This window comes from Umezawaea sp. NPDC059074 (assembly GCF_042738955.1).
In the GTDB taxonomy this organism is placed as follows: domain Bacteria; phylum Actinomycetota; class Actinomycetes; order Mycobacteriales; family Pseudonocardiaceae; genus Umezawaea.
Window position 1 is genome coordinate 2,450 of the sequence record NZ_JBHYHC010000048.1, and the last position, 56,482, is coordinate 58,931.

The 56,482-nt window shown below is 72.1% G+C and carries 53 protein-coding genes (1 of these 53 only partly in view); 31 read left to right on the forward strand and 22 right to left on the reverse strand.

Translation table 11 applies throughout. The features are described from left to right. The coding region (locus ACFWW9_RS22240) for a hypothetical protein (RefSeq protein WP_390380939.1) at window positions 1-207 on the forward strand (207 nt) is incomplete at its 5' end. Window positions 208-249: 42 nt separating this feature from the next. Here ACFWW9_RS22240 and ACFWW9_RS22245 read toward each other — a convergent pair. Continuing rightward, window positions 250-1,428 (reverse strand): DUF885 domain-containing protein, encoded by a 1,179-nt coding sequence (locus ACFWW9_RS22245; RefSeq protein WP_390380942.1) that lies wholly within the window; start codon window positions 1,426-1,428, stop codon window positions 250-252. A gap of 160 nt (window positions 1,429-1,588) precedes the next feature. Between ACFWW9_RS22245 and ACFWW9_RS22250 the strand changes: the two genes are divergently transcribed. Both ACFWW9_RS22250 and ACFWW9_RS22255 read left to right on the forward strand, forming a co-directional pair. After that, window positions 1,589-3,493 carry a KedN5 family methylcobalamin-dependent radical SAM C-methyltransferase gene (locus ACFWW9_RS22250; RefSeq protein ID WP_390380945.1) on the forward strand — a complete coding sequence of 635 codons (1,905 nt, stop codon included), beginning with the start codon at window positions 1,589-1,591 and terminating at the stop codon, window positions 3,491-3,493. 19 nt (window positions 3,494-3,512) lie between these two features. Continuing rightward, window positions 3,513-4,373 (forward strand): class I SAM-dependent methyltransferase, encoded by an 861-nt coding sequence (locus tag ACFWW9_RS22255; protein ID WP_390380948.1) that lies wholly within the window; start codon window positions 3,513-3,515, stop codon window positions 4,371-4,373. 57 nt (window positions 4,374-4,430) lie between these two features. On the opposite strand, the gene ACFWW9_RS22260 is transcribed toward ACFWW9_RS22255, so the two are convergent. Genes ACFWW9_RS22260 through ACFWW9_RS22270 form a run of 3 tightly spaced genes read right to left on the reverse strand, consistent with a single transcriptional unit; the run spans window position 4,431 to window position 6,941 of the window. After that, window positions 4,431-4,784, reverse strand: coding sequence for an ArsR/SmtB family transcription factor (locus ACFWW9_RS22260; RefSeq protein WP_390380951.1), 354 nt, complete (start codon window positions 4,782-4,784; stop codon window positions 4,431-4,433). Window positions 4,785-4,814: 30 nt separating this feature from the next. Next, window positions 4,815-5,339, reverse strand: a complete 525-nt coding sequence (locus ACFWW9_RS22265; RefSeq protein ID WP_390380954.1) for an SRPBCC family protein — start codon at window positions 5,337-5,339, stop codon at window positions 4,815-4,817. Window positions 5,340-5,372: 33 nt separating this feature from the next. Continuing rightward, the gene (locus ACFWW9_RS22270; protein ID WP_390380957.1) at window positions 5,373-6,941 is read right to left on the reverse strand and encodes a DHA2 family efflux MFS transporter permease subunit; all 1,569 of its coding nucleotides are present in this window, start codon (window positions 6,939-6,941) and stop codon (window positions 5,373-5,375) included. Window positions 6,942-7,154: 213 nt separating this feature from the next. Here ACFWW9_RS22270 and ACFWW9_RS22275 point away from each other — a divergent pair, with 213 nt between their 5' ends. The 15 genes from ACFWW9_RS22275 (at window position 7,155) to ACFWW9_RS22345 (ending at window position 22,794) form a co-directional block, all read left to right on the forward strand. Beyond that, the gene (locus tag ACFWW9_RS22275) at window positions 7,155-8,348 is read left to right on the forward strand and encodes a cytochrome P450 (RefSeq protein ID WP_390380961.1); all 1,194 of its coding nucleotides are present in this window, start codon (window positions 7,155-7,157) and stop codon (window positions 8,346-8,348) included. Between the two features lie 3 nt (window positions 8,349-8,351). Then, window positions 8,352-9,200, forward strand: coding sequence for a maleylpyruvate isomerase N-terminal domain-containing protein (locus tag ACFWW9_RS22280; protein WP_390380963.1), 849 nt, complete (start codon window positions 8,352-8,354; stop codon window positions 9,198-9,200). A 299-nt stretch (window positions 9,201-9,499) separates the two neighbouring features. Then, the gene (locus tag ACFWW9_RS22285; RefSeq protein ID WP_390380966.1) at window positions 9,500-10,711 is read left to right on the forward strand and encodes a DUF6004 family protein; all 1,212 of its coding nucleotides are present in this window, start codon (window positions 9,500-9,502) and stop codon (window positions 10,709-10,711) included. 130 nt (window positions 10,712-10,841) lie between these two features. Next, window positions 10,842-11,738, forward strand: a complete 897-nt coding sequence (locus ACFWW9_RS22290) for a 50S ribosomal protein L11 methyltransferase (protein ID WP_390380968.1) — start codon at window positions 10,842-10,844, stop codon at window positions 11,736-11,738. After that, entirely contained in the window at window positions 11,738-12,376 is a 639-nt protein-coding gene (locus tag ACFWW9_RS22295) for a hypothetical protein (RefSeq protein WP_390380971.1), read from the forward strand. The genes ACFWW9_RS22290 and ACFWW9_RS22295 overlap by 1 nt, the downstream gene beginning before the upstream one ends. An 18-nt stretch (window positions 12,377-12,394) precedes the next feature. Continuing rightward, window positions 12,395-13,735, forward strand: a complete 1,341-nt coding sequence (locus ACFWW9_RS22300; protein ID WP_390380974.1) for an ABC1 kinase family protein — start codon at window positions 12,395-12,397, stop codon at window positions 13,733-13,735. Between the two features lie 35 nt (window positions 13,736-13,770). After that, the gene (locus tag ACFWW9_RS22305) at window positions 13,771-14,463 is read left to right on the forward strand and encodes a winged helix-turn-helix transcriptional regulator (RefSeq protein WP_390380977.1); all 693 of its coding nucleotides are present in this window, start codon (window positions 13,771-13,773) and stop codon (window positions 14,461-14,463) included. Window positions 14,464-14,486: 23 nt separating this feature from the next. After that, the gene (locus ACFWW9_RS22310) at window positions 14,487-15,194 is read left to right on the forward strand and encodes a DUF899 family protein (RefSeq protein WP_390380980.1); all 708 of its coding nucleotides are present in this window, start codon (window positions 14,487-14,489) and stop codon (window positions 15,192-15,194) included. A 129-nt stretch (window positions 15,195-15,323) separates the two neighbouring features. Next, window positions 15,324-16,100: a crotonobetainyl-CoA--carnitine CoA-transferase gene (locus tag ACFWW9_RS22315; protein WP_390380983.1), complete on the forward strand. Its 777-nt coding sequence runs from the start codon at window positions 15,324-15,326 to the stop codon at window positions 16,098-16,100. Further along, window positions 16,097-17,356 carry an aminotransferase class V-fold PLP-dependent enzyme gene (locus ACFWW9_RS22320; protein WP_390380986.1) on the forward strand — a complete coding sequence of 420 codons (1,260 nt, stop codon included), beginning with the start codon at window positions 16,097-16,099 and terminating at the stop codon, window positions 17,354-17,356. Before ACFWW9_RS22315 ends, ACFWW9_RS22320 begins: the two co-directional genes overlap by 4 nt. Before the next feature lie 16 nt (window positions 17,357-17,372). Further along, on the forward strand, window positions 17,373-18,218 hold the full coding sequence (locus ACFWW9_RS22325) for a class I SAM-dependent methyltransferase (RefSeq protein ID WP_390380989.1): 846 nt from the start codon (window positions 17,373-17,375) through the stop codon (window positions 18,216-18,218). Continuing rightward, a complete protein-coding gene (locus ACFWW9_RS22330) occupies window positions 18,215-19,339 on the forward strand; it encodes a trans-sulfuration enzyme family protein (RefSeq protein ID WP_390380992.1) in 1,125 nt (374 codons plus the stop codon). The genes ACFWW9_RS22325 and ACFWW9_RS22330 overlap by 4 nt, the downstream gene beginning before the upstream one ends. An 11-nt stretch (window positions 19,340-19,350) precedes the next feature. After that, on the forward strand, window positions 19,351-20,244 hold the full coding sequence (locus ACFWW9_RS22335) for a homocysteine S-methyltransferase family protein (protein ID WP_390380995.1): 894 nt from the start codon (window positions 19,351-19,353) through the stop codon (window positions 20,242-20,244). Between the two features lie 45 nt (window positions 20,245-20,289). Next, window positions 20,290-20,940, forward strand: coding sequence for a winged helix-turn-helix transcriptional regulator (locus ACFWW9_RS22340; protein ID WP_390380998.1), 651 nt, complete (start codon window positions 20,290-20,292; stop codon window positions 20,938-20,940). Window positions 20,941-21,072: 132 nt separating this feature from the next. Beyond that, window positions 21,073-22,794: an ABC transporter substrate-binding protein gene (locus ACFWW9_RS22345; protein WP_390381000.1), complete on the forward strand. Its 1,722-nt coding sequence runs from the start codon at window positions 21,073-21,075 to the stop codon at window positions 22,792-22,794. Between the two features lie 67 nt (window positions 22,795-22,861). Here the strand turns inward: ACFWW9_RS22345 and ACFWW9_RS22350 are convergent, their stop codons facing one another. The 4 genes from ACFWW9_RS22350 to ACFWW9_RS22365 are packed head-to-tail and all read right to left on the reverse strand — an operon-like array spanning window position 22,862 to window position 26,404. Then, on the reverse strand, window positions 22,862-23,719 hold the full coding sequence (locus ACFWW9_RS22350; protein ID WP_390381003.1) for a class I SAM-dependent methyltransferase: 858 nt from the start codon (window positions 23,717-23,719) through the stop codon (window positions 22,862-22,864). A 53-nt stretch (window positions 23,720-23,772) separates the two neighbouring features. Further along, complete coding sequence (locus ACFWW9_RS22355) at window positions 23,773-24,276, reverse strand: GNAT family N-acetyltransferase (RefSeq protein ID WP_390381007.1); 504 nt, start codon at window positions 24,274-24,276, stop codon at window positions 23,773-23,775. Beyond that, window positions 24,273-25,049 (reverse strand): hypothetical protein, encoded by a 777-nt coding sequence (locus tag ACFWW9_RS22360; protein WP_390381008.1) that lies wholly within the window; start codon window positions 25,047-25,049, stop codon window positions 24,273-24,275. The genes ACFWW9_RS22355 and ACFWW9_RS22360 overlap by 4 nt, the downstream gene beginning before the upstream one ends. After that, complete coding sequence (locus ACFWW9_RS22365; protein WP_390381011.1) at window positions 25,046-26,404, reverse strand: M20/M25/M40 family metallo-hydrolase; 1,359 nt, start codon at window positions 26,402-26,404, stop codon at window positions 25,046-25,048. Before ACFWW9_RS22365 ends, ACFWW9_RS22360 begins: the two co-directional genes overlap by 4 nt. Window positions 26,405-26,472: 68 nt before the next feature. Here ACFWW9_RS22365 and ACFWW9_RS22370 point away from each other — a divergent pair, with 68 nt between their 5' ends. After that, window positions 26,473-27,111, forward strand: coding sequence for a LysE family translocator (locus ACFWW9_RS22370; protein ID WP_390381014.1), 639 nt, complete (start codon window positions 26,473-26,475; stop codon window positions 27,109-27,111). 10 nt (window positions 27,112-27,121) lie between these two features. Here the strand turns inward: ACFWW9_RS22370 and ACFWW9_RS22375 are convergent, their stop codons facing one another. Together ACFWW9_RS22375 and ACFWW9_RS22380 are read right to left on the reverse strand one after the other, a co-directional pair. Further along, a complete protein-coding gene (locus ACFWW9_RS22375) occupies window positions 27,122-28,147 on the reverse strand; it encodes a class I SAM-dependent methyltransferase (RefSeq protein WP_390381017.1) in 1,026 nt (341 codons plus the stop codon). A gap of 17 nt (window positions 28,148-28,164) precedes the next feature. Then, window positions 28,165-28,983 carry an SAM-dependent methyltransferase gene (locus ACFWW9_RS22380; RefSeq protein WP_390381020.1) on the reverse strand — a complete coding sequence of 273 codons (819 nt, stop codon included), beginning with the start codon at window positions 28,981-28,983 and terminating at the stop codon, window positions 28,165-28,167. A gap of 180 nt (window positions 28,984-29,163) precedes the next feature. Between ACFWW9_RS22380 and ACFWW9_RS22385 the strand changes: the two genes are divergently transcribed. Then, complete coding sequence (locus ACFWW9_RS22385) at window positions 29,164-29,901, forward strand: class I SAM-dependent methyltransferase (RefSeq protein WP_390381023.1); 738 nt, start codon at window positions 29,164-29,166, stop codon at window positions 29,899-29,901. 6 nt (window positions 29,902-29,907) lie between these two features. Here the strand turns inward: ACFWW9_RS22385 and ACFWW9_RS22390 are convergent, their stop codons facing one another. From ACFWW9_RS22390 to ACFWW9_RS22410, 5 genes are read right to left on the reverse strand one after another with little or no spacing between them, the layout of a single operon-like run. Next, window positions 29,908-31,125 carry a class I SAM-dependent methyltransferase gene (locus ACFWW9_RS22390; RefSeq protein ID WP_390381114.1) on the reverse strand — a complete coding sequence of 406 codons (1,218 nt, stop codon included), beginning with the start codon at window positions 31,123-31,125 and terminating at the stop codon, window positions 29,908-29,910. Window positions 31,126-31,130: 5 nt separating this feature from the next. Next, the gene (locus ACFWW9_RS22395; protein WP_390381026.1) at window positions 31,131-32,237 is read right to left on the reverse strand and encodes a DegT/DnrJ/EryC1/StrS family aminotransferase; all 1,107 of its coding nucleotides are present in this window, start codon (window positions 32,235-32,237) and stop codon (window positions 31,131-31,133) included. Further along, complete coding sequence (locus ACFWW9_RS22400) at window positions 32,137-33,246, reverse strand: NAD-dependent epimerase/dehydratase family protein (protein ID WP_390381029.1); 1,110 nt, start codon at window positions 33,244-33,246, stop codon at window positions 32,137-32,139. Before ACFWW9_RS22400 ends, ACFWW9_RS22395 begins: the two co-directional genes overlap by 101 nt. Beyond that, window positions 33,243-34,592 (reverse strand): nucleotide sugar dehydrogenase, encoded by a 1,350-nt coding sequence (locus ACFWW9_RS22405; RefSeq protein WP_390381032.1) that lies wholly within the window; start codon window positions 34,590-34,592, stop codon window positions 33,243-33,245. The genes ACFWW9_RS22400 and ACFWW9_RS22405 overlap by 4 nt, the downstream gene beginning before the upstream one ends. A gap of 46 nt (window positions 34,593-34,638) precedes the next feature. Then, complete coding sequence (locus ACFWW9_RS22410; RefSeq protein WP_390381034.1) at window positions 34,639-35,793, reverse strand: nucleotide disphospho-sugar-binding domain-containing protein; 1,155 nt, start codon at window positions 35,791-35,793, stop codon at window positions 34,639-34,641. A 190-nt stretch (window positions 35,794-35,983) separates the two neighbouring features. Between ACFWW9_RS22410 and ACFWW9_RS22415 the strand changes: the two genes are divergently transcribed. Beyond that, on the forward strand, window positions 35,984-37,585 hold the full coding sequence (locus ACFWW9_RS22415; protein ID WP_390381037.1) for an MFS transporter: 1,602 nt from the start codon (window positions 35,984-35,986) through the stop codon (window positions 37,583-37,585). A 21-nt stretch (window positions 37,586-37,606) separates the two neighbouring features. Here ACFWW9_RS22415 and ACFWW9_RS22420 read toward each other — a convergent pair whose 3' ends face one another. The 3 genes from ACFWW9_RS22420 to ACFWW9_RS22430 are packed head-to-tail and all read right to left on the reverse strand — an operon-like array spanning window position 37,607 to window position 41,600. After that, on the reverse strand, window positions 37,607-38,797 hold the full coding sequence (locus ACFWW9_RS22420) for an FAD-dependent monooxygenase (RefSeq protein WP_390381040.1): 1,191 nt from the start codon (window positions 38,795-38,797) through the stop codon (window positions 37,607-37,609). 5 nt (window positions 38,798-38,802) lie between these two features. Then, entirely contained in the window at window positions 38,803-40,173 is a 1,371-nt protein-coding gene (locus ACFWW9_RS22425; protein WP_390381043.1) for an alpha/beta hydrolase, read from the reverse strand. Between the two features lie 20 nt (window positions 40,174-40,193). Then, window positions 40,194-41,600: an alpha/beta hydrolase gene (locus tag ACFWW9_RS22430; RefSeq protein ID WP_390381046.1), complete on the reverse strand. Its 1,407-nt coding sequence runs from the start codon at window positions 41,598-41,600 to the stop codon at window positions 40,194-40,196. A 217-nt stretch (window positions 41,601-41,817) separates the two neighbouring features. Between ACFWW9_RS22430 and ACFWW9_RS22435 the strand changes: the two genes are divergently transcribed. From ACFWW9_RS22435 to ACFWW9_RS22470, 8 genes are all read left to right on the forward strand, one after another. Then, window positions 41,818-42,951, forward strand: coding sequence for a hypothetical protein (locus ACFWW9_RS22435; RefSeq protein ID WP_390381049.1), 1,134 nt, complete (start codon window positions 41,818-41,820; stop codon window positions 42,949-42,951). A gap of 163 nt (window positions 42,952-43,114) precedes the next feature. Beyond that, on the forward strand, window positions 43,115-43,585 hold the full coding sequence (locus ACFWW9_RS22440) for an SRPBCC domain-containing protein (RefSeq protein WP_390381117.1): 471 nt from the start codon (window positions 43,115-43,117) through the stop codon (window positions 43,583-43,585). A gap of 165 nt (window positions 43,586-43,750) precedes the next feature. Next, entirely contained in the window at window positions 43,751-44,716 is a 966-nt protein-coding gene (locus tag ACFWW9_RS22445; protein WP_390381120.1) for a hypothetical protein, read from the forward strand. 34 nt (window positions 44,717-44,750) lie between these two features. Beyond that, window positions 44,751-45,281, forward strand: a complete 531-nt coding sequence (gene cysC / locus ACFWW9_RS22450) for an adenylyl-sulfate kinase (protein WP_390381052.1) — start codon at window positions 44,751-44,753, stop codon at window positions 45,279-45,281. A 96-nt stretch (window positions 45,282-45,377) separates the two neighbouring features. After that, complete coding sequence (locus tag ACFWW9_RS22455) at window positions 45,378-47,078, forward strand: PstS family phosphate ABC transporter substrate-binding protein (protein WP_390381055.1); 1,701 nt, start codon at window positions 45,378-45,380, stop codon at window positions 47,076-47,078. A 57-nt stretch (window positions 47,079-47,135) separates the two neighbouring features. Then, complete coding sequence (locus ACFWW9_RS22460; RefSeq protein ID WP_390381058.1) at window positions 47,136-47,717, forward strand: TetR/AcrR family transcriptional regulator; 582 nt, start codon at window positions 47,136-47,138, stop codon at window positions 47,715-47,717. Window positions 47,718-47,787: 70 nt separating this feature from the next. Continuing rightward, entirely contained in the window at window positions 47,788-48,855 is a 1,068-nt protein-coding gene (locus ACFWW9_RS22465) for a Gfo/Idh/MocA family protein (RefSeq protein WP_390381061.1), read from the forward strand. Continuing rightward, window positions 48,852-49,817 carry a quinone oxidoreductase family protein gene (locus tag ACFWW9_RS22470; protein WP_390381063.1) on the forward strand — a complete coding sequence of 322 codons (966 nt, stop codon included), beginning with the start codon at window positions 48,852-48,854 and terminating at the stop codon, window positions 49,815-49,817. The genes ACFWW9_RS22465 and ACFWW9_RS22470 overlap by 4 nt, the downstream gene beginning before the upstream one ends. A gap of 49 nt (window positions 49,818-49,866) precedes the next feature. Here ACFWW9_RS22470 and ACFWW9_RS22475 read toward each other — a convergent pair whose 3' ends face one another. The 4 genes from ACFWW9_RS22475 to ACFWW9_RS22490 all read right to left on the reverse strand — a co-directional run bounded on the left by ACFWW9_RS22475 (window position 49,867) and on the right by ACFWW9_RS22490 (window position 53,799). Then, window positions 49,867-50,163, reverse strand: coding sequence for a hypothetical protein (locus ACFWW9_RS22475; protein ID WP_390381066.1), 297 nt, complete (start codon window positions 50,161-50,163; stop codon window positions 49,867-49,869). 177 nt (window positions 50,164-50,340) lie between these two features. After that, window positions 50,341-51,234 (reverse strand): RNA polymerase sigma-70 factor, encoded by an 894-nt coding sequence (locus tag ACFWW9_RS22480; protein WP_390381069.1) that lies wholly within the window; start codon window positions 51,232-51,234, stop codon window positions 50,341-50,343. Then, window positions 51,231-52,364 carry an NAD(P)/FAD-dependent oxidoreductase gene (locus ACFWW9_RS22485; protein ID WP_390381073.1) on the reverse strand — a complete coding sequence of 378 codons (1,134 nt, stop codon included), beginning with the start codon at window positions 52,362-52,364 and terminating at the stop codon, window positions 51,231-51,233. Before ACFWW9_RS22485 ends, ACFWW9_RS22480 begins: the two co-directional genes overlap by 4 nt. A gap of 46 nt (window positions 52,365-52,410) precedes the next feature. Beyond that, a complete protein-coding gene (locus tag ACFWW9_RS22490) occupies window positions 52,411-53,799 on the reverse strand; it encodes a PLP-dependent aminotransferase family protein (protein ID WP_390381076.1) in 1,389 nt (462 codons plus the stop codon). Window positions 53,800-53,849: 50 nt separating this feature from the next. Here ACFWW9_RS22490 and ACFWW9_RS22495 point away from each other — a divergent pair, with 50 nt between their 5' ends. After that, on the forward strand, window positions 53,850-54,839 hold the full coding sequence (locus ACFWW9_RS22495; RefSeq protein WP_390381123.1) for an aldo/keto reductase: 990 nt from the start codon (window positions 53,850-53,852) through the stop codon (window positions 54,837-54,839). Window positions 54,840-55,039: 200 nt separating this feature from the next. After that, on the forward strand, window positions 55,040-56,482 hold the 5' portion of the coding sequence (locus tag ACFWW9_RS22500) for a DEAD/DEAH box helicase (RefSeq protein WP_390381079.1). 2,160 nt of this gene lie beyond the right edge of the window; 1,443 of the gene's 3,603 nt are visible here — the first part of the coding sequence; the start codon lies at window positions 55,040-55,042; its stop codon lies beyond the right edge, outside the window.

Consider the following 56,482-nt stretch of genomic DNA (forward strand, 5'->3'; position numbering starts at 1 on the left):
GCATACGACATAGCGAACATAGCCGAGTTCGAGCGGATGATGGAACAGGACTACGGCGTGAACCTGCGGTTCACCTTCTTCCCGGTGCGCGGCCTCGACCGCGAGGGCTTCGCGATCCGGTTGGCGCCGCACCTCTACAACAGCCGCGAGGAGGTCGACCACGCGGTGGACTCGATGATCGAGCTGACCGCGAAGCTGTCGTCGTGACGCGCGTGGGGTGCGGTGTCGGAGGCCGCACCCCACGCGCCGTCACCGCCGGGTGGCCAGTTCCTCCCGCAGTTGTGACGGCAGCAGCTGTTCGCGCATCAACCTGCCGTAGGCCGCGGTGCGGTCGGGCGCCGCGGCGAGCCACTCCCGCACCAGCCGCACGCCCTCGACGTACGTGGTGGTGTAGGCCCGCCACAGCGGATCGCTGAGGAAACCCACCATGTGCCGGGCTCGGCCCTCGCCGACCAGCATCCACCGCCGCAGGTAGCGCACCACTTCCTCCGGGTCCGCGCCCTTCTCGTGCAGCAGCAGCGCCGCGTCCTGGCGCACCGGGTGCAGCCGCGAGGTCAGGTCGAACAGCCGCTCGGCCAGTTCGCCGTCGAGGCGCAGACCCAGTTCGCCGAGCACGTCCGCGGCCCACGTGCCCCACCCCTCCGGCAGCACGACCTCGCGCGCAGCTTCACCAGCACCCTCCGACAGCAGGCACTGCGGCGTGTTGACCAGCGCGATGGTGTGCTGGAGCTCGCCGCGCCCGTGCACCAGTCCCGCCTCCTTCACGCAGTGCTCGGTGTGGTGGCCGGGATACGACTCGTGCGTCACCAGCAGCGGCAGCGCGGACAGGCCGTGGCCGGGATCCGCGTTGATCTCCACGTGCGACCGGAACCCGCCGAGGTAGTGGTTGAACGCGTTCCACGGCTTGCCGGTGACCACCGAGTACTCGATCGACTCGCCATCGGGCAGGTCCACCAGCGGGCGGGTCAGCTCGCGCAACCCTTGTGACAGCGCTCGGACGGCGTCACCGAGCCGGTCGACCGGGCAGTGGTCCCGGTCCGCGTGGGCGGCGATCCGGCCGGCGAGGTCGCCGCTGCCGGGGAGAAGCTCCGCGATCTCCTGGTGCACCGCGACGTAGCGCTCCGGGTCCGTCGGCTGGATCGAGACCTCGAAGTACGACTCCAGCTCCTCGGCGAACGGGACGTCCTCGCCCGCCAGACGCCGGGTCGTGCAGTGCAACGCGGTGAGCTGAGCGGTGAGGAACCGGTCGCGGGGCTCGGCGGCGAGCAGTTCGCCGACGCGGGCGCGCAGCGCGGCGGGCGTCGGCTCGGCCTCCTCGGCGACCTGGGCGGCCAGTTCGGGTGGGCCGAACCAGCAGTCGACGAACCCCGGCACCAGTCGTCCGATCCGCAGGCCCATGCGGAGGTACTCGGCAACCAGGTCGTCCATCATGCCCTCCGAACGCTTCGGGTCGGGGTGTCGATTGTGCCGTTTTTACTATAGTTAAAGATAGTGTGTCATGTAGGCTTGCGAGTGCTGATCTGCCTAGAAGCTTCAGGTCGTGACGAGGAAGCTCTATATTAAGATAGTAGAACCGAAGGGTGCGCGCATGGGCGAACGGCTCTCGGTACACCTCGTGCAGCAGGGCGTGTGGGACCTGCCCCTGGAGTCGATGCCGTTGGCGTCCGGCTACCTCAAGGCCACCGCGTTGGCCGACCAGCGGCTCGCGGACCGGCTCGACATCACGATCCACAACTTCAACGGCGGCGACCGCGTGATGACGATGGCCGAGCGGATCTTCGGCGAAGGCGTGCCGGACGTGCTGGCCTTCTCCGTGCTGGGCTGGAACTTCCGCCGGTTCGGCGCGCTCGCCGAGACGTTCCGCCAGCTCAACCCGGACGGCCTGGTCGTGTTCGGCGGCACCCACGTGTCGAACCAGGCCCAGCGGGTGATGAGGCTGTTCCCCGAGGTCGACGTCGTGGTCAACGGCGAGGGCGAGTTGACGTTCGCCGACCTGCTCGCGGCCCAGCTCGCCGGCGCGCGGCGCGACCGGCTCGGCCTGGTGTCCGGCATCTCGTACCGCGGCCAGGACGGGCAGGTGCTCACCACCCTGCCGCGCGAGCGCATGGAGGACCTCGACCAGATCCCGTCGCCGTTCCTCACCGGCGCCATCGACCTGACCAACGACCTCGGCGAGTTCCGGTTCGACGTGGCCCTCATGGAGACCAACCGCGGCTGTCCCTACAAGTGCTCGTTCTGCTACTGGGGCGGCGCGGTCGGGCAACGCATCCACGCGTTCTCCCGGCAGCGGTTGCGCGCCGAACTGGAGGTCTTCGCCCGGCACAAGGTGCACACCATCGTGTTGTGCGACGCGAACTTCGGCATCCTGCCCATCGACGCCGAGTTCGTCGCCGACCTGGTGGAGGTGCGGCGGAAGTTCGGCTACCCGCGCGCACTGGAGGCGTCGTGGGCGAAGAACAAGTCCGCGGTGTTCTTCGACATCGTGCGCACAATCAAGCAGCACGGCCTGAAGAGCTCCTTCACCCTCGCGCTCCAGTCCTTGAGCGACGAGGCGCTGCGGGGGATGAACCGGCGCAACATGAAGCTCAACGCGTGGGAGGACCTGGCCGCGTGGCTCGACCGCGAGGGCCTGGAGTGCTACGCGGAGCTGATCTGGGGTGCGCCGGGGGAGACGGTCGAGTCCTTCATGCGGGGCTACGACAAGCTGTCCCGCCACGTCTCCCGCATCGCCGTCTACCCGATCCACCTGCTGCCCAACACGGAGTACGCGGAGAAGAAGCAGGAGTACGGCATCGTCTCCGTGCGGGGGGAGGACGACGACTTCGAGTACGTGCTGTCCCACGACACCATGTCGCAGGCCGACAACCGGTTGGTGAAGCGGTTCCTGTTCTGGAGCAGGGTCGTCGCCGAGAACGCCGTGTTGCGGCACAGCTGGGTGGGCCTGCGGGAGCTGACCGACGTCACCCAGTCCACGGTGCTGCGTTCGCTGGACGAGTGGATCGCCCGCACCGGCGACCCGGCCGCCGAACCGCTGCGCGCGGCCGTCGCCCGCGGCCAGAACAGCGACGTGGCCTACGGCGACGCGGTCCGCTACATCTTCGGCACCCCCGACGCCACCGCGCTGCTGCGCCGGTGGTGGGACGAGGCGGTGCTGCCCCTGGTCCCACCGCACCGGGCGGAGCTGCTGCGGGAGATCTTCCGCTACGACCTGCTGACCCTGCCCGCCTACCGCCTGCCCGACACCGGCCCGGCCGAGGAGCTGCCGGTCGTCGAGGTGGGCGGCGCGGAGTACTTCCAGCGCAAGGGGGTGGCCCTGCGCGCCGACGTCCCGGCCGTGGTCACCGCACTGCGCACCGGCGCCGACCCCGGTGTCGGCGAGCCCATCGTCGTCGACCTCTACTACCGCGTCGGCGCCGAGGTGTTCATCGGCTCCACCAACCACGAGCAGATCGTCTACTTCATGGGCGTCACCGAGGCGGAGCTGTCCCACTGACCAGCGCGGAGGAGCTGTCGTGAGCACGACCGACCGGATGAAGGCGGACATGGCGACGGCCTACGACCGCATCGCCGAGGAGTACGACCACTCCGGCGTCGAGTACTACGAGCCACTGGCGCGCGTCTTGGTCGCCCGTGCCCGCCTGCGCGCGGGCGACCGCGTGCTGGACCTGGGCTGCGGTACGGGCAACGTGCTGTTCCCGGCGGCGCGGGCGGTCGCTCCCGGCGGGACGGTGGTGGGCATCGACCTGTCCCGCAACATGATCGCCCGCGCCGAGGCCGCCGTCTCGCAGCAGGGCCTGCACGACGTCACCCTCGCGGTGATGGACGGCGAAGCCCCCGAGTACCCGCCCGCCTCGTTCGACGCGGTGCTGAGCAACGTGAGCGTGACCCTCTTCCCCGGCGCTCCGGCGGCGCTGCGCCGCTACCGCGACCTGCTGCGCCCCGGCGGTCGCCTGGTGTTCACCGCGCCGGTGTTCGACGGCGACGGGTTCCCGTCCGTCCTGCCCTCCGCGCTGAAGGACACCCTGCGACGCATGATCTCCCTGTTGCACGAGGTGGGTTTCCCCAAGCCGTACATGGACTCCGGCCTGTGGTTCGGCGACGCCCCCTCACTCCGCCACGCCCTGCGCTCGGCGGGCTTCGACGAGGTCGACGTCGTCGAGGAACCGCTCACCATGGCCATGGAGTCCGGCGAGATGTGGCTGCGATGGCTGTGGGTCCACGCCGCCATGCGCCTGTTCTGGGACCGGCTCGACCCGCGTCACCAGGAGGAGTTGGCCGCCGCCATCGCGGAGGAGCTCGACGCCCTGCGCGATGTCGACGGGGTGATCAGGTACGACGTGACGGCCCGGTCGGTGGTGGCCTTCCCGGCGTGACCCGCGGACGCCTCGATCCGTGCGCGGGCCCGTGGCGAGCGGCGTTGTCCGACCCGGTCAGCGGGCAGGCGGCTGCTCGACGTCCGTCGGTGCGGCGGCCTCGCCCTCCGAGGTGGCGTCGAGGTGCCGGGCGAGCGCGTCGAGCGTCTCGGACCACAACCTCCGGTAGGGCCGCAGCCACGTGTCGACCTCCTGCAGCGCCTCCGGTCGCAGCTCGTACATCCGCCACTGCGCGTCCTTGCGCACGTGGACGAGGCCCGCGTCGCGCAGCACCCGCAGGTGCTTGGACGTGCCGGTCTGGGTGAGTCCGAGGCGGTCGACCAGGGTGCCCACGGAGCACGGGCCTTCGAGCAGCACGTCGAGCATGCGCCTGCGGACCGGGTCGGCCAGCACCGAGAACACGGGCATCATCGTGGGGCTCCGTCTCTGCCTGCGGCCCGGTCAGGACAGGCGGGCGGCGTACTGGTCACGCCACCTCGTCCACTGGTCGAGCGGCAGGTGCACCAGGTCGACCTCCTGGTCGCCGAGGCCCGCCGCGGCGAGGAAGTCGAGGTGCATGTGCCAGCCCGCGAGCATCAACGGCAGGTCGTCCGCTGAGCAGTCGGCGAGGGTGCTGGTGAACACGAGCCGGGTGCCGTCGCCGTCGGGGCGCAGTTCGAAGCGGAGCACGCCGTGCAGGTTCGTGTCGAACTCGAGCAGGCGGGGCGGGTCCAGGCGGGTGACGCGGCCGTGCATCGCGTACCGCTCGCCGTTGTCGCCGTGGTTGAGCCAGTGGAAGGCGAACCTGCCGCCCTCGACGAGGTCCAGTTCGTCGGCGCACCCCCACCAGAGCAGCATCTCGGCCGGGTCTGTCAGGGCGGCCCACACCCGCCCCACCGGGTGCGGGAGGACGCGTTCGAAGCGCAGCACCGCCTTGCCGTCCTGGTCGTGCACGGAACCGTCAGCGGTGTCCGGAAGTGGGCGCACGGGGTCGTTCTCCTTGTCGTGTGGGAAATCCGGTCACGCGGCACGGGACCGGTCGGGTGGGGGCGTGCGGATGAGCAGGCCGAGCAGCGCCGAGACGAGCACGACGCCCGCCGCGGCCAGGGCCGCCAGTCGGAAGCCGTCCATGAAGGCGGCGTGGCCCGCGCGCACGATCGCGGAGGCCACGTCGGGCGACACGCCCGGTGGCACCGGCACACTGCCCTGCGCGATCGACGAGGCGGCGCCGCCGTACCCCGCCGCCACGTCACCCGGTACCCCCGCGGCGTTCAGCTCTCCCGGCAGCGTGCGGCCGACCGACGTCGCGATCACCGTGCCGAGCACGGCGATGCTCAGCACGCTGCCGAACATCAGGGCCGTCTGCCCGAGCCCGGAGGCGATGCCGGACAGCGCGGGCGGCGCGTGGCCGACGATCACCTGGGTGGCCGGTCCGATGAAGCTCACGCCGACCGACAGCGCCAGCAGGAACGGCCAGATCGCGTGGTACGACGACGTCTCGGTGAGGTTCGTGAACCCGGCCAGTGCGACCGCGACGAGCAGGAAACCGGTGATCACCGGCAGTCGCGGGCCGAAGCGCTGGTTGAGGTGCCCGGCGAGCGAGGAGCTGAAGAGGAACACCACGTTCACCGGCATCAGCGCGAGCCCGGCCTGGACCGGACCGAACCCCCGGACCTGCTGCAGGTAGAGGGCGAGGTAGAACCAGCTGCCGAACATCAGGCCGCCCGCGATCAGCAGCGACAGCGCCGACGCGACGACGGGGGCGCGGCGGAACAGGTCCAGCGGCAGGAACGGACCGCTGGTCGTGGTCTCGCGGTAGACGAACGCGGCGCCCGCCACCAGCGCCGTGGCGAACCCGGCCACCGGGTAGCCGCCGAGCCACCCGTGCTCGGGCACCTCCACGACCGCCCACACCAGCCCGGTGAGCGCGATCGTCAGCAGTGCCACGCCGGGCGCGTCGAACGGGCGGGTGGACCCCGCCGGGGCGGTGCGCGGCACGACCGCCGCGGTGACGGCGAACGCGATCGCGCCCAGCGCGACGTTGACGAAGAACACCCACCGCCAGTCCAGGTGCTGCACGAGCAGACCGCCGACGAACGGCCCGGACGCGCCACCGATCGCGAAGGAACCCATGAAGACGCCGAACGCCGACTTCACCTTGTCCTCGGGGAACGTGGCGGCGATGATCGCCAGCGCGGTCGGGATCAGCAGCGACCCGCTCGCACCCTGCAGCACCCGGAACACGATCAGCTGACCGATGCCGGTGGCCAGCCCGGCGAGCACCGAGCTGATCACGAAGGCCACCACGCCGATCAGGAACACCCGTCGGTGGCCGAACGTGTCGCCGAACTTGCCCGCGGTGATGAGGAAGGCGGCGGTCGCGAGCATGTAGCCGTTCGTCACCCACTCGAGCTGGTCCAGCGTGGTGCCGAACTCCGCGCCGATCGACGGGTTCGCGATCGCGACGACCGTGCTGTCCAGCGCGTCCATCATCGCGCCGAGCGCCAGCGCGGCCAGCACGACCCACGGGCCACGCGCCCCACCGCGCCGCGACACGTCTCGCGCGGCTTCGTCCGGTGCCTGGGCCATGGCGGGGTGCTCCCTTCACGGGATCGGTCGGTGACGCGCTGTGGTCGGATCGTCACTTCTTACTTGCCTCGTCGAGCATATGAAAGACGGGTCATATTGTCGAGCGAGCTTCACCCGATCGGATCAGGTCGCTCGACATCGTGAATACCGTTGAATAAACGATAGCGAATTCCGGTGTGGAGGTGTGCCGTGCGATCCCGTCCCGTTCCGCTCATGGTCTCCGACGACGACTTCGACGACCCGTTCCCGCGGCTCCGCGAGCTGCGCGAGAGCGGGCCCGTGCACGTGGTGCGCGGCCGCGACGGGATGGACCGCTGGCTCGTGACCCGCTACGACGACGTCGTGCGGGTGCTCACCGATCCCCGGTTCAGCAGCAGCATGGGCGCGATGCGGCAGCGGTCGACCGTCACCGCCGCGCTCGACGACGGGAGCATGCCGACCGCCACGCTGATCACCGCCGACCCGCCGGAGCACACGCGCCTGCGGCGGGAGGCCGGGCGGGCCTTCCGGGCCGCGCGGGTCGACGCGCTGCGCCCGCTGGTGAGGAGGACGGCCGAGGAACTGCTGCGGGCCTTGCCCGACGACGACCCGGTCGACCTCGTGACGGCTTTCACCAAACCGTTGGCGCTGCGGACCATCTGCGCGTTCACGGGCGCACCCGCCAGGTACGGCGACCGGTTCGACGAGGCCGCCACGGCGATCAACTCGCTGGCCGCCGACGAGGCGGCGGTCACCGCCACCCAACGCGCGCTCGCCTCCACGTACGCCTACTTCCACGACCTGGTCGAGGAGAAGCGACAACGGCCCGGTGACGACTACACCTCCGACCTGGTCCGCCAGAACGACGAGCGCCGGGTGCTGAGCGGGGGAGAGGTCGTCTCCACCTGCCTGCTGATGTTCCTCAACGGGTTCCACACCAACGCCGAGCTGCTCGCCAACGGCGTGCTCGCCCTGCTGCGCGACCCCGGCACGCGGGCGCTCGTGCGCGCGGACCCGGCCTCCGTGCCCCGGCTCGTCGAGGAGTGCCTGCGCCACGACGGCCCGGTCAACCCCGGCATGTGGCGGTGGGCCGTCGAGGACGTCGAGATCGCGGGCACCACCATCCCGCGCGGCGCGTGCGTCCTGGTGGCCGTGGCGGCGGCCAACCGCGACCCGGACGTGTTCCCCGACCCGGACGAGTTCGACGTGCGGCGCGCCGGCCGGGGGCACCTGGCGTTCGGGCACGGCGCGCACCGGTGCCTCGGCGCCGCGCTCGCCCGAGCGGAAGCGGAGATCGGGATCGAGGTGCTGCTCGCGCGTCGCCCCCGCGTCGCGCTCGCGGTGGAGCCGACGAGCCTGCGGCGGCGCGTGAGCGTCCTGAGCGGCCTCCGCGAACTCCCCGCGCGACTGGGACCGGCGGAGGAGTAGGCCGTGCGCGTCGAACTCGCCGACGACCGGTGGCACGACCTCCGCTCGTCGCTCGCCGCCGCCACCGACCGGTTCACCGGTCTGCTCCTCGCGCCGGGGGAACGGGATCGGCGGGTGGGCCGCTGGAGGTCGGGGGAGATCGCCGCCCACGTCGCCGTCGTGGCCCACCTCAACGCCGGGTTCCTGCGCGCGCCGTCCGCGCCGACGGGCCATCCCCTGATCGACCGGCTCGTCCGCACCAGCTCGCTGGGCGACATCGGTCACCTCAACGACGTGGCGCTGCGGGAACACCCGGAGCGGTCGCCGTCCGTGCTGGCCGAGCGGCTGCGCGACGGCGTCGGCCTCCTGCTGGACCGCAGTGCCGACCTCGACCCGCTGGCCCCCGCGCGCTGGCTGGGCGGCGCCACCCTGCCCGCGGCATCGCTCGTGGCGCACATGCTCAACGAGGTGCTCCTGCACGGCCACGACCTCGCTCGTGCCCGTTCGCTGCCGTGGCGGCTGCCGTCGCGGGAGGCCGGGCTCGCGTTCGACCTGTTCCTGGTCAGCCTGCTCGGCGGCACCGACCGGGGATGCCTCTTCGGGCCCGGTGCCGGCCAGGGGAGGGTCATCCGGATCGAGTTCAGGTCCCCGCACACCACCCCGGTCGTCCTCGTGACGGGCGGCGGCCGGATCGGCGCGGACCCGCCGGGCGGCCGGGTGGACGCGCGGGTCCGGTTCGAGCCGGGCGCGTTGATGCTCGCCGCTTTCCGCCGCGTGTCGTTGTCGCGCGCCGTCGCGACCGGCCGGATCGTCGCGACCGGCCGACGTCCGTGGGCGGCCGCGACCTACGTGCGAGGCATGAACACGCCGTAGACGCGCTCGCCTTTCAGGTAGTCGATCGGTCGATGAGGTGAGCATCCGGCGTGGCTCGCACGGGCTCGTCCGGACTGTGGCGCGAGTGTGGTCGCGCGGCCGTCACCTGCTTGGGTGCGGCCGTGCGAGCGTCGACGCGCCCATCCGGCGCCGCGTGCCCTGCGCTATTCGACGGCGCGGGGCAATTCATTGACAATACTTCAAAAACATATAGCGTTATGCAGCGAGCTGAGTGTGACCGCTCACTGTGCCGCCCGGACACTGGGCTTGCGCGCGGTCCCTCCCGACAGACGCTGGAGGTGTCTGGATTGAGTTTTTCCAAGGAGACCTACGAGTCCCTGAACCTGGAGCCCAAGCCGATCCGCCCGCACATCCTCGCCGCCGCGACCGTGGTGTTCGGTGACGACTACTACGCGGGGCGGAGGGAGACGATCAACCTCTCCGGGTTCGTGCAGTTGAACAAGTGGCCGATGCCCGGCTTCGAGCACAGCGTGGACGAGAAGGGCTACGCGTCCTTCGCAACCGAGTTGATCAGCGCGCCCGAGGTCGGCATCAAGGGGTACAGCTACGAGCTGGACGACCGGCTCCAGGTGCTGTCGAACCCGTTCCTGCCCAACTCCGGCCACGTGAAGCAGATCGTGCCGGGCAAGAACTTCCCGGCGGAGTTCTACATCCGCCGCTTCGGCATCCTGGAGACGAGCACGCTGCGGCTCGCGCACCGCAACGTCATCGACATCTACGGTGTTGTGGACAGCGTGCCGCCCTTCAAGAAGCCGCTCACGGGCCCCTACCTCGGTCGCCCGCGCGGCGACGGCCCGTTCGACGTCGTGCAGGCGCCGAACGTGGTGCGCGGCACCACCCTGCCCGAGGCGTGGTACCCGGCCAACGACGAGAACGAGGTCGTCGGCATCACCCCGGAGGTCTTCTTCGCGCCCAGCGCCGGGCCGTGCATGTCCATGCTGGTCGACCCGTCGCTGATCATGCAGGTGACGCTGGAGGGCCAGGTCGAGCTCGAGGTCGGCGGCAAGACCGTCAAGGTCGACCTGGACGGGGACTACCGCAAGGCCGCGGGCGCCGAGATCCTGCTGTTCGGACCGGACAAGCACCACGACGGTCCCGGCGTCCTCGCGCAGCTCGCGCGCGTCGCGGTCTCCGGCCACTGCGCCGAGCTGGGTGGCAGGGTCATGCTGCGGGCGTCGTGGCCGCGCGTGTCCGGCGGCACGCTGGGCGAGGGCTCGGAGGAGAGCCTGAGCCGCGTCACGTTCCCGAGCGACCTGCACATCGACACCAACTTCGAGCTGTGCACACCGCACGGCACGCTCTACGCCGACAACTCGGTGCACGTCGCGGGCAAGCTGCGCGACGTGGAGGCCACCGGCACCGAGCTGAAGATGGACGGCGCGGACTCGCCGCTGGTCACCACCGACAACGAGGTCAGGGCGCGGTTGATCGGCGTCAACCTGGCGATGCGCGACGCGCACGTCGGCGAGACGGCCGCCGTCAACATCTGACCCCCGGCGCGGCCGGGAACCTGTTGCACCACGCGCGAATTTGATTTAAATTCAAATAGTGCATCCGTTGGGTGCCGCTCCGCTCGCGGGGCGGCACCCAAACGGCGCGGCGACCGGAGAGGAGCACGGCATGGACCCCCGGCTCCTCGCCATGCACCAGGTGATGCTCGCCGACCACGTGCGCGTCGACGCCTACGACCGGGCACTGGCGAAGACCGTGCGGCCGGGTGATGTCGTGGTGGACGTCGGCGCGGGCACCCTGGTCCTCTCCGCGCTCGCGCTCCGGCACGGAGCGGCCCATGTCTACGCGATCGAGGCCGATCCGGCGATGGCCGCGGTCGCCGACCGCGTCGCCGCCGACAACGACTTCGGCGACCGCCTCACCGTCGTGCACGGCGACGCCCGCGTGGTGCGGCTGCCGCGCCGGGCCGACGTGGTGGTCGCCGAGCTGATGGGCAACCTCGGGCCCGAGGAGCAGATGGTCGAGGTGGTCCGCGCCGTCGTGAAGCGCAACCTGGCCCCCGGCGGCCGCGTCGTGCCGCGCGCGCTGACCACCCACCTCACCGCGATCGAGTTCGACGACGAGGGCTGGGGCGTCTGGCGGGACGACCACCCCGCCCTGCGGCTCGGAGCCGTGCGCGCCGTCGCGGCGCCCGCGCCCCTGCCGCACTTCTTCCACCGCGACCCGGTGCTGCTCAGCGGGCACGTCCCGGTGGCCGTCAGCGAGGTCGGGGTGAGCCGCGCCGGCGGTCCGACCGGTCCGGTCGCGCTGCGGGTCGACCGCCCCGGCGAGCTGCACGCCGTCATGGGCCACTTCACCGCGGACCTCGCCGACGGCGTCGAGCTGTCGAACTTCCCGTCCTACCCGGGGTGCAACTGGGCGGTGTGGACCTGGCCCGTCCAGCACACCCGTGTGCTGCCCGGCGACGAGGTCAGGGCGGAGCTGACCGCGCCACCCCGCTCCACCGTGCGCGACGTGACCGAGTGGCGGCTCGACTGCGCCTTCTCCCGGAGGAGGAGCGCCTGATGCCCATCTCGCTCGGTTCCGTCCGCGACATCCCCGTGCGCGCGTTGAAGCTCTGCGGCCTCACCTGGTCCGGTGAGTTCCTCTGGTTCTCCGAGGCCGTCTCGAACTCGATCATGGCGCTGGACCCGGTGACCGGCGAGGTCGAGCGCCGCCTGCCGTGCGCGGGCGTGCGCACCGACCTGACCACGTGGACGGGCAACCTCGTGCAGGTGGTCGGTGACGACCGGGCGTTGCGGGTCATCGCCCCGGACAGCGGCACCCCGCTCCTGGAACTGCCCAACCCCCGTCCGGGCAACGTGCTGTGCGGGCTGGAGGCGGCCCGCGACGGCCTCTGGTTCGGCTACGAGGACCTGCGCGTGCTGGACCTGCGCGACGAGGACGGCGCGCTGCTCGACACCATCCCCGTCTCGCGGCCGGTCGCGGGCCTCACCGTCTCCGACCACTACCTGGCCTACTCGGACTACCGGGCGGGGACGATCAACCTGGTCGACATCCGGCTGCGCCGCGAGGTGGCCAGCTACGACGTCGCGGGCAACCCCACCGGCATCACCTGGGACGGCAGCCGGATCTGGTACTGCGACTACACCACCCTGCAACTGCGCGCGATCGAGGTGCCGGGCATCAGCGGATCCCGCTGACCGGGGGAGGGCACGGCCATGACCAGCACGGATTCCCCGTCACGTCGAGCGCTCGCCCTGCGCGCCGTCCGCGTGGGCTGGACACTGGTGGTGGTCATGGCGCCCGCGCTGCTGGTCGGGCTGGCGCGCTGGGCGCTCACCGGTCGGGAAGCGGGCCTGAGGCACGTCTACCGGCGCGGCACGGTGCTGCTCGTCCGGCTCGGACCCACGTTCGTCAAAGCGGGCCAGGTGCTGGGCACGCGGCGGGACGTGCTGCCACCCGCGCTGTGCGCCGAGTTGAGCGTCCTCCAGGACGAGGTCCCGCCGATGGACCGCGCGGGTACCGACCGCGCGCTCGCCGAGGCGTTCGGCGCGGAGTTCGACGACCTGTTCAACGAGGTCGACCGGACGCCCGTGGCCAGCGGCAGCGTGGCGTGCGTGTACCGGGGCAGACTCCGGTCCGGCCGTGAGGTCGCGCTCAAGCTGCGGCGGCCCGGCGTCGAACGGGTGATGGGCCAGGACCTGGTGCTGCTGCGCCGCGGCGCGCGGTACGCGGCGAAACTGCCGCCGTTGCGCGGCGTGCCGGTCACCGAGGTCGTCGACCACGTGGCGGACGCGGTGCTCGGGCAGCTCGACTTCGCCCGCGAGGCCGACGCGTTGCGCAGGCTGCGCGCGAACCTCTCGGCGGTGCCCAGGGTGTGGGTGCCGCTGGTGCACCCCGACGCCTGCCGCCCCGGCTGCATCGTCATGGAGTTCATCGACGGCTTGGAGACCGGCACCGCCGACCGCTGCTCGCAGGCCACCCGCAGGAGGTTCGGGGTCTCCGCGCTCACCGCCGTCTACCAGATGCTGTTCGTGGACGGGTTCGTGCACTGCGACCTGCACCCCGGCAACCTCTACTTCACCACCTCGGGCCAGGTGGTGGTGCTGGACGCGGGGTTCAGCGTGCTGCTGACCGACCGGCTGCGGCGGCTGTTCGCCGAGTTCTTCATGAACATGGCCGTCGGCAGGGGCGACCGGGCGGCCGAGATCGTGGTGGAGAGCGCCGCGGGGCTCAAGGACGACGCCGACCTCGACGGGTTCCTCGCGCGCATGGCGGACCTGGTGCGGCGCAGCCACGGGCTGCCCGCCAAGGAGTTCAGCCTGGTCGGCTTCGCCACGGAGATGTTCGACCTGCAACGCGCGCACGGTGTGCACGCGGCGCCCGAGCTGATCTTCCCGTTGCTCTCGCTGCTCGTGATCGAGGGGACGATCCGGGCACTGGACCCCGAGGTGGACTTCCAGGAGGCCGCCAAGCCGGTGTTGGTGAAGGGTCTCTTCGGGGCGAAAGGACGACGCGCGCCCACGGAACGGGACGGTCTTCCCAGCGAATTGCTATAGTTTAAGAAAGTGGGTTGACGGGTAAGAGGTGGGCGATGGGGACCAAGCGGAGCTACCAGCAGTATTGCGGTCTCGCGTCGGCTCTCGACGTCGTGGGCGAGCGCTGGACGTTGCTGATCGTTCGCGAGTTGCTGATGGGCCCCGCCCGCTACAGCGACATGATCGCCAACCTGCCCGGCCTCGGCACCAACCTGCTGGCCGAGCGGCTGAAGTTCCTCGTGGAGCGCGGAGTGGCGGAGCAGGTGGACGTCCGGGGCACCGGCGCCCAGCTCGCGTACGCGCTCACCCCGACCGGCGAGGAGTTGCGCCCGCTCGTGCTGGGACTGGCCCGGTGGGGCCTCGAGTTCGTCGGTGACCTGCGCCCCGAGGACACCGTGCGGCCGCAGTGGGGCTTCCTCGCCGTGGAGGCGATGCTGGACCAGACGAAGGTGGCCGACCGGGCCGAGCGGTACGAGTTCCGGGTGGACGACCAGATGTTCCACATCGACGTGGCGGACGGTCGCGCGGCCGCCGTGAAGGGGCCTGCGGTCGATCCGTCGATGGTCGCCAAGACCGACGCCGCCACGTTCGTCCAGATCGGCGCGGGCAGGCTGACGCCGTTGCTGGCCATGGTGACCGGCCGACTGGCGCTGGAGGGCGACATGGACGCCGTCGTGCGCTGCTGCGAGCTGCTGGGCCTGGAGACGACGGTGCCCGCGAAGCCCGTCGCGACCGCCGCGGTCGGCTGACCGGTGAGCGGGGGAGACCGGCGGTGACCCGCCCCGAGGGGCTGTGGCCGGACGGCGCGGACGTGGCGTACCAGCGGGCGCGCACCGAGCTGTGGCTCGCCGAACGCGACCTGCGTGACGCGCTGGAAGCCGTCGCCGCCGCCCGACGGGCGTTGCCGCCGGGCGCGTCCTTGCCGGAGTACGCCCTCCGGGAGGGGCCCGCGGACCTCGGCTTGGACGAGCCCGAGGAGACGCGCGCGCTCGTCGACCTGTTCGGCGACCACGGCACGCTCGTCGTCTACCACCTGATGTTCGAGGCCGGGGCCGCGAGCGCGTGTCCGATGTGCTCGATGTGGGTGGACGGCCTGCACGGCGTGTCGCACCACCTCGCCCGGCACACGGCGTTCGCGGTCGTCGCCGAGGCGGGCACGCCCGAGCTGCGGGCGTGGGGCAGGCGGCGCGGGTGGGACGGTCTGCGGCTGGTGTCGGCGGGTGGCACGTCGTTCGGCCGCGACCTCGGCGCGGTGCGCCCCGACGGCTCGACACGTCCCGGGGTGAGCGTGTTGCTCCGCGACGGCGACTGGGTGCGGCACGGCTACACCGTCTTCGCCGACTGGAGCGACGAGGACAAGGAACGCGGCATAGACCTGCTGTCGCCGGTGTGGCAGGTGCTCGACCTGCTGCCGGGAGGGCGGGGCGACTGGTACGCCGCCAACGACTACGCGGGCAGGCTTCGCGGCGACCGCCGCTGACGTCCTTCCTCCGCTGTGGCAACGGAATCCCGTGTGCGCGCACCGTCGTCACGGATCACCCATGCCTCCATCGTGCTACTGTTTACTTGAAAAACAGTGTTCATTCTGGAGGAGTGAGCGGGAGGCGCCGTGGCACGTGGTCTCCGGTCGACGGCCGATTTCGACGCCGTGATGCGGTCCTACGTCGAGGGGCACCCGCAGCTTTCCGGCACGTCGGTCGAGCAGTTGGCGGCCCCGAAGCTCACCGTCGACGAACGGTTCTGCCGTGACATGGCCGACCTGTTCGACCGCGCGCCGATGCTCGACTGGACCGACGACCTCGTGGAACGCTACGAGATGTTCAAGCGGGAGAACCTGAAGCAGTACCGGGTGATCCGAGCCGAGGGTCTCGACGTGCGGCCGTGGAACGCCCCCCGCGGTCCGTACCGCGACTCGCGCCACCTCGTGCGGAGCGTGCGCGAGACGGGTGTGCTCCGCGTCCACCTCACCAGCGCGGGCCACGGACCCGGACCGGCGACCGGCTTCCACCCGCTGCGCACGCCGTCCGGCGTCGTCGAGCACGGCGTGGAGTTGACCCACAACGACGTCTTCCGGGTGGTGCACGACGTCTTCGGCCACGTCGTGCGGGGCAACGGCTTCGGCCCGCGCGGTGAGTTCCGCGCCGCCCGCGCGCACCTCGCGATGTACCCGGCGGCGGTGGGCCCGGTGCTGGTGGTCGAGCAGGTCGCGCAGATCTGCTGGTTCTTCTACGGCCCGCACCTGCGCGTCGACGGCCGCCTGCCGACGAGGGGCGAACCGGGCTACACGCCGCCCGACCGCCGCCCGTACGCCGAGCAGAAGGTGTTCCCGCTGGAGCGGCACCACGTCGCGCGGTTCCTGGGCCAGTTCAAGGAGGAGCACGGATGACGCACATCCTCGGTCGGACCCTGCCCGCCTCGGTGCGGGCCGACTTCCCGATCCTCGCCACCCGACCCGGCGCCTACCTGGACAACGCCGCGACCACGCACAAACCGCGGGCGGTGCTCGACGCGCTGGTCGAGTACTACACGACGGCGAACAGCAACGTCGGTCGCGGCTACCACGAGCTGGGCCGCCTCTCCACCGACGTGTACGAGCGGGCGCGCCAAGACATGCGGCTGGCGCTGGGCGCGGCACAGCCGGAGGAGGTCGTGTTCACCACCGGCACCACCGACGCCGTCAACGCGGTCGTCGACGGACTCGGCCGTCGTCTGCTCGGCCCCGGCCGGGCGGTGCTGGTCAGCGGCATGGAGCACAACTCGAACCTGCTGCCCTGGCGCAGGCTCGCCGAGGAGACCGGGGGCGAGCTGCTCACGGCGCCGGTGGACCGCCACGGCCGGGTGGACCTGGACGCGTTCACCGCGCTGCTCGGCCCGAAGGTGGGGCTCGTGGCGGTGTCGCACGTGTCGAACGTGCTCGGCACCGTCAACCCGGTCGCGGACCTGGTCGCGGCCGCGCACCGGCACGGCGCGCTGGTGCTGGTGGACGGCGCGCAGGCGGTTCCGCACCGGCCGGTGGACGTGCGCGAGCTCGACGCCGACTTCTACTGCTTCTCCGCGCACAAGGTGTACGGGCCGATGGGCACCGGTGTGCTGTACGGCAAGCGGGAGCTGCTGGACGACCTGCGGCCGCCCCGAGTCGGCGGCGGCACGGTGAAGGGCGTGAGCGCCGTCGACCCGGTGCGCTACGTGCCGGTGCCGCAGAGGTTGGAGGCGGGCACGCCGAACGTGGCGGGAGCGGTCGGGCTCGCCGCCGCGCTGCGCTACCTCGACGGTCTCGGCCGGGACGCGGTGCGCGCCCACGACGAGCACCTCGTGCGCTACGCGGTGCGCGAGCTGGGAGAGCTGCCCGGAGTGCGGGTGATCGGCGCGCCCCAGGAGACGCCGAGCGGCATCGTGTCGATCGTCGTCGACGGCGTCCACCCCTACGACGTGGGCGGGCACCTGGACCAGCACGGCATCGCGGTGCGCAGCGGAGTGCACTGCGCCAGCACGTTCCTCGACGCGCTCGGCCTGCTCGGCACGGTCCGGCTGTCGTTCGCCGTGTACAACACCGAGTCCGATGTGGACGCCGTCGTCGACGCGCTCGCCACCGTGCGCCCCGGCGTCTGGACGAACGAGCACCCCACCACCCGTTTCCTGTGACACCAGAGGGGGACCGATGGCCACGACCGGAGAGCTGGAGTCCATCCGCGCCGAGCAGGCCGCGATCTGGGACGCCGTGAGCGACGGCTGGCTCGCGTGGAGCGAGGACTTCGAACGCGCGGCCGCGGTGGTGACGGCCGAGCTGGTGCGGCTGGGCGGGGTGGCGTCGGGGCAGTCCGTCCTGGACTTCGGCACCGGACTCGGCGAACCGGCGTTGACCGCGGCCGACGTCGTCGGCGCCTCCGGTGAGGTGGTGGGCGTGGACCTGTCGCCGCGCATGGTGCGACGGGCCCGCGCGCGTGCGGGAGGACGGCCCGGTGTCCGGTTCGTGGTCGGTGGGGCGGAGGCCGCTCCCGGTGATCACGACGTGGTGCTGAGCCGCTGGGCGATCCCGTTCGCGGGCGACAGGGACGGGCTGTTCCGCGCGTTGCGGACCGCGTTGCGACCCGGCGGGGTGCTGGCCGCGGCCGTGTGGGGACCGCCGGCCGAGGTGCCGATGATCGCGCTCGGCTTCGGCGTGGTGGGCCGGTTGCTGGAGTTCGGCCCGCCACCGCCGGGACCCGGTCCCTTCACCCTCGCCGACCCCGAGGCGCTGCGCGCGGAACCCGTCGAGGCGGGGTTCCGCGACGTGGCGGTGACCGAGGTGGTGGTCGACTTCCGCCTCCCCTCACCGCGGGCGTTCGCGGACTTCGCGCTCGACGTGCTGCCACCGCGGCCCCGCGGCGCGCTGCGCGGGAAGTACGGCGGTGAACGCCACCCGGAAGTGCTCGCAGCGCTGGAGGAGGCCGTCGAGCGGTTCCGCGACGACGACGGCGGTGTGCGCCTGCCGTCCCGCTGCCTGCTCCTGCGTGCCGTCGCATGAGGTTCGACACCCGGCTGGTGCACGTGGGCCAGGAGCCGCAGCCCGGCACCGGTGACGTCGTCCCGCCGCTGCACCTGGCCTCCACCTACGAACGCGACGTGCAGGACCCGGTGCGCTGGTTCTACGGCCGAGGTGAGAACCCCACCCGCGAAGGCCTGGAACGCTGCCTCGCCGCGCTGGAGGACGTGCGGTTCGCGTCGGTGTTCTCGTCCGGCCAGGCCGCGGGCGCCACGGCGCTGGCCGCACTCGGGCGGAGGCGCGTGATCGTCGCCGACGACGTCTACGGCGGCACGCACTCGTTGATGAACACGCTGACCGGGGTCGACGTGCGCTACGAGGACCTGGCCGACCCCGAGGTGGTGGACCGGGTGTTCGCGGGCGACGCCGCCGACGCGCTGGTGTGGGTGGAGACGCCGACGAACCCGCTGCTCAAGGTGGTCGACCTGGCCGAGGTGACCCGACGCGCGCACGAGGTGGGCGCCGTGGTGCTGGTCGACAACACGCTCGCCGGGCCCGTGCTGCAACAGCCGCTGAGGTGCGGGGCGGACGTGACGCTCTACAGCACCACCAAGTCCGTCGCAGGCCACCTCGACGTGCTGGGCGGGGCGCTCGTGCACGACCGGGACGACCTGCACGAGGCGTTCACCGCGCACCGCACCGCCGTCGGCAGCGTGCCGGGACCGTTCGACTGCTTCCTGGTCCACCGGGGGCTCAAGACGTTGTCCCTGCGCACCGGCAGGCAGGTCGCCACCACCGAGAGGCTCGTGGCCGCGCTGCTCGCGTCGCCCGCCGTCGCCGAGGTGCGCTACCCGGGACTGCCCGCGCATCCGGGGCACGCGGTGGCCGCCCGGCAGATGGCCGGGTTCGGGTCGCTGGTGTCGTTCCGGTACCGCCACGACGTGGACGGGCTGCTCGGCAGGCTGCGGTTGTTCGCCAACGCCGTCAGCCTCGGCGGCGTGCGCTCGCTCGCCCAGTGCCCGGCCGCCACCACGCACCGTCCCGTACCCGCGGACGTGCGGGAACGCCTGGGCATCACCGCCGACCTGGTGCGGGTGTCGGTCGGCATCGAGGACCCGGACGACCTGCTCGAGGACCTCGCGCGGGCGTTGCACCCCAACTGACGGAGGAGCGCATGACGGAGTTGACGCTGCTGGACGGAGGTGTCGCGACCGAGCTCCAACGCCGCGGCCTCCAGGTCGCCGCGCCGTGGTGGACCACGAAGGCCGTGCTCACCGGCCGCAACCGCGACGTGCTGCGGGCGGTGCACGAGGACTACGTCGCCGCCGGGGCGCGGGTGATCACCGCGAACACCTTCCGCTGCAACCTGAGGTGCTTGCGCGCCAACGGGTTGGAGGACGCGGGCCTGGCGTGGATGACGCACGCGGCGGTCGGTGTGGCCACCGCGGTGCGCAACTCCTCGGGCGGGCGGGTGCGGGTCGCCGGTTCCGTCGCGCCGGTCGAGGACTGCTACCGGCCGGACCTCGTGCCACCGGACGACGAACTGCGCGTGGAACACCGCTGGCTCGTGGTCGAGCTGCTGCGCGCCGGCGTGGACCTGATGCTGGTCGAGACGATGAACACGGCCCGCGAGGCGCGGATCGCCGTGGGGGAGGCGGTGGCCGCGGGCGCCGAGACGTGGGCGTCGTTCGTGTGCGGGCCGGACGCGCGGCTGCTGTCCGGCGAGCCGCTCTCGGAAGCGGCCAGGGCGGTGCTGGGGGAGGGGGCGTCGGCCGTGCTGGTCAACTGCGCCCGCCCCGAGGACGTCGACGCGTGCCTGGCGGTCCTCGGCGACGCGGCCCCGGTGCCGTTCGGCGCCTACCCGAACGTGGAGGACCGCTCCGAGCTGCCCCGGTGGGGCCACGTCGACCGCCACGTGCGCGCGGACGTCGTGCCCGAGGAGTTCGCGGAGCTGGTGGCGCGGTGGTGCGCCGAGTTCGGCGCGTCCCTGCTGGGCGGGTGCTGCGGCACCACCCCGGCGCACCTCGCCGCGGCCGCCGGGGTGGTGGCCGCGCAGCCCGCGGGCTGATCGACGCGACTACCATGGGCCGCTCGGGAACCGAGGGGGTCTGCGGTGTCGGTCAAACGCGACTACGGCCAGTTCTGCGGCCTGGCGGGCGCGTTGAACGTGATCGGCGAGCGCTGGACGTTGCTGGTGGTGCGCGAGCTGCTGATCGGACCCACCCGGTTCACCGAGCTGATCGAGAACCTGCCCGGCATCGGCCCGAACCTGCTGACCGAACGCCTGCGCGCGCTCGTCGAGAGCGGTGTCGTCGAACAGCAGCAGGTTCCCGGCGACGGACGGGCCCGCCAGTACGCGCTGACCCCGGTGGGGGAGCAGCTCGGCCCGCCGGTGCTCGCGCTCGCCGGGTGGGGCCTGCGGTTCCTGGGCGAGGAGGACGCGGCGGGCGCCACCCGCGCCAAGTGGGGCTTCCTCGCGGTGCAGGCGATGGTCCGCGAGGACCGCGTCCCGGACGAGGACGAGGTGTACGAGTTCCGGGTCGCCGAGCAGGTGTTCAGCATCGCCGTCGCGGGCGGCGCGGTGACGTTCGGCCGAGGCCCGGTGCCCTCGCCCGACCTGGCGGTGGAGTGCGACCCGGACACGTTCGTGCGCATCGGAGCCCGGATGCTGACCCCGTTGCAGGCGATCGCCTCGGGGGCGGTGAGGATCACCGGGTCGGACGCGGCCGCCGAGCGCTGCGTCCGGATGCTCGGGCTGTCCTGACCAGGTCGCCGCTATTCGGGCAGTTTGGTTCACTTTCGTATAGCGCTTGAGTGGGCGTTCTACTACAGTCGCGACTGCGGGGCCCCGGTTCCGTGCTCTGATCGCCACGCGGCTGGAGGAGGTCGACGGAGGATGTCCAGCACACCCCGCTACGGCGGGACCTTGCGACTCGTGGGCCCCGGAGGGGTCGATCACATCGACACCGCGAGCGCCTACTACGCCACCTCGGCACAGATTCTGCGAGCGTTGTCCCGGCAGTTGTTCGCCTACCCCGCGTCCGCCGACCTGTCCGACCCGGCGGCCTCGTTCACCCCGGCGGCGGACCTCGCCACCGAGATCCCCACCCTGGACAACGGCGGGATCAGCGCCGACCTGAGGACGTACACGATCCGGCTGCGCGAGGGGGTCCGGTGGAACTCCTCGCCTCCGCGCGAGGTGACCGCGCACGACGTGGTCCGCGGGCTGAAGCGCCTGCCCAACCCCGTGGCGGGGGCAGGCGCGCTGCACTACTTCACCAGCACCATCGTCGGTTTCCGGGAGTACTGCGAGGCGTACCGCGCCGCGTTCGAGGGTCGTGAGGCGACTCCCGCGGCGATGGCGGAGTTCCAGGACTCGCACGACGTCGAGGGTATGACGGCGGCCGACGACAAGACGGTGGTGTTCCGGCTCATCAGGCCCGCCAACGACTTCCCGAACATCCTCGCGACCGGGTTCACCACGCCCGCGCCCGCGGAGTACGACGCGTACGTGCCCGACAGCCCGGAGTTCCGCCGCAACACGCTGTCCTGCGCGCCCTACCGGCTCACCGAGTACGGCGACCGCGGGCTGAAGATCGTCATGGAGCGCAACCCGGAGTGGCGCGCCGAGACCGACCCGATCCGCAACCAGTACGTGGAGCGCATCGACATCACGGTGGGCAACGAGCCCGTCCCCGTGACGCAGGAGAAGATGGACCGCGGCGAGATCGACCTGGCGTGGTCCTACACCGCGGTCTCGTGGGCGCGTCCCAAGGCGGGACAGGACGCGGCGCCGCGCAGCTACCCCGGTTTCGCGCTGAACCCGTACCTGGTGTTCAACCTGCGCAGCCCGAACCAGGGCGGCGCGATGGGGAACCTCACGGTGCGCAAGGCGATCGCCCACGCCGTGGACAAGGTCGCGATCGGCGAGATCCTCGACGTGCTGGACGCGCCGAACACGCCGCTGCGCTCGGTGATCCCGGTCGGCAGCATCGGCCACCGCGACTTCGACCCGTACCCGACCCCCGACGACCGCGGCGACCGGTCGAAGGCCCGGCGACTGCTGGTGGAAGCGGGCTACGGCGACGGCCTCACGCTCATCGCGGCGGTGCGCGAGATCGGCGTGCACCTCAAGGTGATGGAGTCGGTGGCGGCCGACCTCGCCGAGATCGGCATCAGCCTGGAGTGGCGCAAGTACACGCAGGCCGAGTACTACGGTTCGGCGCTGTCGGACCCGGAGGCGGGCAGGCGCGGTGACTGGGACATCGCCGAACCGGGGTTCACGCCGGACTGGTTCGGCAACAACGGCCGGGTGATCGTGCAGCCGCTGTTCCAGACCAACGACGTGCGGGGCACCACGAACTACGGCGGCTACAGCAGCGAGATCGTGGACGGACTGATCGAGCAGGCGTTGCAGGAGCCCGACCCCGCCAAGGCGGAGGAGCTGTGGCACCAGGTCGACGTCGAGGTGATGAAGGACCTGCCGATCGTGCCGATCCTCAACTTCGCCGCCATGACCTCGCGCTACCACGGCAGGCGGGTGCGCAACGCGGTGCACGTGCCGCAGATCGAGTTCTTCGACATGACGAACCTGTGGCTGGACCCGCCGGAGGACTGACGGCCTCGCACCGGGAGCCGGGCCGCGTCCGTCCTCCGTGGACGGTTCCGCGGTCCGGTTCCCGCTGTCAGGCGGGTTTCGCGCCCGCGGCGATCAGCACCTCGCCGCCCAGGCGCACGGGCCCGCTGGGGAACTCCCGCGCCAGCGTGGCGATCCCGTCCTCCCGCATCGCCGCGCGCGCCTCCTCCGGCATCCGTTCGAGGTTGCGCATCATCGGACCCATCGTCTCCTCGAACATCCGCCAGCACGCCTCGGGGCTGTCGATCTCGATGATGGTGGTGGTGAAGGTGTCGACCGCCACGCCGGTGAAGCCCGCCTCGCGGAACAGGGCCGCGAGGTGCTCCGGGTCGGAGAGCGACACCGGGCCGGGCCTGCCGCTCGCGGCGGGCGGTGGCGTCGGCGCGTGCCGGGAGATGACCGCCGAGCTGATCCGGAACGCCATGCAGTGCTCGGGTGAGCCGAGCGTCGTCGCGACCATCCGGCCACGCGGCTTGAGCGCGGTGTGGACGGCCCTGAGCGCCGCCACCGGCTCCGGCATGTACTGCAGGCCGACCCGGCAGGTGGCGAGGTCGAACGAGTTCGGTGGCACGCCCAACTCGGCCTCGTTGGGGATCACGCGGAACTCCACACCGGGCACGTCGTGCCGTTCCGCCCACGCGCGGGCGTTCTCGACCATGTCCGGGGACAGGTCGAGCCCGAGCACGTGGCCGCCGGGGGTGACCCGTTCGGCCAGCGCGCACGACGGGTTGCCGATCCCGCACGCCAGGTCGAGCACGCGCTCGGTCGGCGCGGGCCGGGCGGCGGCGAGCAGGCGCGGCGTCATCCGGCCGTCCGGCGCGTCGAGGTTGGCGCGGTAGCTCAGCCAGCCGGGGGCGGACAGCGCCCACTCCCGCCGCTGCTGTTCGCGGGTGGCTTCCACGTCCATGCCGATCCTCCGCTCACTCGGGATTCACTATCTGTTTTTATACTACAAAGGCGTCAGAGGAGGAGCTGGAACAGCAGGCAGTCCACGTACCGGCCGTCGATCTCCACCACCTCGGGCAGGTGGCCGACCTGCTGGAAGCCGAAGCGCTTGGCGAACGCGACGCTGGCCTCGTTGATCGCCCACACCCGGTTGACCAGCGCGTGGAACCCGCGCCGCCGAGCCTCCTCGATCATGAACGTGCGCAGCGCGCCGCCCACGCCCCGCCCGCGGGCCTCCCGCCGCACGTAGGTCGAGAAGCCCGCGGTGCGCCGGAAGCACGGCTTCCGGTCGTAGTGGGTGAGCACCATCCAGCCGTCCACCCGGCCCGCCTCCTCGGCCACGAACACCCCGTGCGGCCAGGTGTGCCGCAGCAGCCACGCGTGCCGGTCGTCCTCGGCCACGTCGCTGAGGTCGCAGGTGGCCACGCGGTCGTGCACGGCCTGGTTGTAGATGTGCGTGATCGCCGGGACGTCCTCGGTCCCGGCGGCGCGGACGCGGCCGTGGAAGCGGGCCGTCACGGGCGCCGGTCCGGCGCCAACGCCTCCGGCAGTCGCAGGAAGTCCCGGTAGAGGTCCACGCACTCGGCGACGTGGGCGCGCATCCCGTCACGGGCGGGGAACTCCTCCGACGACGGCGGCGGTCGGAGCTCCGGTTCGAACCCGGTGCTGGTGAGCACCTGCTCGTACCAGTGCCGCTGCGCGCCGCCGAGCTGCCCCAGGTCGAGGTCGCCGCGGCTCGGCCAGCTCAGCATCCTCGGCGTGAACTCGACGCCGACCGCGCGGCACAGCGCGGGCAGCACCGAGCCGGGATCGCCGCGCAGCAGGTCGAAGTCGACGACGACGTGCGGGACGGCGTGCTCGCGGGCGGTGGCGAGCGCGCCCAGGAGGTCGTGCCAACCGGACTCCCGGTGCGGGAACCACGGCTCGTCGCCCGCCCGGTCCCGCTGCCGCGCCCGCGAGAGGATCGCCCGTCGCGGGTCGCGCAGCAGGAACACCAGCGGAAGGGTCGCGAGCCCCATCAGGTCGGGGAGGTGCCCGCGGGCCTGGAACGTCATCTCCTTGACGACCAGGCCGGTCCCGCCGGGGGAGTCGTCGTCGAGCGACTTCGCCAGCGCGGTGCGCACGGAGTCGAGGCCCGCGCCCGCGTGGTAGACGAGGTCGAACGGCTCGTGGCAGTACCAGCGGAACCGGTCGTGGCGCCAGAACGAGCGGGCGAGCGCCGTCGACCCGCAGCGCGGCGGCGACACGATCACGAGCACCGGGTCGTGCCCACCGTCGACGAGTCCGGTCATGCCACCCTCCCGTTCTGCGCGAGCACCTCGACCAAGCGCGCGGACGTGCGGATCCCCTGCAGGTAAAGGGAGATCTTCATGGTCTCGTTCGGCCCGTGGTGGTTCTGGTCCGCGGGTGCGAGCGGCACCATGAACGCGGGCAGGCCGAGCAGCCGGGTGAACACCCAGTCCGGTGTGGTGCCCGCGAGGCTCGGCACGCGCACCGGTTCGCGGCCCGTGGTGTCCGCGAGGGCCCGCGCCACCAGGTCGGCGTACGGGTGGTCCAGCGGTGTCCGAGAGGGTGGTTGGGCGAACAGCTCGACCACGTCGACGCCGTACCCGCGGGCGAACGCGCGGATGGACTCGAACACCGCGTCGGGGTCCTGGGCGGAGACCAGGCGCACGTCGGCCTTGGCGGTGGCGGTCGAGGGGATGACACCGCGCACGCCCTCGCCCGTGTAGCCGCCGGTGATGCCGGAGACGGTGAAGCACGGCCTGCACAGCAACCGCTCGTAGTGGGACTCGCCGAACTCCGCGGGCAGCGAGGCCGTGCCGGTCCGCGCGCGGAACTCCACCGGGTCGAACTCCATCGCGGCCAGCGCGCGCCTCTCGGTGTCGGTGAGCACGTCGATGCCGTCGTCGACGCCCGGCGCGAGCAGGTCGCCGTTCGGCGCCACCAGGTCGGCGAGCAACCGCGCCAGCGCCAGCACCGGGTTGGCCACGACACCGCCGAAGTTGCCCGAGTGCAACGGGCCGCCAGGGCGGGTGGCGGTCAGCTCCAGCGCGAGGCCACCCCGCGCGCCGAACAGCACCGCGGGCCGGTCGCCGGGCAGCATCGGCCCGTCCGAGTAGACGCACAGGTCGGCGGCCAGCTCGTCCCGGTTGCGCAGGACGAACTCGGGCAGGGTCGGACTCCCGCGCTCCTCCTCGCCGTCGAGGACCACCTTCACCCGGATCGGCAGACCGCCCGCTTCCCGTTGCCACCACTGGAACGCGTTGAGGTGCGAGAGGAACTGGCCCTTGTTGTCCCCGGCGCCACGCCCGTGCACGCGGTCACCGCGCACCACCGGGTCGAACGGGTCGGTGTCCCAGCCTTGCTGCCCGGACACCGGGAACACGTCGTAGTGCCCGTAGGTCAACAGCGTGAACGGCGCGTCGCGCGGCCCACCGGACGCGAACACCACGGGATGGCCCTCGGTGTCCTCGACCCGCACGTCGAGCCCGGCCTCGGCGCACTTCGCGGCGCACCGGTCCGCCATCGTCCGCATCGCCGGGCCGCCGTCCTCGGCGACGGCGGGGATCCGGACGAACTCCAGCAGTTCCTCGACCAGCCGGTCGCGCCGTCCGGTCAGGTACGCCGCGAGGTCCTTCGTCATCCTGCCCACCGCTCTTCCGCGTGACGCCGCCACCGGGACGGGGACTGGTGCGCGGCCCGGGATCTGCGATGATCGAGTGCGTGGTGCCGGACCTCGCGCAGTACCTCGCGGTGGTGACGCTCGTGGTCGTGGCACCCGGACCCGACTTCGCGCTGATCGTGCGGAGCTGCGTCCAACACGGGCGCGAGGCCGGGCTGCGCGCGGCCTTGGGCGTGGTGAGCGGGCTGGTCGCGCAGGGCCTCGCGGTGGCGGCGGGGCTCGCGACGCTGGTCGCCGGGTCCGTGCTCGCGTTCACCGTGCTCAAGACGGCCGGGGCGGCGTACCTCGCCTACCTGGGCGTGCAGGCGCTGCGGGCCGCGCTGGCCACCACCGAGCCCGCGTCCGGTCTGCCGGAGGACGTGGTGCGGCGACGCGTGTTCTGGCAGGGCTTCCTGTCCAACGTCACCAACCCCAAGGTGCTGGTGTTCTACCTGGCGCTGCTGCCGCAGTTCGTCGACCCGTCCGGATCGGCGGCACGGCAGGTGGTCCTGCTCGCGCTGGTGCACGCCGCCGTCGGGCTGGCGTGGGCCGTGCTGGTCGTCGCGCTGGTGGACCGGATGTCGCGGTGGCTCGCGACGCCGTGGGTGAACAGGGTGCTGCTCGTCGCCACCGGCGTGGCGCTGATCGGGTTCGGCGCCGCGCTGCTGGTGGTGGACCGGGTCGTGTGACGGCGTCCCGTCACCGCTTGGCGAAGGCATACCACTTCCAGATGCCCAGTCCCCACTCCTGTGTGGTCACCAGCCCCCGGCTCTCCGCCAGCGCGCGGATCCGCGCGGGCGTCGTCCGGTGCACCGGCGGCTCGCGCAACGCGAACCGCAGGTCCATCAGCGCGCGATCGGCACTGTCCACCTGGGACTGGACGTAGCCGAGGCAGAACACGCCGCCCGGTCGCAGCACCCGCGCGACCGTGTCCCACAACGCGTCCGGCCTGGAGAGGAAGTGGTAGGCGCCCATCATCGTGGCGCCGTCGAAGAACCCTTCCTGGAGGAAGTCCTGCGGTTCCTGCAGATCGCCGCGCACGACCCGGACCCGGCCGTCGCCCGCGTTGCGCTCCAGCGCGGCGGCGACGTAGTGCTCGGTCAGCTCGATGCCGAACAGCACCGTGCGCTGGTCGTCGGGCGTCCGCTCGGCCAGCTCGCGCAACCCGTGCCCCGGACCGCAGGCCAGGTCCAGGATCCGCGACCCCGCCGCCGTCACCTCGCGCGCCGCTCGCAACCGGCAGTACCGGTAGTACGGCAGGACGAAGATCTCCTCGATGCTCGGCGGGGAGCCGGTGGTGTAGTTCGCGGCGATCGGGTTGCCCTCGACCGCGAGGGCGGCGAGGATGCCGGAGTAGCTCCGCCCGTGCGCGAGCTCGTCCACCGACCGCTTGCCGGTGGCCAGCACGACCAGCTCGTCGTCGGGCGCCCGACGCGCGGTCCGGCCGCTTGCCACGTAGCGCGCGGGCTCACCCAGCACCACTCGCACGTCGTCGTGCTCCACCAGCACGTCGAGCAGCAGCCGGGCCACCGGCTTCTTCGCGGGCACGACCCCGGCGCGCTCGGCGAACGCGTCCAGCGTCACGGGTTCACGCAGCGCTTCGAGGACACCGCGCGCCACGCACTCGCGGTGCAGGACCTCGTAGCACGCGTACCGGTACTCCAGGTACGCGAGTTCCATCTTGTCGGTCGGGATGTCGACGAGGTCGGCGTCGGTCGGGTGCACAGGTCCTCCCGTTCCGGTCAGGTCCGACGGCCGACGGCGGCGTACGCGGCCATCCGCGCCAGGTCGCTGCCGACCTCGTCGGACGGTTCCGGACGCCACTCGGGCAGCACCACCACGCCGGGGTCGAGCACCTCGAAACCGTCGAGGAACCGGCCCACGTCCTGCCTGCCGCGCATGTACGCGGGGTTCTGGCTGATCTTGGACAGGTCGATCATCGCCTGCACTGGCTCCGGCTTGTGCTCGTCGGTGCCGTGGGAGAGCACCAGGAAGCTGCCGGGCGCCATCAGCGCGTGGTACCGCCGCACCAGTTCGTGGGGCGCCTCGTCGTCGCGCAGGTAGTGCAGCACGCCGAGCATCAGCACCGCGATCGGCTGGTCGAAGTCCAGCAGGCCCCGCACGTCCGGGTCGGCCACCAGCAGGTCGGGGTCGCGGATGTCGCCCTCGATCATCGCGGCGAACGGGTGGTCGGCCAGCGCGGCTCGACCGTGCCCGACCGCGATCGGCTCGATGTCGGTGTAGACCACTCGGCAGTCCGGGGCCACCGACGCCGCGAACTCGCCGACGTTGCCCGCGCCGCCGATGGTCAGGATGCCGGAGCCGATGTCGAGGAACTGCCGGATGCCCGCGCGGGCGCAGTGCCGCACCGCGCGCCGCAGGAACGCGCGGTTGAGCCGGGCGACCTCGGGAGCGGCGGGCATGACGGCGATGACCTTGTTCGCGAACTCGCGGTCGGCGGGGAAGTTGTGGCCGCCGCCGAGGTAGTAGTCGTAGACCCTGGCGGCGCTGGGTGTTTCGACGTCGGCGTCCACCGGAAGCCGGCTGAGCGCTTCGCTCACGCGCTCTCCCCTCATCGTTGTCGACGGAAAGATTTAAAGTCCGATATCTACACGCGAGTGCGGACTGTCTGATTTCCCTTGCTACCAGAGATCCTGTTGCGCGGACAAGGTCTGTCGCGCGATATTGCTATCTGAAAGTAAAGTATGTACGGTGCTGGGTGGGCGGAGCGGGGGCCGATCGTGGAGTTGGTCGACAACAGCCGGTACGACGAACGGATGAGCGAGGTGTACGACCTCGTCTACCGCGGTCGCGGCAAGGAGTACGCCGAGGAGGCCGCCGCCGTCGCCGAGGTCGTGCGCGCCCGCCGTCCTTCCGCGTCGTCCATCCTGGACGTGGCGTGCGGCACCGGTGAACACCTCGCGTCACTGAGGTCGTCGTTCGGCCACGTGGAGGGTCTGGAGCTGTCGCCGCACATGCGCGCGGTCGCCACGGCGAAGCTGCCCGGCGTCACCGTCACCGAGGGCGACATGCGCGGGTTCGAACTCGGCTGGACGTTCGACGCCGTGTGCTGCCTCTACAGCGCGGTCGGCTACACCTCCTCACCCGCCGAGTTGACCGAGGCGATCCGGCGCATGGCTCTCCACCTGGCGCCCGGCGGGGTGCTCGTGGTGGAGCCGTGGTGGCTGCCGGAGCGGTTCCTCGACGGCCACGTCGGCGACGACGTGGTGCGCGGGGACGGCAAGACGGTGGCCCGTGTGTCGCAGTCGAGGCGGACGGGCGACGTCGTCCGCCAGGAGACCCACTACGTCGTGGCGGACGAGGCGGGCATCCGGCACTTCACGCACGTGCAGCACCTGCGGCTGTTCACCGCCGAGGAGTACACGACCGCGTTCGACCGGGCGGGGTGCGCCGTCGAGCACCTGGACGACGACCGGCTGCTCTCGGGCCGGGGCTTGTTCGTCGGGGTCAAGGCCTGAGCCGGGTCACACCACCCGCACCTCCGGCACGTAGAGCACCCACCTGCCGCCGTCGGCGCGGAACCGCCGCTCCTTCGCCATGATCTCGGGCGCGTGGTTCCACGCGAACAGCACCGCGTGATCGGGACGGGCGGAGAGGAACTCCTCGGACGGCCGCACCGGGATGTGCGTTCCCGGCACGAGCCTGCCCTGTTTCGACGGCGTCGAGTCCACCACGAACGGCACGAGGTCGGGACCGACGCGGCACAGGTTCGTCACCGTCGTCACCTTGCCGGGGGCGCCGTAGCCGACGATCGTCCCGCCCGCGTCGCGGATGTCCCGCAGCAGCGCGGGCAGGTCGGCGCGGACGCGGTCCACCGCCGCGCGGAACCCGCCGAGCGTGCCGAGGTCGGCGAGCCCGGCGGCGGTCTCCTTCTCGATCAGCGCCGCGACCGACGGCGCGGGCTCGCGGCGCCCCCCGCGGGCGAGCACGTACCGGATCTCACCGCCGTGCAACGGCACCTCCTCGACGTCGACGAGGTCGAACCCGAACCGCTCGGCCATCGCCCGCACCGACCGCGCGGTGAAGTAGTAGAAGTGCTCGTCGTAGATCTGGTCGAACGCGCCGCCTTCGACGATGGTGCCGAGGTACGGCTCCGTGCACACGAACACGCCGTCCTCGGCCAGCAGCGCGGTCACGCCCCGCAGCACCGACGGCAGATCGGCGATGTGGCAGATGGTGTTGGCGCCGAACACGACGTCGGCGGGCCCGTGCCTCGTGAGGACGTCCTCCGCGACGGCCTCGTCGAAGAAGTCCTGCCGCACCCGGACGCCCTTGGCCGCCGCGAGCGCCCCCACCGCGCCCGCGGGCTCGACACCGAGGTGCCGGACCCCGGCGCGGGCGATGGTGGCGAGCATGACGCCGTCGTTGCAGCCGATCTCGACGATGAACGGGTCGTCGCCGGTCAGTTCCGTCGCGAGCAGCCTGCGCGCCTCCCCCGCGAAGTGCGCGCGGTGCGTGGCCGAGCCGGACGCGTGGTAGGGGTAGCCGTCGTGGTACTTGAGGTCCCTGGGCACCTCCTGCGTGAGCTGGACCATCGTGCACGCCTCGCAGGCGCCCACCGCGAGCCGGTAGAAGTACTCGTCGTCGACCTCCTCCGGTGTGAGGAACCCGTTGGCGAGCGGCTGCCTGCCGAGGTCGAGGAACTCGTGGACGTCCGAGCCGCAGATCCGGCAGCACGTCATCGCGCTCACCACCCCGACCTGATCGCCGACACGACGCGGTCGAGGTCCTCTTCGGACAGCCACCAGCCGACCGGGATGTGCGCCACGCGCTCGTGCACCTCGTCCAGGCGCGGCAGGTGCGCGGCGTACTCGCGCACGCACGAGTGCAGGTCGTTGCGCCGCACGATGGCGCTCACCGCCACGCCCGCGCCGGTCATCTTCCGCAGGAACGCGGGCCGGTCCTCGACCAGCACGGGGTAGACCCACCACGACGGCTCGCGGTCGTCGGCGCGTTCGGTCAGCCTCAGCCCCGCGACGCCGTCGAGCACCTCGTCGTAGTGCGCGGCGTGGTCGCGGTGCCGAGCGACCAGGCCGTCGACGTCGTCCAGGTTGGCCAGTCCGATCGCCGCCCCGAGTTCGTTGAGGTGGATCTTGTAGCCCCACTCGGCCACGTCGTAGTCCGCGCTCGCCCGGTCCGCCGTCCGGTCGATGCCGAACCAGCGCAGCAGGCGCGCCCGGCGTGCCGTCTCCGCGTCGGGCAGCACCACCAAGCCGCCCTCGCCGCACGTGAGGAACTTCAACGCGTGGAAGCTGAACACCGCGGTGTTGCCGTGGTTGCCCACCGGCACTCCTCGGAAGCTCGCGCCCCACGCGTGCGCGCAGTCCTCGACCACGGCGGGCCGGACGCCGTGGGCCGCCTCGGCCCGGTCGACGACCTCCCGGAGCCGGGCGAGGTCGACGGGGTAGCCCGCCCAGTGCACGACCACGATCGCGCGGGTGGCCGGGGTGATCTTGCGTTCAAGGTCCGCCAGGTCCATGTTCAGCGTCGTCGGGTCCACGTCCACCCAGCGCGGCCGCAGGCCCGCCGCGAGGATCGCCCAGTTGGTCGCCTCGAACGTCAGCGCCGTGGTCAGCACCTCGTCGCCGGGCAGTTCCGGGGTGAGCCGCAGTGCGAGCTGGAGGCCGGACGTGGCGCTGTTCACCGCCGCCACGTGCGGGGTCCCGATCCGGGCGCCCACCGCGTGCTCGAACTCAGCCGCTCTCGGCCCGTGCCCGATCTGCCTGCTGGTGAGCACGTCGCTCACCCGGTCGAGGGCCCGGTCCGACATCGCGACCTTGAACAGGGGGATCACCGTTCGCTCCTTCCGCGGGCAGGGCGCCGTCCGCCACCGCCTGGTCGACCCACCACCTGTTGCGCCTCGCCCACTCCACGGTCCTGCGGACGCCCTCCTCCAACGGGACGGCGCACAGCCAGCCCAGGACGTCCCGCGCCCTGGAGGTGTCCGGCACGCGCCGGGGGATGTCCTCGTACGCGGCGCCGAGCGTCGCCCGCGCGGGCACGGTCAGCGTGCGGTCCGCGCCCGCCAGCCGCGCGACGAGCCGGACGGCCTCCGCGACCGAGGTCTCCACGTCGCTGCCGATGTTGAAGCAGCGGCCGTCGGACGCGTCGTCGCGCCCGGCCAGCACGGTGCCCGCCACCGCGTCGTCGACGAACGTGAAGCACCGCGTCTGCGTGCCGTCGTCGTAGATCAACGGAGGCAGGCCGAGCAACGCGCGGTGGAGGGCGCGGCTGAGCACGTAGGCGGGGCGTTGCCGTGGTCCGTAGACGTTGAAGTAGCGCAGGACCGCCACCCGCGACCCCGACTCCCGCGCGAAGGCGAAGGCCAGGTGCTCGGCGACCGCCTTGCTGGAGGAGTAGCTCCAGCGGTCGGTGGAGGTGCTGCCGAGCACGCGGTCGGCGTCCTCGCGCCACGGCGTCGCCGGGTTCTTCCCGTACACCTCGCTGGTGCTCGCGACCACGACCTTCGCGCCGACGCGGGCGGCCAGCCGCAGCACGTTCCCGGTGCCGAGGACGTTCACGTCGAGCACGTCGAGCGGCGAGCTGAGGTAGCGGTCGACACCGACGACGGCGGACAGGTGGTACACCGCGTCCACGCCCGCGACGACGGCCTTCGCCAGCGCGTCGGCGTCCCTGACGTCCCCCGCGACCCGCCGGAGGTCACCCGGCCCGCACCCCAGGTCGGGAGGGGGCTCGGCGACGTCGAACACCGTCACGTCGTCACCGTCGCGGACGAGCCGTTCGACCAGGTGGCTGCCGAGGAAACCCGCGCCCCCGGTGACGACGACCCGCGCCGCGCTCACCGGCCGACACCGCGGTAGGCGAACCCGAGCCCGCGCAGCTCGCCGATCCGCTCCGGCGAGTAGTACGCGCGTCCGTCGAACACCAGGCACGGCTGGGTGACCGCGGTGCTCAGCTCGGCGAAGTCCAGTTCCCGGAACAGGCGGTGCCCGGCCAGGACCGCGACGCAGTCCACGCCCGCGACGGCCTCCCGCAGGGTGGCGGCCCCGGCGCCGAACAGCGCGCGCATCTCCGCGGGATCGGCGAGCGGGTCGAACAGCCGGACCGTCGCGCCCTCCGCGCGCAGCGCGTCGACCACCGGCTTCACCGGGGTGTTGCGCAGGTCGCCGGTGTCGTTCTTGAACGCCGCGCCGAGCACGGCGATCGTCGCGCCCGCCGGGTCCTTGCCGAGCTTGACCAGCTCGTCCCTGATGGTCTGGTAGGTGTGCTCCGGCATGCCGTCGTTCACCCGGCGCGCGGTCTCCACCGTGTGCAGCGCCGTGCCCCGGTCGGCGGCCGCCCGCCACGCCATCCACGGGTCCTTCGTCAGGCACGACCCGCCGACCCCCACGCTGGGCAGCAGGATGTTCACGTGGCCGGTGCCCTTCGGCAGGGCGTTGGCGGTGGTGATCACGTCGAGCACGTCGACGTCGAACAACGAGCAGAACCGGGCCAGTTCGTTCGCCATCGCCACGTTCGCGTCGATCCACCAGTTCGTGGCGAGCTTCACGACCTCCGCGGTCTCCACGCTCGGGGCGGTGTGCACCTCGACGCCCAGCGAGCGCCGCCAGAACTCGGCGGCGGCCGCGGTGCTGTGCTCGTCGCAGCCGCCGACCACGACGGGCAACTCGCGCAACTGGGCCAGCGCGGCTCCTTCGGCGAGCCGCTCCGGGCAGAACGCGAGCCCGAAGTCCCTGCCCTGCGCCAGCCCGCCGCGCTCCAGCAGCGGGACGACGGTTTCGCGGGTGGTGCCGGGGGAGACGGTGCTCTTGAGCAGGACGAGCTGGCCCGCGCGCAGCCGCGTGGACAGCCGGAGGCACACCTCCTCCAGCTGCTCGACCAGGAGCACTCCGTGCTCGTCCACCGGCGTGCCCACGGTGATGATCACGACGTCGGCGTCCCGGACCCGGTCGTGGTCGGTGGTGACGGTCAGCGCCGGGTCGTCGGCCAGTCGGGCCAACGCGTCCGACAGGCCCGGTTCGGGGATCGGGGACCGGCCCGCCCGCAGTTCGCCGACCAGGGAGGCGTTGCTGTCGATGCCGATCACGCTCACCCCCCGCTCGGCGAGGGTGACGCCGAGGCACGAGCCCACGTAGCCGAACCCGATGATCGCGACGCGCGGACGGGAGGGGTTGGAGAGGAACCGCATGGCAGGACAGCACCGCCCTTCCAGGGCTCGCGGAGTGGAACCGTGGTCAACGTGCGGGGGTGAGGTGACCGATCGTGTCGCGGATGCGCGCGGCGGTGGCGGCGGGGGAGGGGAGTGCTCGGTTCTCGGCGTCGACCTCGGCGGTGGCCTCGTGCAGCGCCTCGTCGGTCAACAACCGGTGGATCGTCTTCGCGGTCACCTCGTCGGGGGAGGCGACGACGCCGACGCCGCGGCTGCTGACGGCTTCGCCCATCAGCGGTCTGATCGGGTCGTGCGGGCTGAGGACCACCAACTGGGGGAGGCCGTGGCTGATCGCGGTCATCATCGTGCTCGCGCCGCCGTGGTGGACGACGGCTGCGCAGGTGTCGAGCAGGGCGTCCAGCGGTTCCCAGCCGACGGAGCGCACGTTCGGCGGCAGGACGCCGAGCGGTCCGGGATCGACGTCGCCGAGCGCCAGCACCAGCTCGACGTCGATCTCGGCCGCCGCGGCGATCAGCGGTTCGAGCTGGCCGAGTCCCTGGCGCTGCGGGGCGATGGTGCCGAGGGTGACCGCGATGCGCGGGCGCCCTTCGTGGTGGGCGGGCACGGGTGCGGACCGGCCGCCGCCGGTGTACGGGACGAACCGGGAGAACCAGCCCTCCGGTGCCCTGGTGAGCATGCTCGGCGGCATGTACTCCAGGACCACCGCGGGGTCGGCGGGCGTTCTCAGCCCGAGTTCCGGGCACGTGCGGGCGAGGAGTTCGGTGGTGGCGACGTGCAGCGAGCCGGTGCTGAACACGCCGAGGACCTGCTGCACCGCGGGCACGCCGAGCCGGTCGGCGGCGATCAGGCCGCACGTCGCGGCGTGGTCGTAGACCACCAGGTCGGGTCGCCACGAGTCGGCCAGCTCCAGCACGCCGGGCAGCAGGGGGCGGTTGACCGCCGCGAACTGCGGCGCCCAGTCGGTCAACTCGGCCCGCATCGGTCCCGACCGGAACATCCGGGCGAGGTCCGGGTTCTCCGCGAGCGCTCGGCCCATCACGGTCGGCGTGTCGTAGCCGGGGGCGATGTCGGCGACCCGCAGGCCTGTGCGCTCCGCGTGCTCGACGTGCTCCGCGGTCGCGAGCAGGACGTCGTGCCCAGCGGCGCGGAACGCCCAGGCGAGGGGGACGAGCGGGTAGAGGTGGCCGATGGCGGGGATGGAGACGACCAGGACGCGCACCGCACGGACCCCTCTCCCTCGACCATTTTACTAACTAATCATATAGTCCTTTACGGGTGGTGTCGACCTCGGCGACCGAATCAGCCGCTCGCGCACGGTAGCGATATCGCTACCGTTGGTACTATCTTCGGTAGCGTTCGAGAGGTCGACCGCGGCCCGCCCGCCCACCGCACCTGAGGAGAGACGACGGATGGATCACGACTCGGCGGAGGCACAGGCGGCCACGGGGGACACCGACGTCGAGCCACCGCCACGGCTCCGCGCCTGGTTCGGGCTGATCGCGCTCGCGCTCGCGGTCGCCATGAACAGCCTCGACATGTCGGTGGTCACCGTCGCGAACCCGGCGATCAGCGCCGACCTCGGCACCGGCCTGTCCGAGCTGGAGTGGGTGACGACGGCGTACATCCTCGCCTTCGCCGCGTTCCTCGTCCCGGCGGGCAAGCTGGGCGACCGGTTCGGCCACAAGCAGGTCTTCCTCGTGGGCATCGCCGGTTTCGCCCTGAGCTCGGCGCTGGTGGGCCTGTCGACCGGGCTCGTCCCGCTCGTCGGGTGGCGCGTGCTCCAGGGCGTGTGCGGCGCGATGCTGATGCCGAGCGCGCTCGCGATCCTGCGGCTGACCTTCCCGCCGGACAAGCTGAAGGTCGCCATCGGCGTGTTCATGGGCATCTTCTCGGTCGCCGGTCTCGCCGGGCCGCTGTTCGGCGGGCTCATGGTGGAGTTCGCGAGCTGGCGCTGGGCGTTCTACATCAACGTCTTCACCGGCGCCATCGCGTTCGTCGTCGTGCTGCTGGCCGTCCGCCGCTCCGAACCGACCTCGACCTCGGAGCGCTTCGACTTCCCCGGCGTGGCGCTCATGACCGTCGCGCTCGTCGCGCTCGTCTGGGGCATCACCCAGGTGCCGGTGGTGGGCTGGACCGATGTCCGCGCGATCGGCGCGGTGGCGGTCGCGGTCGTCGCGGGCACGCTGTTCGTGTTCCGGGAACGCGGCACGGACAGCCCGCTGGTGCCGTTGAGCCTCTTCCGCTCCGGGCCGGTGGTGGCGGGCGTGCTGGCGATGTTCCTCGGCGGCGGCCTCATGTTCGGCAGCTGGTTCTTCCTCGCCCTGTACTTCCAGCACGTGCGGGGGATGACCCCGGTGCAGGCCGGTCTCGGGCTGCTGCCGCTGGCCGCGATGTCCATCGTGTGCGGGCCGCTCGCGGGCAAGCTGAACCAGCGCTACGGCCGCAGGGTCCCGCTGACGATCGGCCCGCTGGCCATGGCGGCCGGGTTGATCGGGCTGGCACAGGTCGCCATCGCGCCGTCGGCGCACGAGACCTCGTCGTACCACTCGATCTGGCCGTTCCTCGTGCTGATCGGCGGCGGCATCAGCCTGATCTACCCGGTCGCGACCGAAGTGGTGCTCGCGAGCGTGCCGGAGGAACTCGCCGGGGTGTCCGCCGGGGTGAGCGAGACGGCCGCGACGGTCGGGCCGGTGCCCGGTATCGCCGTGCTGGGATCGATCCTCCAGTTCGGCGTCGTCGCCGACCTCGGCGACGGCCTCGCGGCCGCCGGTGTGCCGCGGGACGTGGCGGTCCGGGTCGCCGAGTCCGGCGACGCCGTCGGGCAGGGGGTGACCGTCATCCCCGAAGGCACACCCGAGTCGTTGGTCCCGGTGATCACCGAGCAGACCAGGGAGGCCTTCCTCGGTGGTCTCCAGGCCTCGCTCACCGTCGCCGGTGTGCTGGTGCTGTCGATCGTCGGACTCGTGTGGTGGCTGGTGAAGCCGGAACAGCGCGTCGAGACCACCGTCTGAGCGCGGGGAGACCGCCGAGCGTCAGGTCCGCTCGGCGGCGGTCTCCCTGTGTCCGAAGAAGCGCCGCGCCAGCCAGACGACCGGCCGGGTCCCGGACAGCCGGAACGCCGCGGCGCGCACCTTCACCGCGAAGGCGCTGGGGGCGACGAACATGGCCGTGGCCCGGAGGGCTTCCTTCTGCTTCGCCGTGACGACCGGCCGGAACCGCTCCTCCCACGCCGCCAGCGCGGCGGGCACGTCGCCGGGGTGCTCGTCGAGGAGGTCCCCGAGCAGCTTCGCGCCACCGAGCGCCAAGGACGCGCCGCTGGCCGCGAACAGGCTCACGCACCAGGCGGAGTCGCCCAGCAGCACGATCCGGCCGTCGTGCCAGCGCGGCATCCTGATCTGGCAGATCCGGTCGAAGTAGACGGACTCGTCCCGGTCCACCCGTGACAGCAGGTCGGGCGCCAGCCAGCCGAGATCGCCGAACACCCGCCGCAACGTGGTGGCCGCGCCCGCCGCGAGGTCGGCGTCGACGCTGTCGCTGCGGAACGCGAACAGCACCGCGCAACGACCGTCCGGCAGACTCGTCACACCGAGTCCCCGGCCCACCAGACCGATGCCCATGGTGGTCACCGGCGGCACCTCGACCGGGGTCCGGTCGACCTCGATGCTCGCCACGGCGTGCCCGAGGTCGTCGCGGTACCGCTCCTCGGGGCCGAACACGCGCGCTCTGAGCGGGGAGTGGACGCCGTCCGCGCCGACGAGCAGGTCGACGCGGTGCCGGGTCCCGTCGTCGAGCACCACCGAGACACCCTCGCCGTCCTGCTCCACCTCGGTCACCGTGCGGCCGAACCGCAGGTCGACCTGCTCGTCGAGCGCCTGGTGCAGCACCGTTTCCAGATCGCCGCGCAGCAGGGTCAGCGAGCGGGGCCCGATCATCGCCTCGTTCGCCGCGGCGGGCAGCACGGCCAGCCTGGCGCCGGACTCGTCGACGTAGACCAGGTCCGTCATCGGCTGCCGCACCCCGACCAGCGCGGGCAGCAGCCCCAGGTGCTCCGCCGCGTCGTAGCCGACCCCCGAGAAGTTCGTGACGTACCCGCCGCACCGGAGTTCCGGCGCCTTCTCGACGACCAGCACGTGCCATCCGCCGCGCCGCAGCCGCAGCGCCGTCGCGAGGCCTCCGATGCCCGCTCCGACGACCAGCGCGCGGCCGCCCCGCTCGTTCGCCATCGGGTTCACCGGGACGGCCAGAGGCCCGCGCACGTGCGCACACGGGGTTTCGCGAGCGTGATCAGGAACGCGTCGACGTGCGCACGCACGCACGGGCTCTCCTGGTAGGCGAGCGTGCCGGGGCCCTCATACACCAGGTGCGCCGCGCCGGGGATCTGCCTCGCCACCGAGTCGGCCCACGCGGCGGGCTGTCCGGGCGCCTGGTAGGCGTTCACCACCAGCACCGGCAGCGACTTGGCCGAGATCCGCAACTCGTGCGTGGGGTTGCCGACCTCGAACGGCCACCCGACGCAGCCCAGCACGTTCAGCCACTGGTTGAGGTTGATGCGGGTGTTGGGCGCGGCCGCGTCCTGTGCCCGGAGGATCTCGGTGAGCTGGGAGTAGGAGGTGATCGGCAGGTTCCAGTCCTGGCAGAAGCTGCCCGCCGACAGGCCGCGCCGGAAACCCGTGGTCGTCACGGGGTCGGGACCGCTGCCCCGGTACAGCGACAGGTAGTGCTCGGCGAGGGGACCGAAGTACCGGTGCGGGTAGTCGCCCGCGAAACCCACGTGCCCGGACAGGTCCGCGGCCGTGATCGGCCCCAGTTCGCCCCGGTCCGCCCGGTCCCGCAGCTCGTCGTAGACCTTGCGGGTGTCCATTCCGTGCAGCACGCAGGAGGGGGTCCGGTCGCACCAGTCGGCGAACCCGTCGAACGTCGCCTGCACCCCGGCCGCCTTGGGCCCCAGGTACTCGACCGCCGAGCGCGCGCTGTGGTCGAGGTTGCCGTCCAACACCATCGCCCGGATCCGCCGCGGGAACAGCTCGGCGTACATCTGGCCGACGATCTCGTTCTCCCACGTGTGCATCAGGCTGATCCGCCGCTCGCCCAGCGCGGCCCGCACCGCGTCCACGTCACGGGCGACGATCGCGCTGTTGTCGTGCTGGAACACCGGTCCGACCTGTTCGGCGCACGCGAGGTACCAGTCCCGCATACCGCTGCGCACCTCCTCCAGCTCGGCGTCGTCGGTGGGGATGAACGGCACGCCCGGCAAGGCGATCGTGCAGGTCTCCTCCTGCCGTGCGGAGTAGGTGACGAGGTCGAACCGGTCCTTCAGGGCCTGCGACGGGTTGGCGAGCGGCTGCGATCCGATCAGGACCAGCACCCCGACGCGCTGCGCGGGCTTGGCGGCCTTCTGCCTGCTGACGTCGAGGGTGATCGTCCCGGTGCGCGGGTTCGCCCAGTCGACGGGCACCCTCAGCCGCGCGCAGTCGAGTGACGAGTCCTGGGCGCACGGACGCCAGGACAGTCCGGGACTCGGTGCGGCCTCGGCGGGCGCGAGTCCCGCGGCGCAGAGGACGGCGGTGGTGAGTGCGGCGACGAAGGCGCGCGAACGCATGGGGTTCCCTCCGGTGCGGGTCACGGCCAGACGGCCGGGCAGCCTGCGTCGGCCGCAGCCCTGCCGGTGATGAGGAAGTCGTCGATCGCGGTGCGGGCGCAGGAGCTGAACTGGTAGGCGCTGGTGCCCGGCCCGTGGTAGGACACCGTGGTCGCGCCGGGGATCCCGGCCGCGACGACCTCGGCCGAGCCGGGCGGCGCCGCCGGGTTGAACGCGGTGGACGCGACGAGCACCGGAGCGGTGCCGCGCGTCGGGGTCGGCGGGTTCGCGGCCGGGAAGGGCCAGCCGACGCACCGCAGCACGGCGCTCCACCGCTGCCCGTTGACGTGGGTGAGCGGAGCCGCCGCCACCATCGCCGAGCGGATCTCGCCCACCTGCGCGTACGTGGTGATCGGCAGGTTCCAGTCCTGGCAGAGGCCCGGTGCAGGTTCGACGGCCTGGGCGGTGAAGTCCGGTGACGCCTCCCGCGCGACCGCCTCCGCCCTGGTGTCGACCGGCAGCGACCTGTCGTGCATCTCCCGCAGGTGCTGGGCCAGGTCCAGCCAGCCGAACCTCGGCGTCGCGAGGCTCATCTCGACCACGGAGGCCCAGTCGGTCAGCTCCAGTGGGTTGCCGCGCAGGTCGCGGAACTCGCCCCGCTCGATCTTGCCGATCGTCTCGGCGTAGAACGACCGCAGGTCGAACGTGCGAGCCGCGCACGTCGACGCCGTCGCGCACCAGTCCGCGAACGCGCCGAACGCCTTTTCCGCGGCACGGGCGTGCGCGGCCGAGTACTCCGCCGCGGTCGCGAGGTCGCGCCGGGTCGGGCCGTCCAGCACGAGCGCGCGGAGGCGCTGGCCGAACAGCCGCAGGTACTCCTGCCCGACGATCTCGCCGGTCGCGGTGCTCAGGAAGCTGATCCGGTCCTCGCCGAGCGCGGTCCGCACGGCGTCCACGTCGTGGGCCTCGGTGGCGCTGTCGAGGTGCTGCCAGGCGACCCCGTACCGGCGGGCGCACCCGGTGAAGGCGGTCAGGTTCGCGGCTCGCAGGTGGGTGAACTCCTGGGCGTTGCGAGGGGAGGCCGCGACGGTGGTCGGCGTCTTGCAGCTCGCGCTGGTGTCGACCGGGGTCAGCACCCGCTCCGAGTAGGTGACCACGTCGAAGGCCGTCCTGAGCCTGGCGGACAGCGCCGAGGCGCTCGTGGACGGCGGTACGACCAGCACACCGACGCGCTGGGCCGGGTCGGCCTTGGTGCGGGTGAGCCGCAGGGTGGTGGTGCCGTCCGACGCCGACGCCGGGTCGATCCGGACGGTGAGCTCGGCGCAGTCGACCGAGGAGTCCTGCGCACAGGGTCGCCAGTCGAGCGGGGGCGCCGCCGTCGCGGGGACGACACCCGCGACGCAGAGGGCTCCGGCCGACAGGGCGGCGAGGATGGCGCGCAAACGCATCGGGTACTCCGATCGGGTGCCGACCACGGGTGAATTCGATACATGAAGTAAAAGCAACGATTGCAGACCGCTCCTGGGTGCGTCAACCGCGTGACTGGCTCCCTGTCAGGAAAGAAAGCCTCCTGAAGGGCAGCGTCGGCGATCGCAGTTGGCACTTGTTGGTAACAGAAGAAGTACTTAAGGTGAGGAGGTCGGTACCTGGCCGGGGAGGGCGCGGATGGACCTGATCACGCATCTGCTGGACGCCGCCGAAGCACGGTCGGTCGACGTCTCCTCGACGATCGCCGACATCGGGTTCGACGCCGTCGCGGACGTGCTGTTCCAGGAAGTCCTCTTCCGGGCCCGGCTCGACGAGGTCGCCTGCCGCGGGCTCGCCGTCACGGTCCTCGTCCTCGAACACCGGGGCCGCACGGCGGAACTCACCATTCCGGCAGGAGAGACGGCGTCGGACGTGCCTCCGGTGGTCATCACCCAGGACGCGGGCGAGACGGTGCGCGCGCTCTACGGTCCGCGTGAACTCGTCTCGTCCAGCACGCGCACGGTGTCGTGGCCCGGATCGCAGGTGGTGCGCCGGGAGTGGGAGGGGACACCGTTGCCCGACCGCTGGGCCGCGCCGCCCCAGCGCGTGCTCGACGTCCTGGACCGCCGCGACCGGCCCGGCCTGGACCGGTTGGCCGCCTATTGCGGCACCGACAAGTGGGGGCCGCTGCACCAGTACGCGGTCCGGTACGAGCAGTACCTGCACCGGCTGCGCGACCAGCGGCTGACGATCCTGGAGATCGGCGTCGGCGGCTACGACGACCCCAAGGCGGGCGGCGAGTCGTTGCGCATGTGGAAGCACTACTTCCCCCGCGCGCTCGTCTGCGGCGTCGACGTGGTGGACAAGCGCGCCGTGGAGGAACCGCGGGTGCTGACCGTCCAAGCGGACCAGTCGGACCGGCGGGCCTTGGAAGCCGTGGTCGAGCGGATCGGGCCGCCGGACGTCGTCGTCGACGACGGCAGCCACGTGAGCACCGACGTGATCGCGTCGTTCGACATCCTGTTCCCGTTGCTGCGGCACGGTGGCCTGTACTTCGTGGAGGACCTGCAAACCTCACTGTGGCCCTTCATGTTCAACGGCTCCGAGGACGACCTGACCAGGCCCGACCACACGTTCGGCTTCCTCAAGCGACTGGTCGACGGCCTGCACCACGAGGAGTTCCTGACAGGTGCCCGACCACCCTCGCCGACCGACCGCACGGTGGCCGCCGTGCACCTCTTCCACAACCTCGCGGTGGTCGAGAAGGGGACGAACGCCGACGGCAGTCCCGTGGCCGACGCGCTGCGCTCCGGCATGTTCGAGACCGGGTGATCACACCGCACCTGCCCGACCGGTCGAGTTGAGGCTTCGATAGCGTGCTGCGCGGCGTCCGCAGGGGTGGGCCGCGACCGCCACCGGTCCCGGCCAGGGCGCGAACCTGAGAGGAGTCGTGGATTTGCTGGGAACTGTGCAGAACACCGACGACGGACGGCTGGTGCTCCGCCTTGAGCGACGCCTGTCGCACTCACCCGAACGGGTGTGGTCCGCTATCACAAAGGTGAGTGAATTCCCGGCCTGGTTCCCCGGAGTGGTGAACCAGGACCTCACCGAGGGCGCCAAGCTGCGCTTCGACATGACGTCGGACCAGCGCGAGCACATGGGCATCCCGGACGACGAGGACATGAGTTCCGAGGGCGAGGTGGTCGTCCACGACGCACCGCGCGTGCTCGAGTACACGTGGGGCGACGAGATCCTGCGCTGGGAGCTCACAGCGGACGGTGACGACACCGCGCTCGTGTACACGGACGTGTTCGACGACCGTGAACTGGCCGCGCAGACCGGGTCCAGCTGGCACGCGGTGCTCGACCTGCTGGAGGCCCACCTCGACGGCCGAGACGTCGGCACCGTCTGGGAACTCGAAGCAGCCGTGCACGACGAGTACGAGCGCACCGTGAAGGTCTCCTGATCGCCGGTGTCCTCGGCGTGCGACCACGCCGAGGACACCCGGTCCGGCCGAAAGACGAAGACGACTCGATCGATGGGAAACGCCTGCCACCACACCGTGCGGCCGACCGACCACGTCCACGACGGGGTCACCGGCGTCCGCACCCGTTCCCTGGAGGAGACCACCATGCTGAGGGACGATCCCGAGCTCACGCCGGTGCGACCGGTCGCCACGTCCGCGTTCGTCACCGGGCACTTCCCCCGACGCCGCGGTCTGGTCATCCTGCTCAGCGTGCTGGCGGGCTTCCTGCTGACCGTGGTGTGGTCGGCCGAGTTCGTGGACTCGACGATCGGCGACACCGTCGCCAACACTTTGCTGGGCCACGACGCGAAGGCCGAGCCGATCACGGGTGCGGTCGGGGGTGTCGTGTTCGCGTTCGTCACCGGGTTGGCGGGCACGTTCACCGCGTGCAACATCGCCGCGTTCGGTGCCGTCGCACCGATGCTGGGCGACTCCGGCAGCCGCGCCGAACGGATCCGCGGCTCCCTGAAACCGCTGGTCTGGCTCTCGGTGGGCATGCTCGCGGTGTCGGCCGTGTACGGGGCGGTCGTCGGGCTGGTCGGCGCCTCCATGCCCCAGTTCTCCACGGCGCAGAACGCCGCGGGCCTGTCGGGGCGCAGCGTGCAGTCGATGGTCGTGTTCGGGGTGATCGGGCTGACCATGACCTACCTCGGCCTCGCCGCACTGGGTGTCGTCCGCGACCCGTTCGCCCGTGTCGCGCGGCGGCACCCGCAGGTTCCCCTGGTGTTCATGGGTGTCCTGATCGGCGGGTTCCTCATCGGCAGGCCCTTCGGCCTGTTCCGCCAGTTGTTCAGGGACGCGGCGGAGAGCGGCAACCCGCTCTACGGCGCGGCGGCGTTCTGCCTCCAGTCGTTGGGCAACATCGTCGTGCTCGCGCTGGTCTTCGTGGTGACGGCGGCGTTGTTCGGCGGCGGGCTGCGCCGCTGGCTGGCCGCGAAGCCCGCGAGGCTGGCGGTGATCACCGGCGTCGCGCTGATCACCATGGGCGTCTTCACGTTCCTGTACTGGGATGTGCGGCTGCTCGCCCGCCGTGACCTGATCCCCTGGTACCCGACCGCGCCGTGGGCCTGAGCGGCGCGAGATGCCCGCGGGACCCGATCAGGGGTTGACCTTGCTGTTGACGGGTTTGCCCAGCGCGGGCAAGACCACCCTGGCCACCGCCGCGCTGACAGCCGTGCGGTCGGTCGGGTACCGGTGCGAAGTGCTGGACGGGGACGTGGTCCGCCGCGAACTCTGGCCGGAACTGGGCCTGTCCAGGACGGACCGCGAGCGGAACCTGGCGCGCATGGGCTTCGTCGCGAAGCTCCTGGCGGGCAACGGAGTCGTCGTGCTCATGGCCGCCATCGCCCCGTACGCGCACACCAGGAGGGCACTGCGCGAGGCGCACACCGCCGAGGGCATCGGCTTCGCCGAGGTGCACGTCGCCACGCCGTTGCGGGTGTGCCGCGGGCGGGACGTGAAGGGGCTGTACGCGCGTCACCTGCGTGGCGAGATCACCGGGCTGACCGGTGTCGACGCGGTGTACGAGGCGCCCACCGCTCCGGACCTGAGGATCGACACGTCGGACGAGCCGGTGGAGCGGTCGGCGGCGACCCTGACGAGGTTCGTCGTCGACTCGATCGGGCTCCGATCCTGACGAGGCGAGTCGGTGGGTGGCCGGGAGTCGAACTCCGGGTGAACGGATCGTCGAAGCCCGGTCCACCGGGGTGTCGGCTGCCGAGAATCGGTCCGAGTGCTCGTGAGAGGGGTGTCCGTGGTCGTGCTGACGGCGTTGCGGTCGGTGCTGGACTTCCTCGGGCCCGGCAACGTCGTGCTCGGGATCGCGCTGCTGATCGCCACGCCGTTCGTCGACCGCTTCCTGATCCGGCGCAAGCGGATCACCTACCGGGTGCTGTACAACTCCAAGATCGGCCTCGGCCTGGAGAAGCTGCACGACGGGACCGAGCCTGCCAAGGCCAGTCAGCGGCAGCTCTACCAGGTCGCGGAGCTGTTGGACCGGATGAGCATCGTGGTGATCCGCATCCGCAACACCGGCGGCTACGACATCGACTCCGACGACTTCGAGCGCCCGCTGTCGTTCACGTTCGGCCGCCGGGTCGTGTGGAACGCCCGCGTGTCCGAGGCCAGCACGGACGCGATCCGCGAGCAGGTCCGCGCGGGGTTGAGGTTCTTCGGCGCGGATGGCGGCACGGTTCCCGAGCCGGTCGACCGCGACAGCCTTCGGACCGTCCGCGAACGGCTCCCCTTGTGGATGTCGCGGTGGGTCGGGGCGACCAGCGGGCCGAAGGTGGAGGTCGAGTCCCAGTGGCACGGCGTCCGCGTCGAGCAGTTGTCGTTGCGGCGCAAGCAGAAGTTCAAGCTCGTCGTCATCCTGCGCGAACCCGACGACAGCGGCGTGAGCAAGGACATCGAGTTCACCGGCAAGCTCAAGGACAACGGGCTGCTCAAGGATGAGAAGCGCGAACGGCTGATCACGCTGCCCAGGCTGACCGGTGGACTCGCCGTGCTGCTGACGGTGTTCCTCGTGCTCAGCCTGGTGTTCGTGCCGCAGGCCGCCGACTCGGGCGTGGTGTGCGTCCCCGGCGCGCTGCGCGTCGAGGGGTCCAGCGTGGTGATGCCGACGATGAAGGCCATCGCCGACGACTACCAGCGGGCCTGCGCGGACAAGGGCACCCACGTCACGGCCACCGCCACCGGCAGCGTCGAGGGCGTGCGCGCGGTGACCGCCCTCGGCCCCGACGACCTCGGGCTGCTCGCGCTCGCCGACGGCAAGCAGGACGTCGACGGCTCCGCGCCGCACACCGAGCAGGTCGGCATCGTCGTCTTCCACGTGATCGTGAACGCCTCGGTCGGCCTGGACACCGTGTCCAGCACCCAGTTGCGGGCGATCTACGACGGCTCGGTCACCGACTGGAACCAGGTGCGCGGCGGGGAGTCGCTGCCCATCCGGATCGTCGGCCGCGGCGGCGAGTCGGGCACCAGGGAGCTGTTCGAGCAGAAGGTGCTCGGCACGGGGGAGGGGCAGCTGTCCTCCAACGGCTGCCGGACCAAGGACCGCGTGCCGAGCGCCGCCACGATCCGCTGCGAGCGCGGCTCCAACCCCGAGGTGGCGGCGGAGGTCGGCCGCACCGAGGGCGCGATCGGCTACGCGGACGCCCAGTCGGTCGCCCAGGCCCGCAAAGACGGGCCGTTGACCGCGCTCACTGTCGACGGCAAGGCGTTCGACCCGGCGGTCGGGGCGGAGTCGGGCTACGCGTTCTGGACGGTGGAGTACCTGTACGCCAGGAAGGAGCCCGAGCCGGGGACGGTGGCCGCGAGCTTCGTCGACTACGTGCTCCGGCACGACAGCGCCAGGGCGCGGCTCACCGACGCGGGCTACCTGCCGTGCACCACGTCCGAGGGCGCGCCGCTGGAGCTGTGCAACCACCGGTAGAAGCTGCCCGCTTGGCAAACTTGACTGAGCGTTCCAGTAATGGCTACTGTTCCGCTTGTGGCGCGCACCAGGGAGTTCGACACCGGGGCGGCGGTCGACGCGGCGATGTCCGCGTTCCGCCGCAAGGGGTTCGAGGGGACGTCCGTGCAGGACCTGGTCGACGCGACCGGGATCGGCAGGGGATCGCTCTACCTGGCGTTCGGCAGCAAGGAGGAGCTGTACCTGGCCGCGGTCGACCGCTACCGGGAGCGGTTCGCCGTTCCGCTGGCGGAGGCGCTGCGGGCGGGTGAACCCGGCCCGGAGCTGATTCGCGAGGTGTTCGTCGGGCTGGTGGACGAGATCGTGCGCGACGCCCGTGAACGGGCGTGCCTGGTCGCGGGAGCCGCGATGGAACGCGCGCACCAGGACCCGGCCGTGGCCGCGCGGCTGAAGGCGACCACGGCGGCGATCGAGGACGCGCTGTTCGACGTGGTCGTGCGGGCGCGGACCGCCGGACGACTGCCGGACCGCGGCGACGCCTCCGGGATCGCCCGGTTCCTCGTCACGGCGATGCAAGGGCTGCGGGTCATGGGGGCCATCGACCCCGATCGGGACGCGCTGCTGCGCACCGTCGACGTCACATTGGACTGCCTGCGCTGAATCACCTCCCTCGTCGGGAGATTTTTGCCTTGCGCGCATACTGTAACGAACGTTCCACTAAGGAGAGCTGATGGGCAAGATCGGTGTCGGCGTCATCGGGGCGAGCATCGGGGGTTGGGCCTCGCTGAGCCACGTCCCGGCGCTGCGAGCGTCACCGGACTTCGAGCTGCGGGCGATCAGCACCTCGCGGCGCGAGTCGGCCGACGCGGCGGCGCGGGAGTTCGGGGTGGAGGCGGCGTTCGACGACCACCGCGCCCTGCTCGCGCACCCCGGCGTGGATGTCGTGGTGGTGGCGGTCAAGGTCGCCCACCACCACGAACTCGTGTCCGACGCGATCGCCGCGGGCAAGACCGTCTACAGCGAGTGGCCCCTCGCCGTCGACCTGGCGGAAGCCGAGGACCTCGCCGAACGGGCGCGGGCGGCAGGCGTGCGGACCGCGGTCGGGTTGCAGGGCCGCTACGCGCCCGAGATCGTCCGTGCCCGCGAACTCGTGCGGGACGGGCACATCGGCAAGGTGCTCGGAACCGTGCTGGTGGGGTCCGGCATGGTGTGGGGCCCGGAAACGGTGCGCTCCAAGGCGTACTGGTACGACCGCGCCAGCGGTTCCACCCTGCTCGAAGGCGCGGTCGTGCACGCCGTGGACGCCCTGACCACCACCCTGGGCGAGTTCGCGCAGTTCTCGGCCAACCTCGTCGTCGGCCGGGACGTGGTGTCCATCGCGGACGAGGGTGTCGTCGTCCCGGTCACCGCGCCGGACCAGGTGTCCCTCATCGGCACGCTCGACTCCGGGGCCGCCGCCTCGGTCACCTACCGCGGCGGGACCTCGCGCGGCGACAACTTCCGCTGGGAGATCAACGGCACCGACGGCGACCTCGTCCTGACGGCGGGCTGGGGCAACGTCCAGGTCGCCGACCTCTCCCTCGCGATCGGCCGCGGCGGCGACACCGCCGTCACCCCGGTCGACCTCCCACCCACCGGTCTCACCGGCCCGGCCCGCAACGTCGCCGCGCTCCACGCGCACCTCGCCGCCGACCTCCGCGACGGCACGCACACCGTCCCCGACTTCGACTACGCGCTGAGCAGGCACCGCCTGGTCGCCGACGTCGTGCGCTCCTCGCAGACGGGGGCACGGGTGTGAAGGCGATCGTCGTCGACCACCCCGGCGGTCCCGAAGTCCTGCGCCTGCGGGACGTGGAACCGACCGAGCCGGGGCCGCACGACCTGGCCGTGGCGATCACCGCCGCGGGCGTGAACTACATGGACGTCGGCACGCGCACCGGCCAGTACGGGCCACCACTGCCGCACGTTCCCGGCGTCGAGGGCGCGGGAACGGTCACCGCGATCGGCTCTGCCGTCACCGACTTCGCCGTGGGCGACCGCGTGGCCTGGTACTTCGCCTGGGGCAGCTACGCCGAGCGGATCGTGCTCCCGGCGAGCGCCGCCGTGCCGATCCCGGCGGGCATCGACGACGAGACGGCCGCTTCGGTGATGATGCAGGGCCTCACCGCGCACCACCTCGCCACCGCCACCTACGCGGTGCGGCCCGGTGACACGGCCCTGGTGCACTCGGCCGCGGGAGGCGTCGGCCTGCTGCTGACCCGGATCGTGAAGGCGCGCGGCGGTCACGTCATCGCCAGGGTGTCCACCGAGGAGAAGGCGGACATCGCCCGCGCGGCCGGCGCCGACCACGTCGTCGTCTCGACCGGGGGAGGGTTCGCCGACGAGGTCCGGAAGATCACCGGCGGCGAGGGGGTCGCGGTCGCCTACGACGGCGCGGGCGCGACGACGTTCGCCGACTCCCTGGCGTCGTTGGGCTACCACGGCGTGCTGGCGTACTACGGCCAGACCATCGCGGCCCAGCCGCCGGTGGACCTGACCACCCTGCCGCGCAGCGTCCTCGTCACCTATCCCGTGGTGCAGGACCACATCCGCACCCGCGAGGACCTGCTGGCCCACACCGGGGACCTGTTCGGCTGGCTCCTCGACGGGACGCTCGCGCACCGGATCGGGGGCCGTTACCCGTTGGCCGACGCCGCTCGTGCCCACACCGACCTGGAGTCGAGGCGCACCACCGGGAAGCTGCTCCTGCTGCCGGGCTGACGCCGTTCGGCCGGTCACCGTCGAACGCGGCGGCGACCGGCCGGGGCCACTACCTGCGCCATTCCTGTTCGACCGCGGCCATCTGGTCGCGCTTCAACCCGGACGGGCCGGTCCAGCGGTCGGCCAGTTCCCCGGCCTCGACCACCGTCGCCTGGTCGAGCAGCACGTAGTAGTCGTCGACCCAGGTCTTCGCCTTGACCGCACGCGCGCCGGTACGCGGCTTGGCCGTGCTGATCGGGGCGATCCTGACGGCGTTCGCGCCACCGGTGGTGAGTCCGACCTCCAGGACGACCACCTTGGTCCCCTTGTGCTTCCTGAACGATCCGACGGTGACTTGCGCGGGCATGGGTGTTCCTCCGAGTGCGTGCCTGGGTTGGTGGGCCAACACTCGCCGACGGTCCATCTGCCGGGCAGTCTCCGGTCGACGATCGGCGCGGGCGGGTCGTCGAGCGGCAGCGGCCGTGCGGCCCGACTGACCGGCTCCGTGCTCCCGGACCTGTACAGGTGGTCCACGGTCACGCGCTCAGCGGCGGGTTCCCACGGGGTGAACGGTCCCGGCGGTCACCGCGGCGAGCTTGTCGGGGTTGGCGACGTTGTGCAGGGCCGTCACGAGGCCCCGCTCGTCGACGTCGAGGGTCAGCGTGGCGATGACCCGGCCCGCTCCGGTGAACACGACGCCCGTGCTCCCGTTGAGCTCCATCAGGTCCACGCCCATGTCCGCCGGGTCGACGCCCTGGTACGGCCGGGTGCCGATGGCCGCGAACCAGGTGGCGACCCGGTCCGCGCCGGTGACGGGCCGCATCGCCTGGCGCACCTTGCCGCCGCCGTCCGTCCACAACGTCACGTCCGGGGCCAGCACGCCCATGAGGGTGTTGATGTCGCCACCGGTCGCGGCGGCGACGAACCGCTCGGTGGCCGCCCGCTGCCGGGCGCGGTCGGCGGCGAACCGGGGCCGCCGCGCCCGCACGTGGCCGCGGGCGCGGTGAGCGGCTTGGCGCACCGCGTCCTCGGACCGCGCGACGGCGTCGGCGATCTCGGCGTAGCTGAAGTCGAACGCCTCCTTCAGCACGAACACCGCGCGTTCCAGCGGGCTCAACGACTCCAGCACCACCAGCAGCGCCACGGACACCGACTCCGCGGCGTCCGGCTCGTCGGTGCAGGTCAGGATGGGTTCGGGCAGCCACGGCCCGACGTAGGACTCCCGTCGACCCCGCGCCGCCCGCAGCCGGTCCACGGCCACGTTCGACACGATCCGCACCAGGTACGCCTTCGGGTCCGCGACCCGCGAGCGGTCCGCCGCCGACCACTTCAGCCAGGCGTCCTGCACCGCGTCCTCGGCGTCCACCGCCGTGCCGAGGATCCGGTAGGCGACCGAGAACAACAGGTTCCGGTGCTCGTCGAACACGTGCTCGCTCATCGCCCGCCCCGCGGCCAGATCGAGCCCACGCGCGGGAACCGCTTCAACCGACCGTACGTCGGCCACGGCGCGGCGCTCACCGTCTCCTTGTACCAGACCGCCGGACGACCGGTCAGCGCGAACCGCCTCGGAGCGCCGTCGGGTCGAGTGAACTGCACGACGGCGTCGTGCCTGCCGAGGCTGACCGGCGCGTGGTAGTAGCCGAAGCGGAAGTCCTTGGGGCGCTTGCCCTCCAGCTCCCGCAGCAGCGACACGGCCGCGTGCACGCCGGTGGGCATCCCGCTCTGGCACGTCCCGTGCAGCAGACCGTGCCACTGTCGGACCGCCGCCGCGTCGCCGACCGCGTACACCTCCGGGTGCGACACCGACCGCAGCGCCGTGTCCGTCACGATCCGGCCGCGCTCGTCGACCTCGAACGCCGCCGCCAGCGGTGACACCCGGACCCCGCCGGTCCACAGCACGACCGTCGCCGGGACGCTCTCGCCGTGGGCGAGTTCCACCGCGTCGGGCAGCACCTTCACCACCTCGACGCCAGCACGCACCCGCACCCCGAGCCGGGCCAGCACGGCGTCCAGGTGGGACTTGGCCTTCGGTCCGAGCGACGCCCCAGGCTCCTGCCCGCCGAGCAGCACGACCTCCAGGTCCGGGTACCGCTCGGCGATCTCGGCCGCCGCCTCCACCCCGGTCAGCCCGCTGCCGCACACCGCGACCACGCCCGTGCCGAGTCGGGCCGCCAGCAGTGCGGCGTCGTGCGCGCTGTCCAGCGTGTGGGCGTGCTCTGCCGCGCCGGGGACGGCGGCCGTGTCGGCGACCGCGCCCAACGCGTAGACGAGCCGGTCGTACGGCAGGTCCCGCCGGTCGTCGAGGCGGGCCGTGCGCGCGTCCGCGTCGATCCCGGTGACCCAGCCGCTCACGAACTCCACACCGGTGCCCTCCAGCAGGTCCGGCACCCGCAGGTCGGCCGTCACCTGCCCCGTCGCGGTCTGGTGCAGCCGCAACCGCTCGGTGAACCGCTCCGACGCGTTCACGAGCGTGATCCGCACGTCGTCCCGCCGCTTGGCGCGCGCCGCGAGGATCACCGCCGCCATCGTCCCCGCGTACCCCGCTCCGAGAACCACGATCCTGGTCATCGTCCCGTCCCTTCTCCCGTCGACCACCAGACGAGGGAGGACGTGGTCAGCGTGACGCGAGGTGACCGCCGTCATAAAGCGCGGCGAGCAGCGTGACGGCCGCGCCGACCGCGGAGTCGGCCAGGTTGCCGTAGCCCAGCACGAGGGTGGAGTCCCGTTCCGGCGTGCCGCGGTAGGTGTCGAGGTCCACCAGCCGCAGGCCCTCGGCGGCGGCCCGGCGCACGAGGGACGCGGTGTCCGGCGTTCCCGGAAGGTGCAGCAGCAGGTGCAGGCCCGCCGCGACACCGGTGATCCGGGCGTCCGGCAGGTGCGTGGCGAGCGCGGCCACCAGCGCGTCCCGCCGGGCCCGGTACCGCAGCCGGACCGCCCGGAGCTGCCGGTCGTAGCCGCCGCGCTCGACGAACGCCGCCAAGGCGAGCTGGTCGACCACCGGGGGAGTCGCGGCGGCCGCGCACGCCCACGCGGGCGGGAGGACGTACCAGCCGATCCCCAGCGCCGGGCTCAGGGTCTTGCTCACCGATCCGAACAGCGCCACGTGGCCGGGAGCCATGCCCTGGACCGTGCCGACCGGCCGCCGGTCGTAGCGGAACTCGGCGTCGTAGTCGTCCTCCAGGACCAGCCCGTCGACCTCACGGGCCCACTCGACCAGCGCGGATCGCCGCGCGGGGGCGAGCACCGTGCCGGTGGGGAACTGGTGGGCGGGCGTCACGATCACCGCCCGCAGGCCGCGCAACCGGTCGACCCGCAGCCCGTCGTCGTCGACCGGCACGGGCACCACGTCCATCCCCGCCTCCATCGCGGCCTGCCGGGTCCGCCCCCAACTCGGGTCCTCGACGCCGATCCGCGTGATCCCCGCGGCCACGAGCGCACGGCACACCTGGGTGACGCCCTCCGTCACGCCCGCGCAGATCGTCACGTCGTTCGGGGTGGTCGTGGCTCCTCGGCACCGCCGCAGGTACTCGGCCAGCACCGCGCGCAATCGGGGGTGGCCGCCGTGGGGAGGGAGGCCGAACTCCTGGTGAGGCAGTGTCGTGAGGACGTCCCGCAGCGCGTCGGCCCACCGGCGGCGCGGGAACGCCCGCAGGTCCGGTAGTCCGGGCGCGAGGTCGTAGCGCGGGGTCTCGGCGACCTGCTGTGCCGGCGCGGACCGGTCGTCGCGCTCCGGTGACCAGGACACGCGGGTGGCCGCCCCGGTCCGCGCCGCCAGGTAGCCCTCGGCGACGAGCTGCGCGTACGCCTGCGTCACCAGCCAGCGCGAACAGGACAGGTCGGCGGCCAGCGCACGGCTGGGCGGGAGCGCCGTGCCGAGCGGCAACGCGCCGTCGCGGATCGCCGCCCGCAACGCCCTGGCCAGCCGCTCGTGCCGTGGTCCGCCGTCCGGGCCGGACAGGTCGAGCAGCACGTCCCAGCCCAGATTGGTCTGCGATTCCGGCATGGAAACGGACCGTAGCACCAGACCGATCGCGGCTTACGGTCGTCCTCGTGATGAAGCGAACCGAACTCGGGCGCACCGGGACCACCGTCAGCCAGGTCGCGCTCGGCTGCATGCTCATGGGCACCTACACCGACGAACCCACCTCCTACCGGATGCTCGACTCGTACCTCGACGTCGGAGGCGACTTCCTCGACAGCGCCAACTGCTACGCGTGGTGGCACGCGGGCAGCGACGGCGGCGAGAGCGAGGAACTGCTCGGCCGCTGGCTCGCCCGCGGCGACCGCGACCGGGTCGTCCTGGCCACGAAGGTCGGCGGGATCGTGACCGACGTGCCCGCCGCGCTCGCGAGCGGCAAAGCGGACTGGGACGTGGCCGCCCGGCACTTCGAAGGGGCGGGTGCCGACGTCGTCCGGCGGGGGATCGACGCGAGCCTGCGCAGGCTCGGCACGGACCACGTCGACCTCTACTACGTGCACGTCGACGACCTGGCGACCCCGTTGGAGGAGACACTGGAGGCGCTCGACGGCGTCGTCCGGGCGGGCAAGGCCCGGCACATCGGGTGGAGCAACGTGCGCACGGAGCGGTTGGAGCGGATCCGGGAACTGACCGAGCGCCACGGGTGGACGGCCCCGGTCGCGGTGCAGCAGCAGCACTCCTACCTGCGGCCACGGCCGGGGATCGACCGGGCGGGCATCGCCGGGCCCGCGCTGTTCGACCACCTGGCGGCGCACGAGGACCTGACGCTGGTGGCGTACTCGCCGATCCTCCAGGGCATCTACGACGACCCGGACCGCCGAGCCGCGCACGGGACGTGGGACACCTACGCCGGACCGGACTCCGAGGCGCGGCTGGCCGTGGTCGCCGAGGTCGCGGCCGACCTGGGCGCGACCGGCAACCAGGTGGCGCTGGCGTGGCTGCTGCGGCAGACCCCGGCGGTGGTCCCGATCGTCGGGACCCGCACGTGGGAGCAGTTCGAGGCGTTCCTGGGCGCGCTCGACGTCGAGTTGGGTGACGACCACCTGGCGGCGCTGGGGACGTGAGCCGCCGTTCTTGTCGGTGCTCCCTGTTAGCGTCCGCGCTCCGATGGTCGAGGAGCGTGGAGCCGAGTGGACGAGAGCGAGGAGACCGTGTCGCCGCACGTCCCGGCGGCACACCCCGTCCGCGCCCCGGTTCCCCGCCGCACGGCGGGTGAACGGGGTCCGGGCCGCGCTGGGCCGGTTGGTTTAGCATCGCGGTTCCGGTGAGCGGAAGGGGGCAGGTGGACCAGGCGTCGAACGACACGTCGGTCGCCGGTGTCGCCTTCGCGCGGTGGGGCGTGCGACCGGAGCCCGCGATGGCCCGCTACGCGGAACCAGGGTGGCAGCACTCGCCGATGCCGGTCGAACGCCCCTGCCCGAGGTGCGACGGGCAGCTGCACGGCCTGTACCGGTCGCACCCGCACAAGGGGCGGCAGCAGCTCCAGGCCGCGGTCGTCTGCCCGACGTGCCCGGCGTCGTTCACGCTGCGCGAGCTGCAACTGTCGCAGCGGGCGGTGCTGGGGGAGTTGCGCCCGGAGTCGGTGGCCCGCCGCCTGCGCGAGGAAGCCCAACTCGCCGCCCTCGAACGCCCCGACACCTGGTCCCCACCAGCTCGTCCGGAACCTCCTGCGCCACGAGCGGAACCTCTTGTGCCGCGGCCGGATCCTGTTGCGCCGCAGTGGGAAGACCGCGCCCTGCCGTCCGACCTCGTGTCTCCGCAGGGGGAACGTTCTGCCTCGCGGTCGGACTTCGTGTCCCCGGCGGCGGATCTCCACGCTCCGCGGGCTGAACCCCGTGTCCCGCGCTCGGAGCCTCTCGCGCCGCCCTCGGAACCCTTCACGCGGCCGACGCGCCGTCCGGTCGACAGCCCGCCTCCACTGCGCCGTGAACCACCCGCGCCGGACCCCGAACCGGCCCCACCCGCCGAGCCCCCCGCCCCGATCCGCCGCCGGGTGTCGACCACGGTCATGGCGGCCCGGATCCGCTCGATCCTCACCGGCTCGACCACCGTCGCCTCGGCCCCGACCGCGTCGATCCCGGTGCTGCCGACGGCGCTGGTCGAGTCGACCGAGCACCGGCTGGTGTGGTGGCGCAAGACCGTCGACCCGCACCTGGAGCTGCCGGACCTGCCACCGGGCGCGGACGTGCGGGTCGTGCTGCCCGAACAGGCCCGGTTCGACGGGCTGCGGGAGCGGCTCAAGCAGGCCGAGGTGCCGTTCCGGTCCGTCGCGCACTGGATCGAGGAGGAGGTCGTCTCCTCGGTCGGCCCGGACGGTCGGCTCGCGCCGGTCGTGGCGGGCGCGTGGCTGTCCGAGGTGGGCGGACTCGTTCCCGACGGCTGCGACCCGGTCACCGGAGACGGGGCGCTGGCCGCGCTCCTGGCGTTCGAGGTGCTGTGGGACCTGCACGAGCCGGTCGACCCGGCGACCGTGCCCGACTCGACGCCCGCCGACCGGCTGGTGCCGCAGGAGTGGCTGCCGTTCCTGTCGTTCCCGCTGCTCAACCCGGCGCAGAGCCAGGCAGCCCCGCACATCCTGGACACCGACGAGCACCTGCTGATCGCCGCGCCGACCGGCTCGGGCAAGACCACCATCGGCAAGCTGGCCGCGTTGCGCTCGATCCTGCACGAGGGCCGCAAAGCCGCGTGGCTGGTGCCGCAGCGGTCG

Excerpts from the sequence above, each read along its gene's own strand:
- ACFWW9_RS22250 (WP_390380945.1), top strand. The coding sequence starts at position 1,589 with ATGGGCGAACGGCTCTCGGTACACCTCGTGCAGCAGGGCGTGTGGGAC.
- ACFWW9_RS22490 (WP_390381076.1), bottom strand. The coding sequence starts at position 53,799 with ATGCCGGAATCGCAGACCAATCTGGGCTGGGACGTGCTGCTCGACCTG.
- ACFWW9_RS22475 (WP_390381066.1), bottom strand. The coding sequence starts at position 50,163 with ATGCCCGCGCAAGTCACCGTCGGATCGTTCAGGAAGCACAAGGGGACC.
- ACFWW9_RS22330 (WP_390380992.1), top strand. The coding sequence starts at position 18,215 with ATGAGGTTCGACACCCGGCTGGTGCACGTGGGCCAGGAGCCGCAGCCC.
- ACFWW9_RS22365 (WP_390381011.1), bottom strand. The coding sequence starts at position 26,404 with ATGACGAAGGACCTCGCGGCGTACCTGACCGGACGGCGCGACCGGCTG.
- ACFWW9_RS22360 (WP_390381008.1), bottom strand. The coding sequence starts at position 25,049 with ATGACCGGACTCGTCGACGGTGGGCACGACCCGGTGCTCGTGATCGTG.
- ACFWW9_RS22425 (WP_390381043.1), bottom strand. The coding sequence starts at position 40,173 with ATGCGTTCGCGCGCCTTCGTCGCCGCACTCACCACCGCCGTCCTCTGC.
- ACFWW9_RS22430 (WP_390381046.1), bottom strand. The coding sequence starts at position 41,600 with ATGCGTTTGCGCGCCATCCTCGCCGCCCTGTCGGCCGGAGCCCTCTGC.
- ACFWW9_RS22270 (WP_390380957.1), bottom strand. The coding sequence starts at position 6,941 with ATGGCCCAGGCACCGGACGAAGCCGCGCGAGACGTGTCGCGGCGCGGT.
- ACFWW9_RS22480 (WP_390381069.1), bottom strand. The coding sequence starts at position 51,234 with ATGAGCGAGCACGTGTTCGACGAGCACCGGAACCTGTTGTTCTCGGTC.
- ACFWW9_RS22305 (WP_390380977.1), top strand. The coding sequence starts at position 13,771 with ATGGGGACCAAGCGGAGCTACCAGCAGTATTGCGGTCTCGCGTCGGCT.
- ACFWW9_RS22445 (WP_390381120.1), top strand. The coding sequence starts at position 43,751 with ATGCTGAGGGACGATCCCGAGCTCACGCCGGTGCGACCGGTCGCCACG.
- ACFWW9_RS22345 (WP_390381000.1), top strand. The coding sequence starts at position 21,073 with ATGTCCAGCACACCCCGCTACGGCGGGACCTTGCGACTCGTGGGCCCC.
- ACFWW9_RS22320 (WP_390380986.1), top strand. The coding sequence starts at position 16,097 with ATGACGCACATCCTCGGTCGGACCCTGCCCGCCTCGGTGCGGGCCGAC.
- ACFWW9_RS22405 (WP_390381032.1), bottom strand. The coding sequence starts at position 34,592 with ATGCGGTTCCTCTCCAACCCCTCCCGTCCGCGCGTCGCGATCATCGGG.
- ACFWW9_RS22485 (WP_390381073.1), bottom strand. The coding sequence starts at position 52,364 with ATGACCAGGATCGTGGTTCTCGGAGCGGGGTACGCGGGGACGATGGCG.
- ACFWW9_RS22245 (WP_390380942.1), bottom strand. The coding sequence starts at position 1,428 with ATGGACGACCTGGTTGCCGAGTACCTCCGCATGGGCCTGCGGATCGGA.
- ACFWW9_RS22295 (WP_390380971.1), top strand. The coding sequence starts at position 11,738 with ATGCCCATCTCGCTCGGTTCCGTCCGCGACATCCCCGTGCGCGCGTTG.
- ACFWW9_RS22415 (WP_390381037.1), top strand. The coding sequence starts at position 35,984 with ATGGATCACGACTCGGCGGAGGCACAGGCGGCCACGGGGGACACCGAC.
- ACFWW9_RS22290 (WP_390380968.1), top strand. The coding sequence starts at position 10,842 with ATGGACCCCCGGCTCCTCGCCATGCACCAGGTGATGCTCGCCGACCAC.
- ACFWW9_RS22420 (WP_390381040.1), bottom strand. The coding sequence starts at position 38,797 with ATGGCGAACGAGCGGGGCGGCCGCGCGCTGGTCGTCGGAGCGGGCATC.
- ACFWW9_RS22435 (WP_390381049.1), top strand. The coding sequence starts at position 41,818 with ATGGACCTGATCACGCATCTGCTGGACGCCGCCGAAGCACGGTCGGTC.
- ACFWW9_RS22495 (WP_390381123.1), top strand. The coding sequence starts at position 53,850 with ATGAAGCGAACCGAACTCGGGCGCACCGGGACCACCGTCAGCCAGGTC.
- ACFWW9_RS22465 (WP_390381061.1), top strand. The coding sequence starts at position 47,788 with ATGGGCAAGATCGGTGTCGGCGTCATCGGGGCGAGCATCGGGGGTTGG.
- ACFWW9_RS22300 (WP_390380974.1), top strand. The coding sequence starts at position 12,395 with ATGACCAGCACGGATTCCCCGTCACGTCGAGCGCTCGCCCTGCGCGCC.
- ACFWW9_RS22260 (WP_390380951.1), bottom strand. The coding sequence starts at position 4,784 with ATGATGCCCGTGTTCTCGGTGCTGGCCGACCCGGTCCGCAGGCGCATG.
- ACFWW9_RS22350 (WP_390381003.1), bottom strand. The coding sequence starts at position 23,719 with ATGGACGTGGAAGCCACCCGCGAACAGCAGCGGCGGGAGTGGGCGCTG.
- ACFWW9_RS22390 (WP_390381114.1), bottom strand. The coding sequence starts at position 31,125 with ATGACGTGCTGCCGGATCTGCGGCTCGGACGTCCACGAGTTCCTCGAC.
- ACFWW9_RS22370 (WP_390381014.1), top strand. The coding sequence starts at position 26,473 with ATGATCGAGTGCGTGGTGCCGGACCTCGCGCAGTACCTCGCGGTGGTG.
- ACFWW9_RS22335 (WP_390380995.1), top strand. The coding sequence starts at position 19,351 with ATGACGGAGTTGACGCTGCTGGACGGAGGTGTCGCGACCGAGCTCCAA.
- ACFWW9_RS22275 (WP_390380961.1), top strand. The coding sequence starts at position 7,155 with ATGGTCTCCGACGACGACTTCGACGACCCGTTCCCGCGGCTCCGCGAG.
- ACFWW9_RS22325 (WP_390380989.1), top strand. The coding sequence starts at position 17,373 with ATGGCCACGACCGGAGAGCTGGAGTCCATCCGCGCCGAGCAGGCCGCG.